Raw genomic sequence first — 57,081 nt, 5'->3', positions numbered from 1 at the left:
CGATCATCGGCACGTCGCCGGACATGATCGACGCCGCCGAAGACCGCGAGCGTTTCCAGAAGCTGCTGCAGGACCTCGGCCTGCGTCAACCGCCGAACCGTACCGCGCGTGCTGAAGACGAAGCGCTCAAGCTCGCTGAAGAAATCGGTTATCCGCTGGTGGTGCGTCCGTCGTACGTGCTGGGTGGCCGCGCCATGGAAATCGTCCACGAGCCGCGCGATCTCGAACGCTACATGCGCGAGGCCGTGAAGGTGTCGAACGATTCGCCGGTGCTGCTCGACCGCTTCCTGAATGACGCGATCGAATGCGACGTGGATTGCATCTCCGATGGCGAGGCCGTGTTCATCGGCGGCGTGATGGAGCACATCGAACAGGCGGGCGTCCACTCGGGCGACTCGGCTTGCTCGCTGCCGCCGTACTCGCTGTCGAAGGAAACCATTGCCGAGCTGAAGCGCCAGACCGGCGCAATGGCCAAGGCGCTGAACGTGATCGGCCTGATGAACGTGCAATTCGCGATCCAGCAGGTGCCGCAGGCGGATGGTTCGAAAGAAGACGTGATCTACGTGCTCGAAGTGAACCCGCGAGCATCGCGTACGGTGCCGTACGTCTCGAAGGCGACCAGTCTGCCGCTCGCCAAGATCGCCGCGCGTGCGATGGTCGGCCAGACGCTTGCGCAACAGGGCGTGACGAAGGAAATCGATCCGCCGTACTTCAGCGTGAAGGAAGCCGTGTTCCCGTTCGTCAAGTTCCCGACAGTCGATCCGGTGCTCGGACCGGAAATGCGTTCGACCGGTGAAGTGATGGGCGTGGGTCAAACGTTCGGCGAAGCGCTGTTCAAGTCGCAGCTCGCGGCAGGTTCGCGTCTGCCGGAGTCGGGCACGGTGCTCCTGACCGTGATGGACGCCGACAAGCCGAAGGCTGTCGAAGTGGCGCACATGCTGCACGAACTCGGCTACCCGATCGTCGCGACCAAGGGCACGGCTGCCGCGATCGAAGCGGCCGGCGTGCCGGTCAAGGTCGTCAACAAGGTGAAGGACGGCCGGCCGCACATCGTCGACATGATCAAGAACGGTGAAATCGCGCTGGTCTTCACGACCGTCGACGAAACCCGTGCCGCGATCGCCGACTCGCGTTCGATCCGCATGAGCGCGCAGGCGAACAAGGTCACGTACTACACGACGATGTCCGGTGCACGGGCCGCGGTTGAAGGTTTGCGCTATTTGAAGGACCTGGAAGTCTATGATTTACAAGGTCTTCACGCTCGCCTAAACTAAGGCTTCGAATACCTGTCCAAGATGTAAGTGCCGCGGTTAAGCGGCGTTCCGCAGGTGCTTTGGGCCCGGGTTTCCCCCGGTGCTCCGGCCCCCGCGGAATGCACTTAACCGCGGTGATTTTTTTTACGGCTGTTTTTTGCATAGAGTTGTTTATGAGCACTGTTCCATTGACTAAGCGCGGCGCGGAAATGTTGCGCGATGAATTGCAGCGCCTGAAATCGGTTGAGCGTCCCTCCGTGATCAATTCGATCGCGGAAGCGCGTGCCCAGGGCGATCTGTCGGAAAACGCGGAATACGACGCGGCGAAGGAAAAGCAGGGCTTCATCGAAGGCCGTATTGCCGAAATCGAATCGAAGCTGGCCGGGGCGCAGGTGATCGACCCGGCGGCGGTCGAAGCGGACGGGCGTGTGGTGTTCGGCGCGACGCTCGAACTCGAAGACCTCGATTCGGGTGCGAAGGTCAAATACCAGATCGTCGGCGACGATGAAGCGGACATCGACCACGGTCTGATCTCGATCAGCTCGCCGATCGCGCGCGCATTGATCGGCAAGTCGGAAGGCGACGTTGCATCGGTGCAGGCACCGGGCGGCGTGCGCGAGTACGAAATCATCGCGGTTAGCTACGTTTGAAGGTGGCCCCGGTGTCCTTGATGCCGCATCGGCTGTTCCGTCTGCTGACGGTGGTGTGGGTCGGTAGTCTGTTGACTATCGGCTATGCCGTCGCGCCGGTGTTGTTCACGTCGCTCGATCGCATGACGGCAGGCGCCGTAGCGGCGCAACTGTTTCGTATCGAGGGCGTGCTGGGCGCGGTGTGCGGCATTTTGCTGCTGGGTCTCGCGAACGTACTGGTGCGCCGGGGCAGCGACGCTTATCGTCGTTTGCGCTGGTTGATCGTCGGCATGCTGGTGTGCGTGCTGGTGGGTTACTTTGCGCTGCAGCCGTTCATGAATGCAATGCGCATTGCCGCGCTGGAAGCGGGCAGTGATGTCGGGCATTCGGCTTATGCGACGCGCTTTGGCATCCTGCACGGCGTATCGAGTCTGTTTTACCTGATCGAAAGCCTGCTGGGTGTGGTGCTGGTGTGGAAGCTGCCGGCGAGCGTCGGCATTGTGACCGCGGAGCAGGGCGCTCGCGGCGCTGCGGGGAAAGTAACCAGTTGAGTGGTATGGTTCTACCTTGCTTGAGCGGGTTTGCCTGCAGCGCTACCCAAATGGGCATCAAATAGGCATCAAATAGGCATCAGCCAGGCCGCCTGAGCAGTTCACCCCAAGGTGCGGACGCCGCCCGCACCCTCATCATTCGCTTACTTCGACGACTGATGCGCGCGCTTCGCGCTGGTCTGGCGCTTCTTGGCGCGCTTGATATTGCCGCCTTGCGTGACGCGTTCATTGCCGCGCACCACGACTGCTTTTGCCTTCGGCTTGCGCATCGGGATTTCGCTGGGCTTCACCACCGTGACCACGCGCGGTGCGCGGCCCTTACCCGGTTTGGCTTCGACAGCGGCTTCGCGGGCGCTCGGCAGGGCGCCGCGCTTGGCCTTGACAGCCGGTTGTACTGCCGCTTCCGGCTTCCAGATCACCAGCAGCTTGCCGATATGCTGGATCGGCGCGGCGTTCAGCGTGTCGCAGATCTGTTCGTAGATGGCAATGCGTTCTTCGCGTTCGTCGCCGAACACGCGGATCTTGATCAGTTGATGCGCGCCAAGGTGGACCTTGATTTCCGACAGCACAGCGTCGGTCAAGCCTTCGGCGCCGACGAGCACGACCGGTTTGAGCGCATGTGCCTGGGAGCGCAACTCGGCGCGTTGGTCGGAAGAGACTTTAAGGGCTGGCATGGAAAGTGGGAGACTCGACTAAAATGGCGGCACCTGCATTTCCGAGAGATTCGGCCAATAGCGCAGGGCGGCGCGTCAGAACAACAGAATCGCGGATGACTGCCAGTTTTGGCGGTGGCCGCGCGAATTAACCGCGTATTATCCCCTAAAGCGCCACATTTCGCAGCAAGAGTTCACCTTTAATGGCAAAAAACAAGTTCAACACGGCGTGGTTGCATGATCACATCAACGACCCGTACGTCAAAATGGCGCAGCGGGAGGGCTATCGCGCCCGTGCAGCCTACAAGCTGAAGGAAATCGACGAGCAGGACAAGCTGATCCGGCCAGGCCAGGTGATCGTCGACCTCGGCTCGGTACCGGGCAGTTGGAGCCAGTACGCCCGCAACAAGCTCGCCAAGGGCTCGCAGCGCGACGCCGAGCGCGAGGGCGGCATCGACGGCACGATCATCGCGCTGGACATGCTGCCGATGGAACCGATCGCCGACGTCCATTTCATTCAGGGCGACTTCCGCGAAGACTCGGTTCTCGAACAACTCGAAGAATTAGTCGGGGAACGTCAGGTTGATCTTGTAATTTCGGATATGGCGCCCAACCTGTCGGGAGTGGCGGTCGCGGATGCCGCGCGAATCGAGCATCTGTGCGATATCGCGATGGAATTTTCGCAAAACCACCTGAAGCCGGATGGCGCCCTTTTAGTCAAATGTTTTCATGGCAGCGGTTACAGCCAGATTGTCGAAAAGTTCAAGCGCCAGTTCAAGGTGGTGGCGGCCCGCAAGCCGAAAGCCTCGCGGGACAAATCGTCAGAAACGTTTATTTTGGGTAAGCATCTGAAGCGGCCCGCATAGGTGCGCTGCAGGAAGGTTCCGCATCTGCCGATAATGTGCCTACAGCACCGGAAATTGGCGCTGAAATGGCCCGCTACGCTATTTGTGTGGTAGTGAAACCTTATGGCAGGGGTCTGCGGACTGGATTAGAATGCTTTCGTGGTGCCGCAAGGCAAATGTAGGCGCCCGTCTAAGTGAAGGAGTGGTGCTTTGAACAACAATATGTTTTCGAAAGCAGCAGTGTGGCTGGTTATCGCACTGGTGCTGTTTACGGTGTTCAAGCAGTTCGACAAGCCCCGTGTCCAGGAAGGCGTTTCCTATTCGCAGTTCATGGACGACGCGAAGAACGGCAAAGTCAAGAACGTCATTGTCCAGGGGCGGAACCTCACGGTCACTCCAGCAGACGGCCAGAAGTACCAGATCGTGTCGCCCGGCGACATCTGGATGGTCGGCGATCTGATGAAGTATGGCGTTCAGGTGAGCGGGAAGGCTGATGACGAACCGAATGCGCTGGTGTCCGCGCTGTACTACCTCGGACCAACGATCCTGATCATCGGCTTCTGGTTCTACATGATGCGACAGATGCAGGGCGGCGGGAAAGGCGGTGCGTTCTCGTTCGGTAAATCCCGTGCACGTCTGATCGACGAAAACAACAACGCAATCAATTTCACCGACGTCGCCGGTTGCGACGAAGCCAAGGAAGAAGTCTCCGAACTGGTCGACTTCCTGCGCGATCCACAGAAATTCCAGAAGCTGGGCGGACGCATTCCGCGCGGCGTGCTGCTGGTCGGCCCACCGGGAACGGGTAAGACGTTGCTGGCGCGCGCTATCGCCGGTGAGGCGAAGGTGCCGTTCTTCAGCATCTCGGGTTCGGACTTCGTGGAAATGTTTGTGGGTGTCGGTGCGGCTCGTGTGCGCGACATGTTCGAGCAGGCCAAGAAGCATGCACCGTGTATCGTGTTCATCGACGAAATCGATGCGGTCGGCCGTCATCGCGGCGCCGGCATGGGTGGCGGTAACGACGAACGCGAACAGACCTTGAACCAGATGCTGGTCGAGATGGACGGCTTCGAAGCGAACTCTGGCGTGATTGTGATCGCTGCCACGAACCGTTCGGACGTGCTCGACAAGGCGCTGCTGCGTCCGGGCCGTTTCGACCGTCAGGTGTACGTCGGTCTGCCGGACATCCGTGGTCGCGAGCACATCATGAAGGTTCACCTGCGCAAGGTGCCGATTTCGAACGACGTTGACGCAGCGGTGATCGCACGCGGCACGCCGGGCTTCTCGGGCGCCGATCTGGCGAACCTGGTCAACGAAGCAGCGCTGTTTGCTGCGCGTCGCGGCAAGCGCATCGTCGAGATGGCGGATTTCGAAGACGCGAAGGACAAGATCTTCATGGGTCCGGAGCGCAAGTCGGCCGTGATTCGCGAAGAATCGAAGCGCGCCACCGCGTATCACGAGTCGGGTCACGCGGTGATCGCCAAGCTGTTGCCGAAGGCTGATCCGGTGCACAAGGTCACGATTATTCCGCGCGGCCGAGCGCTGGGTGTGACGTGGCAGTTGCCGGAACATGACAACGAAACGTATTCGAAGGACTACCTGCTGGATCGCCTCGCGATCCTGTTCGGTGGCCGTGTCGCGGAAGAGCTGTTCCTGAACCTGATCAGCACCGGCGCGTCGGACGACTTCAACAAGGCAACGGCTACGGCCCGCGCCATGGTGGCTCGCTTCGGTATGACCGACGCACTCGGACCGATGGTCTACGTCGACGACGAAAACGACGCAACGCCGTTTGGCCGTGGCTTCACGCGGACCATTTCGGAAGCGACGCAGCAAAAGGTCGACGCGGAAATCCGCCGCGTGCTCGACGAGCAGTACAACCTCGCCAAGCGCCTGCTGGACGAGAACCGCGACAAGGTTGAAGCGATGACCGCCGCGCTGATGGAGTGGGAAACGATCGACGCCGATCAGATCAACGACATCATGGCAGGCCGTCCGCCGCGTTCGCCGAAGAGCTCGCCGCCGTCGGTTGGCGACGCCTCGTCGGGCGGCAGCCCGGGCACCGAGGTCAAGCCGGGCAGCGCGACCGCGCCGGCCTGATCGGCGATCAGTAGAAAGTGCGGGCCGGTGTGATTCACACCGGCCCGTTTTGCATTTATTCGTTTTACGTGATTGACCGCTACGTGTCGAAAGTCGAAATTCCATCTCTTCCCCTCCCCGAACCGCTGCAATGCGGCCGCTTCAAGCTGACCTTTGAACGCCCGTTGATCATGGGCATCCTGAACGTCACGCCCGACTCGTTTTCCGACGGCGGTCAGTACGCGATGCGCGGCGATGCGCTGCGCCAGGCCGAGCGCATGCTGCTCGACGGCGCGGACATCATCGACATCGGCGGCGAGTCGACCCGTCCGGGTGCGCCGCCCGTGCCGCTCGACGAAGAACTTGAGCGGGTGATCCCGCTGGTCGAACAACTGCGCGGCGCGAATGTGCCGTTGTCGGTCGATACGTACAAGCCGGAAGTGATGCGTCACGCACTGACCGCGGGCGCCGACCTGATCAACGATATCTGGGGCTTCCGGATGCCCGGTGCGGTCGACGCGGTACGCGACAGCGAATGCGGTCTGTGTGTGATGCATATGCTCGGCGAGCCGCAGACCATGCAGCTCGGTGAGCCCGTCTATGACGACGTGGTGAGCGAGGTGCGGCAGTTTCTCGAAGAACGGGTGGCAACCCTGAAGCGGGCGGGCATCGCTCGTGCGCGCATCAGCGTGGACCCGGGCTTTGGTTTCGGCAAGGCGGTGATCGAACACAATTACGCGCTGCTCGCGCACCTGCCGGACACGGCGCCGCGGGCCGAGCCGCCGTACCCCATTCTCGCCGGCATGTCGCGCAAGTCGATGGTCGGCGCGGTTGTCGGACGCCCGGCGCCGGAGCGCGTCGCGGGCAGCATCGCCGCAGCGGTGTGTGCTGCCGGGCGCGGTGCGGCAATTCTGCGCGTGCACGATGTCGCGCAAACAGTGGATGCATTGAAAGTATGGGCGGCCATGCGCGACGCGGCGAATCACAGCCGCGCGCGCGGCTGAACCCGCAAGCCAAGGAGGAACATAAAACATGGCACGTCGTTATTTCGGAACGGATGGGATTCGGGGCAAGGTCGGCGAAGGGCCGATTACGCCGGAGTTTGTATTGCGGCTCGGCTACGCTGCCGGCAAGGTGCTCGCGGGCGCGGACCGCTGGGCGAGAACGGGCGCACGGCCCACGGTGCTGATCGGTAAAGACACACGGGTGTCGGGCTATATGCTCGAAGCCGCGCTCGAAGCGGGCTTTTCCGCGGCGGGCGTCGACGTCATGCTGGCCGGGCCAATGCCGACCCCGGGTATTGCCTATCTGACGCGCGCACTGCGGCTCGCCGCGGGCGTCGTGATCAGCGCGTCGCACAACCCGTACTACGACAACGGCATCAAATTCTTCTCCGCCGACGGCAACAAGCTGCCCGACGAAGTGGAATTGCAGATCGAAGAACAACTCGATCTGCCGCTCGCATGCGCGGCCTCCGAGCAACTCGGCAAGGCGCGGCGCCTCGATGACGCTGCCGGCCGCTATATCGAGTTCTGCAAGAGCACCTTCCCGGCAGCGTTCGACTTGCGCGGCCTGAAGCTGGTGGTCGACTGCGCGCACGGTGCCGCGTACGACGTCGCGCCGCACGTGTTCCATGAACTCGGTGCCGATGTGATTCCGATCGGCGTCGCGCCGAACGGCTTCAACATCAACGACGGCGTCGGCGCGACCGCGCCGGACGCGCTGGTGCGCGCGGTGCGCGCGAACCACGCGGACCTCGGCATCGCGCTCGACGGCGACGCTGACCGGCTGCAGGTCGTGGACGCGGCAGGCCGCCTGTATAACGGCGACGAGTTGCTATACGTGCTGGTCAAGGACCGGATGGCGACCGACGGCAAAGTGGAAGGCGCGGTCGGCACCTTGATGACCAACATGGCGGTCGAAGTCGCGCTGCAGGAAGCCGGCGTGAAGTTCGTCCGGGCGGCGGTGGGCGACCGCTACGTGCTCGAACAGTTGCGCGAACACGGCTGGCAACTGGGAGCGGAAGGCTCCGGCCATATTCTCTCCCTTGACCGCCATTCGACCGGCGACGGCATCGTGTCGGCCCTGCTGGTGCTGGCCGCGATGAAGCGCAGCGACAAAACGCTCGCCGAACTGCTCCACGGTGTGACGCTGTTTCCGCAGAAGCTGATCAACGTGCGGATGCAGCCCGGCGCGGACTGGAAGGGCAGCGATGCGATCCGCCGCGCCATCAGCACGGCCGAGGCAGCGCTGAACGGCCGCGGCCGCGTGCTGATTCGGGCCTCGGGCACCGAGCCCGTTCTGCGCGTGATGGTAGAGGCGGAAAAAGTCGACGACGCGGTTCGCCATTCCGAAGCGATCGCTAACGCGGTCAAGCTGGCCACGGCCTAAACCGCGCCTGGCCTACGGCGGCGAGGGACGACCATGAGCGCGTCCCCGCTGCCGCACCCCTCTGCAATACGCGTCTCCCCACACGCAAACGTTCGCGTCCCATTTTTTTCGTCTAATCTGTAAAACGACGCCCGCAACGCCGCTAAACCGGCGATTTGTCCGCGCGTGCGCCTTTCACCTTAGTAATCCCACTGTCACATCCGTTTCACGGTTAGTCACGTTACTGTCACAAAGAGACCCTAAGCTTCGCGGTGTTCGTGTTACTCGCTCACACCGCTCACACCCCTTGGAGGTCTCATGAAATTGATGCAAACCGTGTTCGCTGGCGTCGCTGGCGCGCTTTTCGCGATCGCAGCGCAAGCCGCAGACATCACCGGCGCGGGCAGCACCTTCGCAGCACCGATCTACACGAAGTGGGCCGATGCCTACCAGAAGTCGGGTGGCGGCAAGGTCAACTATCAAGGTATCGGTTCGTCGGGTGGCGTGAAGCAGATCGTCGCGAAGACTGTTGACTTCGCTGGTTCGGACGCTCCGCTGAAGGACGAAGACCTCGCGAAGGAAGGCCTGTTCCAGTTCCCGACGGTTGTCGGCGGCGTGGTGCCGGTCGTCAATGTGCCGGGCGTGACGCCGGGTGAACTGACGCTGTCGGGCGAAGTGCTCGGCGACATCTACCTGGGCAAGATCAAGAAGTGGAACGATCCGGCGATCGTTGCGCTGAACCCGAAGGCTAAGCTGCCGGATACCGACATCGCCGTGGTTCGCCGCGCCGACGGTTCGGGCACCAGCTTCATCTGGACGAACTACCTGTCGAAGGTCAATGCTGACTGGAAGTCGAAGGTTGGTGAAGGTTCGACGGTCAACTGGCCGACGGGTACGGGCGGCAAGGGCAACGACGGCGTCGCAGCTTTCGTGCAACGTCTGCCGGGCGCAATCGGCTACGTCGAATGGGCGTACGCGAAGCAGAACAAGATGACGTATGTCGGCCTGAAGAATTCGTCGGGTACGGTGGTCGAGCCGAAGACGGAAACGTTCAAGGCAGCGGCAGCCGGCGCGGACTGGTCGAAGTCGTTCTACCAGATCCTGACGAACGAACCGGGCAAGAACGCATGGCCGATCGTCGGCGCAACGTTCGTGCTGCTGCACACGGCGCAGGACAAGCCGGCGCAAGGTACCGAAACGCTGAAGTTCTTCGACTGGGCGTTCAAGAATGGCTCGCAAGCTGCGAACGATCTGGACTACATCTCGCTGCCGGATTCGGTTGTGTCGGAAATCCGCACGCAGTGGAAGTCGAAAGTGAAGGACGCTGCGGGCAAGCCGATCGCTGAATAAGCGACGCAGCTAGCAGCGCGCATGCGGCAATACATTGGCCGTCCTCATTCGAGGACGGCCAATGGCGTTACCCCGGCATCAGCCAGCATTGTCCGCCGCGCGACAAGTGTCGTACGGCAACTGGAAACAGGTCCATCAGGCTCTCATGTCCGATATCCAATTAGCGTCTGGCGCGGCGAAGTCGACACCGCCCGGCAGCACGTCGCAGCAGAAAGCGCCCAGCCGCGCCGGCGACGTCATCTTCGGCGGCCTTGCCCGTCTCTCCGCCATCGTCACCCTGTTGCTGCTCGGCGGCATTATCGTTTCGCTGATCGTCGCGTCCCTGCCGTCGATCAAGCAGTTCGGCCTCGCGTTCCTATGGACCGCCGACTGGGATCCACCTAGCAAGCAATTCGGCGCATTGGTGCCTATTTACGGCACGATCGCGACCTCGCTCATTGCACTCATCATCGCGGTGCCCGTCAGCTTCGGCATCGCGCTTTTCCTGACCGAACTCGCGCCCGCGTGGCTGCGCCGTCCGCTCGGCGTCGCCATCGAACTGCTTGCCGCGATTCCGTCGATCGTCTACGGCATGTGGGGTCTGCTGGTGTTCGCGCCGATCTTCGCTACGTGGTTCGAAAAGCCGCTCGGCACGCTCCTCAGCGGCATTCCTATCGTCGGCGCGTTGTTTAAGGGCGCACCGATCGGCATCGGCATTCTCTGCGCGGGCGTGATTCTCGCGATCATGATCATTCCGTACATCGCTTCGGTGATGCGTGACGTGTTCGAAGTCACGCCGGTCCTGTTGAAGGAATCGGCGTACGGCATCGGCTGCACGACCTGGGAAGTGATGTGGAAGATCGTGCTGCCCTTCACCAAGAGCGGCGTGATCGGCGGCGTGATGCTCGGCCTCGGCCGCGCGCTCGGCGAGACCATGGCGGTCACGTTCGTGATCGGCAACACCAATCTGCTCGATAACGTCTCGCTGTTTTCGCCGGGCAACAGTATTACCTCGGCGCTCGCCAACGAATTCGCGGAAGCGGATCCGGGCCTGCATACGTCCGCGCTGATGGAACTCGGGTTGATCCTCTTTGTGATTACTTTCATCGTGCTGGCGATCTCGAAGGTCATGCTGCTTCGCCTCGAAAAAGGGGAGGGCGCGAAATGAGTCAGCCCACCTTGAATATGCCGGGTTCGAACGACGCCGTCGCGCTCGAAGCGATGCGCGTGCGTCTGCAAGGCCGCCGCCGCGCGAAGAATGCGGTTGCGCTGACGCTGTCGCTCGCGGCCATGGCGTTCGGCCTGCTGTGGCTGGTGTGGATTCTTTATACGACGCTGCGCCTCGGCATCGGTGGCTTGTCGGTCGAATTGTTCACGCAGTCCACGCCGCCGCCGAACACCGATGGCGGTGGTCTCGCCAACGCGATCGTCGGCAGCGTGATGCTGGTTGCGCTCGCAACTTTTGTCGGCACGCCGATCGGCATTCTGGCGGGCGTGTATCTCGCCGAATACGGGCAGAAGGGCTGGCTCGCCAGTCTCACGCGCTTCATCAACGACATCCTGTTGTCGGCACCGTCGATCGTCGTCGGTCTGTTCGTCTACGCGCTCGTCGTGGCGAAGATGGGCCACTTCAGCGGTTGGGCCGGCGTATTCGCGCTCGCGCTGCTGCAGATTCCGATCGTGATCCGCACCACCGAGAACATGCTGAAGCTGGTGCCGAATGCGCTGCGCGAAGCCGCTTTCGCACTCGGCACGCCGAAGTGGAAGATGGTGATGTCGATCACGCTGAAAGCTTCGATCGCGGGCATTATCACCGGCGTGCTGCTCGGCGTCGCGCGCATTGCCGGTGAAACGGCGCCGCTGCTCTTCACCGCGTTGTCGAACCAGTTCTTCTCGTGGAACATGGACCAGCCGGTTGCGAACCTGCCGGTCACGATCTACAAGTTCGCGATGAGCCCGTTTGCGCAGTGGCAATCGCTCGCGTGGGCCGGTGTCTTCCTGATCACGCTCGCGGTGCTGGGATTGAACATCCTCGCGCGCACGATCTTTTCGAATAAGTAAGGGCGGAGTGTAATCCGATGAATATGGCAGAAACTCAACTCAATCCGGGCACGCGTCCCACGGCGCCGGCCGGTTTCGATCCCGCCCAAAGCGGCCAGGCGCAAGCCCCGTCGCGTCCGAAGATCGAAATCAACGACCTGAACTTCTTCTACGGCAAGTATCACGCGCTGAAGAACATCAATCTGCGGATTCCCGAAGGCAAGGTCACTGCCTTCATCGGCCCGTCGGGTTGCGGCAAGTCCACCTTGCTGCGCACGCTCAACAAGATGTACGCGCTCTATCCGGAGCAACACGCCGAAGGCGAGATCCTGATGGACGGCGAAAACCTGCTGACCTCCAAGCGCGATATTTCGCTGCTGCGCGCGCGGATCGGCATGGTGTTCCAGAAGCCGACGCCGTTTCCGATGTCGATCTACGACAACATCGCGTTCGGTGTGAAGATGTTCGAAACGCTGCCGCGTTCGGAAATGGACGACCGCGTGGAATGGGCGTTGACCAAGGCCGCGCTGTGGAACGAAGTCAAGGATAAATTGGGCCAGAGCGGCTACGGTTTGTCCGGCGGCCAGCAACAGCGTCTGTGTATCGCGCGCGGTATCGCGATCCGTCCTGAAGTGCTGCTGCTCGACGAGCCGTGTTCCGCGCTCGACCCGATTTCCACGGGCCGCATCGAAGAACTGATCGCCGAATTGAAGAGCGATTACACGGTTGTAATCGTGACGCACAACATGCAACAGGCCGCACGCTGTTCGGACTACACTGCCTATATGTACCTCGGTGAACTGATCGAATTCGGCGACACTGAAAAGATCTTCATCAAGCCGGTCCGCAAGGAAACCGAGGACTACATCACTGGCCGCTTCGGCTAAGCCGCCGCGCAAAACAACGGAGTACGACATGTCCGATAAACATCTGTCCAGCCAGTTCGACGCCGACCTGAACCTCGTTTCCTCGAAGGTGCTCGAAATGGGCGGCCTGGTCGAGTCGCAGATCGTCAACGCAATGATCGCGCTCAACAACTTCGACCTCGATGTGTGCGAGCAGGTGATCGCCGCTGAAGACCGTCTGAACACGATGGAAGTCGAGATCGACGAAGAGTGCAGCAACATCATCGCGCGCCGTCAGCCGGCCGCGCGCGACTTGCGCCTCCTGATCGCGATTTCGAAGACCATCACGAATCTCGAGCGCGCCGGCGACGAAGCCGAAAAAATCGCCAAGCGCACCAAGCGTCTGATGGAAGACGGCGCTTCGCGCAGCATCAATATCGCCGAGATCAAATTGTCGGGCGAAATGGCGGTGTCGATCCTGCGCCGCGCGCTGGACGCCTTTGCGCGTCTGGACACGGTCGCTGCCGCGCAGATCATGCGCGACGACAAGGCGATCGACGAAGAATTCCGCGCTTTCGTTCGCAAGCTGATTTCGTACATGACTGAAGATCCGCGTTCGATTTCGGTGGGTCTCGATTTTCTGTTCATCGCCAAGGCGATCGAACGGATCGGCGACCACGCGAAAAACATCGCTGAATTCATCATCTACATCGTCAAGGGCACCGACGTGCGGCACAAGTCGCGCGACGCGCTCGAACGCGAAGCACTCAGTTAATCAGTTATAAGGATCAGAGGTGCCGATGCCCAGCAGCATTCTCGTCATTGAAGATGAGCCCGCCATTTCCGAACTGATTTCGGTGAATCTTCAACACGCCGGACACTGCCCGATTCGCGCGTACAACGCGGAGCAGGCGCAGAACCTGATCAGCGACGTACTGCCCGACCTCGTGCTGCTCGACTGGATGTTGCCGGGCAAGTCGGGCATCGCGTTCGCTCGCGATCTGCGCAACAACGAGCGCACCAAGCACATTCCAATCATCATGCTGACCGCACGTGGCGATGAGCAGGACAAGGTGCTCGGCCTCGAAATCGGCGCCGACGACTACGTCACCAAACCGTTTTCGCCGAAAGAACTGATGGCGCGCATCAAGGCGGTGTTGCGCCGCCGCGCGCCGCAGTTGACCGAAGACCTGGTGGCGATCAACGGTCTGAAGCTCGATCCGGCAACGCACCGCGTCGCCGCGCACGCCGAAGGCAGCGAGATCAAGCTCGATCTCGGCCCGACCGAGTTCCGTCTGCTGCACTTCTTCATGACGCACCCGGAGCGCGTGCACAGCCGCACGCAACTGCTCGATCAGGTGTGGGGCGACCACGTGTTCGTCGAAGAGCGCACGGTGGATGTGCACATCAAGCGTCTGCGCGCGGCACTCAAGCCGGCCGGGTGCGATGCTATGATTGAGACGGTACGCGGCAGCGGCTACCGGCTCGCGAAGAGCGCCTGACTTTGCGCGGTAGCGCGAGTGGCGATGCTTGAGCCACGCGCGTTATAGATGTCGCATACACCACATAGGCCACATCGGTTACGTTAGGCGCCGCGATTTCAGATCCCGGCGTGGACGGTTTTCTCTTCGATCGCTAGAACATGAACATCATCTGGGCGCGCTCCATCGTGTCGGTCGTGCTGCTGGCTGTTCTGTGCGTGGTGGTCGGCGCACTCGTGAACGTCAAGGCAGGGCTGGTCCTCGCGATCGTCATGCTGCTCGCGCAGAGCTTCTTCAGCACCTTCCACAAGCAGCGTTTGTGGCGCCTGCTCGACGCTCCGGTCTACGGCGAAGTGCCGAGCGCCCCCGGCATCTGGGGCGAAATCTACTACCGTCTGCATAAGCTCGCGAAACGCTGGCATGCGCAGGTGCGTCAGGTCGAACAGCAGCATTCGCGTTTCATCCAGGCGATCCAGGCGTCGCCGAACGGCGTGGCGATGCTCGACGATCACGATCAGATCGAGTGGTGCAATGCGATCTCCGAACTCCACTTCGGACTCGATGCGAAACGTGATCTGCGCCAGCACATCACGCATCTCGTGCGTCAGCCCGATTTCGTGCGCTATCTGAATTCGCAACGCTACGAACAGATGCTGATCATGCGCGGCATGGGCGAGAAGCGCCAGAACGTGCTGTCGGTGCAGGTGTTTCCGTATGGCGAGAATCGCAAGCTGGTGCTGTCGCAAGACATCACCGAGCTGGAGCGTACCGACGCGATGCGGCGTGACTTCGTCGCTAACGTGTCGCATGAATTGAAGACACCGTTGACCGTATTGTCGGGTTTTCTCGAGACGATGCGGGAACTGCCGTTGAGCGAAGCCGAGCGCGGGCGCTACCTCGAACTGATGGAGCAGCAGGCTTCGCGCATGCGCCATATCGTCAACGACTTGCTGGTGCTCGCGAAGCTCGAAGGCGACAACAAGCCGCCGAGCGATCAGATGATCGATATGCGCGCTGTGCTGCGGCATTTGCGCGACGACGCGCAAAGCCTGTCGAGCGACCATCACAAGATCGTGTTCGACGCCGACGAAGGGCTCACCGTCACTGGCGTGGAAACGGAAATTCTCAGCGCGTTGGGCAACCTCGTGACCAATGCGATCCGCTATACGCCGGACGGCGGTGCGATCAGGGTGAGTTGGCAGGCCAACGGCGGCTGTGCGGTTTTTTCGGTCACGGACAGCGGCTTGGGGATTCCAGCCGCGGACATTCCACGTCTGACCGAGCGTTTCTATCGCGTCGACCGCAGCCGCTCGCGCGATACAGGTGGGACAGGGCTCGGTCTCGCCATCGTCAAGCATGTGCTGCAACGGCACGATGCGCAGCTCGACGTGAAGAGCGAAGAGGGACGTGGCAGCACGTTCACCGTGCGTTTCCCGGTGTTTCGCACGGCGCGTCGGCAACCGGCGCCGGTTTGAAAACGTTGGCCTGAAAAAATGCCCGCCTGTAACAAGACAAGGCGGGCTTTTTTCATGTGCAGCGCCGCTTGCTTCGGCGGCGCGCGAACACGATCAGGACATCACGAAACTCACGAACAGAATTTCCCCAGCAGGCTCATCTGGGCATTGCGCGAGGATTTGCCCGGCCGGCGGCGCCGATAGTGGCCGTCGCTTTGCATGAGCCACGCGGACTGGTTGTCGCCGAGAAAGGCCGAGAGGCCTTCGGCAATCACACGCCGCTTCAAGCGACGGTTGTTGACCGGAAACGCCACTTCAACGCGCCGGAAGAAGTTACGGTCCATCCAGTCGGCGCTCGACAGATACACCTGTTCCTTGCCGCCGTCGTAGAAGTAGAAGATGCGGTGATGCTCGAGAAAGCGCCCGACGATCGAACGCACCGTGATGTTCTCCGACAAGCCCGGCACACCCGGTTGCAACGAACACACGCCACGTACTATCAGATCGATCTTCACGCCTGCCTGTGACGCTTCGTACAGCTCGGCAATCACGGTCGGTTCGAGCAGCGCGTTCATCTTCGCGACGATGCGCGCCTTCTTGCCGGCGCGCGCATGCTCGGCTTCCGCACGAATCGATTCAACCAGTTTCGGATGCAGCGTGAACGGCGACTGCCACAACTCGTGCAGCGACAGTTCACCACCGATGCCGGTCAGTTGCTGGAACACGTGGTGCACGTCTTCGCAGATTTTCTGATCCGCGGTCATCAGGGCGAAGTCGGTATAAAGACGCGCGGTCCGCGGGTGATAGTTGCCGGTGCCCAGGTGCACGTAACGCTTGAGTGTGGTCTTGCCGCCCGACGACACACGCCGCACGATCAGCATCATCTTTGCGTGGCACTTGTGGCCCACCACGCCGTACACGACGTGCGCACCCACCGCTTCAAGCTGCGACGCCCAGTTGATGTTGGTTTCTTCGTCGAAGCGCGCGAGCAGTTCGACCACCACCGTCACTTCCTTGCCGTTGCGCGCGGCTTGCATCAGCGCGTCCATCAGCGGCGAGTCGGTGCCGGTGCGATAGATGGTCTGCTTGATGGCCATCACGTTCGGGTCTTTAGCTGCCTGCAGCAGCAACTCGAGCACAGGCTGAAAGCTCTCATAAGGGTGATGCAGCAGCACGTCGCCCTGATCGATCACGTCGAACATGCTGGTGCTGTTGGCGATCTGCGGCGGAATCGCCGGAATATGCGGCACGAATTTCAGGTCGGGCCGGTCCACCATCTCCGGCAATTGCATCAGCCGTACCAGATTGACGGGGCCGTCGGCGAAATAGCAATCCTTGGTGGTCAGGCCGCTTTCGTCGAGCAGGCGCCGCACGACATGCGAGGGCGTCTCCGCCGATACTTCGAGCCGCACTGCATTGCCCAGATGGCGTGCCGGCAGTTCGCCCTGCAGCGCGACACGCAGATTGGTGATTTCGTCTTCGTCGACGAACAGTTCGCTATTGCGTGTGATGCGAAACTGGTTACAGGTGCGCACCACCAGATTCGGGAACAGCTCGCCGACAAAGCGCTGCAGCAACGAACTCAGCAGCACGAAACCATGCGGATAGCCCGACAGCTCCTGCGGCATGCGCACGAGCCGGGGCAAGGCACGCGGCGCCTGCACGATGCCCATCATCGCCTGGCGGCCGAACGCATCTTTACCTTCGAGTTCGACGACGAAGTTCAGGCTCTTGTTGAGCACGCGCGGAAACGGGTGAGCCGGATCGAGGCCGATCGGCGTGAGCACCGGCAGCAGTTCGTCGAAGAAGTAGTTGCGCGCCCATTCGGTCTGCGCTTCGTTCCACGCTTCAGTGCCGTGAAAATAGATGCCTTCTGCTTCGAGCGCGGTGAGCACCGTGTCGTGCAGCATGGTGTACTGGCGATGCACGAGCCTCTGCGCGCGCTCGACCACGAGGTCGTATACGTGCTGCAGCGACATGCCATCAGGTGACATTGCGCCCGGGTTGTCGCGCATCTGTTCCTGCAGTCCGGCCATGCGGACTTCGAAGAATTCGTCGAGGTTGCTACTGGTAATGCAGATGAAGCGCAGGCGTTCGAGCAAAGGGACGGCAGGGTCGGCAGCTTGTGCCAACACACGCTCGTTGAAACCCAGAATGCCCAGCTCGCGATTCAATAAGGGGTAGCGGATGGACATCGGCAGCGAGAATGGAATGTCAGGAGGGGAGACGAAAAGACGCTCGGAAATTCTCACAGTATGATGACGTTGTTATGACATTCTCGAAGTTATAAATTCTACGCCGTATTCATTGCGTGTCGTAATTATGACGCAGTGCATGTGGGACCATAGGGCACCCCCATTACTGCGAGGCGACATCGTGAGGTCCGGTACGCTTAGAATGGCGTCTTTGAACAGCGCGGCCGGCCACAAGGCGCCCAAGGCATCCGGTGGGCATCCGGCACCTTTCGCATCTACCGCCGCCGCGCTCGCGCGCATGGAGTCCGCTTACTCGATGGTCACTACTCCACAACTCCTCGCTGCCGTCGACCTCGGCTCGAACAGCTTCCGGCTGATCGTAGGCCGGGTCGAGGAAACCGATGCGGGCAGCCAGATCTATCAGGTCGATGCGTTGCGCGAACCGGTGCGTCTTGCCGCCGGTCTGTCGCGCGACAAGATGCTCGACCGCGCCTCGCAAGTGCGCGGCTGGGACGCGCTTAAGCGCTTCGGCGAGCGGCTGCGCGACTTTCATCCCGATCACGTTCGCGCCGTCGCCACCAATACGTTGCGCATCGCCAAGAACGCGGGCGAGTTTCTCGGCGAGGCGCAAGCCGCGCTCGGTTTTCCGATCGAAGTGATCGCCGGGCGTGAAGAAGCGCGCCTGATTTATGCAGGCGCTGCACACTCTGTGCCCGCAAGCGCGGGCAAGCGTCTCGTGGTGGATATCGGAGGCGGCTCGACGGAATTCATCATCGGCTCGCACTACACGCCGATCAAGATGGAGAGCCTGTATATCGGCTGCGTGAGTCATAGCCGCGCATTCTTCCCGGCGGGCAATGTCGACGAATACACGATGCGCCAGGCCGAACTTGCCGCGAGCCGTGAAATTCAGATCATTTCTGCCGAATACAAGAAAACCGGCTGGGAACAGGCGATCGGCTCGTCCGGCACCGCGCGGGCGCTCGCCGAACTGGTCGAGGCCAATGGCTTCAACGATCCGGGCGTCACGCACGGCATCTCGCGCGGTGGGCTGGAGCGCCTCAAGCGCGCGCTGATCAAGGCGGAAAACGTCAATCGTCTGAAGCTGGTCGCGTTGAAGGGCGATCGCATTCCGGTGCTGGCCGGCGGCCTGTCGATCATGATCGCGGTGTTCGACGAACTCGGCGTCGATTACGTCGATACGACAGACGGCGCGCTGCGCCTCGGTGTGCTGTACGACCTGCTGGGCCGTTCGCAGCACGAGGACATGCGCACGGTGACGGTGGAAGGCTTCATGCGCCGTTACGGTGTGGACCGCGCGCAGGCCGGGCGTATCGGTGAACTCGCGGTGCGCTTTTACGAGCAGTTTGCCGAACCGGACGAAGAGCGCCGCGCCGAGAATCGCATGTTCCTCGGCTGGGCTGCGGCCTTGCACGAAATCGGGCTGTCGATTTCGCACAGCGCCTATCACAAGCATTCCGCCTATATCGCCAGCAACGCCGACATGCCGGGTTTTTCGCGCACCGATCAGGCGCGGCTCGCCGCGCTGGTGCTCGGCCACGCGGGGAAACTCGGCAAGCTGTCGCAAACGCGCGAAGTGGAATGGCCGCTGCTGTTCTGTCTGCGGCTCGCGGCGCTGCTGTGCCGCCGGCGTGCGGATGTCGGCTTGCCGGGGATCGCGGTTGCGCAGGTCAATGGCGGTTACGAAGTGCGTTTGCCGAATGAGTGGGTGGCTAACAATCCGCTGACGGATTACAGTCTGATCCAGGAAGCCGCAGAGTGGGAGAAGGTTGGCATTCCCTATCGCGTGGTTTACACGGACGATTGAGAATCATGCGCGGTAAATGAAAAAGCCCGGCGGATTAGCTGGGCTTTTTTTATGCGCTTCAGTTTTCAGTCGCTCAGCCGCCGGCTGAATATGCCGGGCGGTTCGCGTGTGCCGCTCAGCGTGGCGATGCGTCGCCGAGGAAGTGCCGCGCGTAACGCGCGTTGATATCCGTCAGGCGCAACAGCGTCAGAAAGTCGGCGGTGTTGAAGTCGGGATCCCAGGCCGGTGCGCCGCAAATCTTCGCACCGAGGCGCAGATAGCCCTTCACCAGCGGCGGCGGTGCGACGTCGGCGCCGGTTTGCAATTCTTCCACCGGCAGCGGCGTGTGCGGGAACGCGCGATATTCCGGCGCCGTCATCGCGTTGTCGCGCAGCGAGCAGTAAAGATTCGCTGCGTAGTGGCCACCGTCGACCATCGCGACGCTCGCGCAACCGAGCATCGTCTCGTAGCCGTTGTGCTTCATGTACGCGGCGAGCCCTGCCCACAACGACATGATCACCGAGCCGCTGCGATAGTCGGGGTGCACGCATGAGCGGCCCACTTCGACCATCTTCGCGCGCAGGTGCGTGAGACGTGACACGTCGAATTCGCTTTCGGCATACAGGCGTCCGATACGGGCGGCCTGATGCGGCGGCAGCGCGCGATAGGTGCCCACCACCTTCAGCGTGTCGAGATCGCGCACCAGCAGGTGATCGCAGTATGAATCGAACGCATCGACGTCGAGGCCGGCCGGACCCGTCAGACGGGCGCCCATTTCATCGGCGAATACACGGTAGCGCAGACGCTGGGCCTCGCGCAGTTGCTCGTCGGTGCGTGCCCACGTCACTTGCAGGCGATGCTGGGCGGTGACTGTCTCTTCGGCGCGCGGCAGGCGGCGCGTTTCGAAGATCGAAGCCAGGGGCAGGGTGGGCGTCGGCAGTTCTCGCATGTGGCGTCCTGGTCGAAAAAAGGGAGATTTCTTTTTTCGCCAATGTAGTAACGCCTGGTGACGCTCGCATGGCAAAGCTGTGACGATTGGATGACTGCCCGTAAGCTGCGTGCGCACGGCTTGTAATGTCGTGGGTAGGGCAGGTCATGTGTTGTTTCTGCGCGACCGGTGGGAGTGGCGCGTGCAGTCGGGCCTCTTTGAGTACCAGGTTGCGGGACCTGAGCAGTTCAGTTCAGCTCAGATCAGATCGGGGCTCATCGCCGCGCGCAGCACGGCCTGGTCGTCGCCGTCGCGCTCACGGCTCTCAATCCACCACAAGCCGGCTTTCTTCAGCGGCCAACTCGCTCCGCTGTTGCCGAGCAAACGCGCCGCAACGTGGCCGAGGGTTGGTTGATGGCCGACGATCACGACAGTGGGTGCGATCCCTTTTGGCCAGCCTGCGGCCTCGAGCACATCGTCTGCACTGGCGTTAGGCGCGAGTTCGCGCACCACGCGATACTGGTCGCTCAAGGCTTCCGCGGTCTGGATGGTGCGCACCGCAGGACTCGCGAGGACCACTGCGTCCTCGGGCAGACGAGTGCGCAGCCACTTGGCGACGTTTTGCGCCTGTTTGCGGCCCCGCGTGGTGAGCGCGCGGGCGAGATCGCTCGCGGCGAAATCTTCGGCTTCGGCGTGACGCCAGAGGATCAGATTCATGCGTGTCTCCTTGACTCTGGTTGCGGCGTAGATAACAGCGCCGGGTTTTCAATCACTGTCGCATGCGAGCTTGTGAGGGCGCAAGGCGGTGGCGCGTTCCGAATGTTCCCATCAGTTCGCATCAGCCCCTGGCGCCCAAAAAGCAAAAACCCGCGAAGCCGAAGGCTACGCGGGTTTCGTATTGCTTTTCGTGGTCGGAGCGAAAGGATTCGAACCTTCGACCCTCTGATCCCAAATCAGATGCGCTACCAGGCTGCGCTACGCTCCGACGAATCCGAGATTCTACGTGGCATTGGGTGCCAGAGTCAATCACGAATTGCGTCGGGATGAAAAAAGGTGCAGTGCGCCGCGCCGTTTGTCCGCTCAATGCCGGCGACGCATCCAGTGCGGCATGTGCTGGTGCGTGATCCAGTGATGCAGCATGCCTTCGCCGTCGTGTTCGCGCCGGTAGGTTCTCGATTCGAAAATCGACAGGGCGAGCAGCACGAGCAGGCCTATTGCAAGTCCGATCAGACCTGCGATCGATTCAGCGTCCATGGCAGTCTCCTATGACACGCAGCCGTGCCTCTATAGTAGGACACGCGTAACAAAATGGCAGGGGGTGGCATGGGGACGCGGCCTGCCGCGACATCGTCGAATGCGAATTGCAGGTAGACTCTCGGCGCTTCGTTGCCGTTATTGTCATTCTGTTTCGAGAGTCTATGAACCGCGTTTTGTTGATTGTCTTGATGCTGGCTGCCGGGCTCGCCGGCTGTGCCAACGATCCTTCCGGCCACCATGGCGGCCCGCCGCCGAAAGATCCCGTCGACTACCACGGCGTGCCTACCGACGACCGTCCGCCCGTCATGGCGCCCGCGCCCTGAGCGTTTGCCGGGAACGAAAGCGAAGCACCGGCGCGGGCACGCCGGCGCTTCTGACCCGCGCAGACTATTCGCGCGGACAGCGCGGGCTGCAGTTATTCTAGGGCGAGGTGCACGCGTGATATGTGTGCGCTTGTTTCAAGCCGTAACCGTGTGCGGCGTTGTCGTTCAGACCGCTGCCACCGCCATGCCTCGCACGACACCTGGCAAAAAGCGCGCGAGCGTGACGCCGCGCGCGGCCATGAAGATCAGCATCGCGGCCCACAAACCGTGATTGCCATACAGCGCCAGCAAGGCCCACGAGGCCGCCACGAACACCGCGAACGAGACCACCATCGACGTCATCAGCTCATGCGTGCGAGTGGCGCCGATAAACACGCCGTCGAGCAGAAAGCCCCACACTGAGATCACCGGTAAGAGCGCGGCCCATGGCAGATAAGTCTCGGCCGTGGCGCGCACGACGGCCTGATTGGTCAGACCTTCGATGATCCATGAGCCCGCGCCCCAGTACACCAGCGAGAAGCCCAGCGCACCGAGCGCGGACCATAGCGCGGTCACCTTGATGGCCTGCGCGAAAGCGTGCCGGTCGCGCGCGCCGATCGCAGCGCCGACCAGCGCTTCGGCCGCGTGAGCGAAGCCGTCGAGTCCATAAGCCATGAAGGTCTGAAAATTGAGCAGCAGCGCGTTGGCGGCAAGCGTGGCGTCACCTTGCTTCGCGCCGAGATGCGCGAACCAGCCGAACGACGACAGCAGACAGAGCGTGCGTACGAAGATATCGCGATTCAGTACCACCAGGCGCTTGAGGGCTGGAGCGTCGAAGAGGGAGGCGCGGTTTAGCGCAGGCAAACCGCGCGGCCGGCCGTGCCACAACAACGCGGCGCCGAGCACGAAGCCGAGCGCGTCGGCGGTGGCCGTGGCCGCGCCGATGCCGGCCACGCCCCAATCGAATACGTACACGTACAACAGCACCGCCGCGATGTTCACACTGTTGATGAACACTTGCGACAGCAGTGCAAGCCGCACCTGCTGCGTACCGAGCAGCCAGCCGAGCACCACGTAGTTGCCGAGCGCGAGCGGCGCGGCCCAGATACGCGAGTGGCAGTAGATCTGCGCGTGGCGCTGCACCGCATCGCTGCCGCCGATCACGCGCAATGCGTAATCGATTAGCGGCACTTGCAACAGAAGCACCGCGGCGCCGATCGCCGCCGCCAGCAACAACGCGCGTACGACGTTGTTGCGCAACTCGGCGTGATCCCCCGCGCCGTGCGCTTGCGCGACGAGGCCCGTGGTGCCCATGCGCAGGAAGCCGAAGCCCCAGAACACGAAGTTGAAGAACAGGCCGCCGAGCGCGACGCCGCCGAGATAGGACGCGCCGTCCAGATGGCCGGCGACGGCAGTGTCGACTGCGCCGAGAATCGGCTGTGTGAGATTGGCGAGGACGATTGGAAACGCCAGCGTCAGCACCCGGCGATGCCAGCGCACCGGGACGGCGGGGGCCGTCGCGCTCGCGCCGTTCCCCAGGGGGACTTCCTTCGGGACGTGCGCGGGGTCGCTCAATTACGTTCCTGCACGCACACCCATGGCGAGACGACCACCGCCCACAGATCGGGATTGCGCGCGGCGAAATCGGCGGCGGTTTCCGCCTGCACGCGTTCGACGAGGCCGGAAGACAGCCATTGCGTGACCTGCGTGGTGTCGTCGCTGGCGATGGCTTCGGCGACGCTTACCAGATCGATGTCGCGTGCGACGCGCAGCAGCATGCCGCGCGCGAAAAAGCGTTCGAGTTCGATCCAGCCGATTTTGGCGGTTTCGGCGAGCAGTTTGGCGTACAGCGGGCTATGAGTGGCGTCGTTGGAAGTCATCGTAAGCGGGTTCTGACGGGGCCGTTACTATAAACCATCGGCGCGGATCGCCAGGGCGGCGCGCGTTCCGGTACGCTTAGGGTCTTTCGGCAAAATTCATTCTGAACCTTCATGTCACTGGATTCAACGGCGCGCGCTGCGGGCGCGCAAGCTCATGTGGTGGCCGACGCCACACTCACGCGCACCGATGTGGAGCGCCTCATTGGCACGAGCATGGCGGGCAATAGAGAGCCGCTCCATTTCACCGATTGCGATTTCGAAGGCGCCGATCTGTCGCGACTCGACTTGCGCGGCGCTGAGTTTCATCGCTGCACGATCTCGAGACGTCATTTTTTGGCGCGGCGCTGTCGCACACGCGCTGGGTTCGTTGCCGCGGCCGCCAGGCGGATTTCGCGTCGGCCGATCTGGTCGATGCGGCGTTCCAATCGAGCGATCTGAACAACACGAGCTGGCGGCGCGCCAAGCTTGCCTCGGCGTCGTTTCATAGCTGCAAGCTGACGGGCGCCAATTTCGAAGCCTGTACGGCACTTGGGTTGAGCTTCGTCGAGACCTTGCTGGTGGGCGCGCATTTGCGCGGCCTGTCGTTTCGCAAAGCCACCCTCCAGCAACTCGATTTCTCCGACGCCGATCTGGCCGGCGTCGATTTCCGCGAGGCGATCTTCGACGGCGGCAGTCTGAAGGATGCCCATCTGAAAGGCGCGCGCTTTGATGGCGCGGACCTGCGCGAGGCGGATCTGAGCGGCGTGCGGCTCGTCGATGCGGCGCTGTTCAAGGGCGCGACGATTTCGCATCAGCAGGCGGCTGTGCTCGTGACTGAACTGGGCCTGCGAGTCATGTGATTGCGCTGCAAGCTGGCCGATTTTAGCCATTCGGCCAGCTTGAACGAATCAAGGCCTGTGCTTATCATCTAATCTATTGATTCATTTACCGCGGTCGATTTTCAATCTCGCAATTTGTCAGCGGATTTGAAGATTTTTAATGTATTCGCTATTCGCGAATTTGTTGTGAAGAAATGCGATTACTTATTCGCGTCGCTCAATAATCGCTAATACCTCGGTATGGTGCGTTGGCGCACTAAAGGTTCGCAATACATAAAGCGTCCGGATCATGCTGGGCAGGGCTGGCGGGAATCGGTCAAAGGGCTTTCGTCAGGCTTTTCGGGTGACGCGTGGGTAGGTGCTTGATTTATAAGGCCCGGCGAACCACGCGCGCGATTTTGACTTGTTGATTTTATGACGTTTCATGCGAGGCAGATAAGGGCGTTTACCCAGCTTATTTCCGACATTTTCTCTTCACGTAATGCGGACTCCGTACGCCGCGTCACATTGCCCACGAAATTAATAGATTGCGCTTGTAAAGGCGGGTTGTTAGATTTCCTTCTGGCGCATGGTGAACCGGTCCTTTGCCGATATGCGCCGAACCCCCGTTAGCCCGGCCTCGTGCCGGGCTTTTTTTTCTGGCCGATCGCGCTCGGCGCGCTGTTCGCGTTTGCCGCACGCATTCGCCGAACGCGTCGATCCGCGCTCTGGCCGCTGGCGCCGCCGCCAGCTCGAGCGGCCCTGCGCCTGCGTTATTGCGTTGCCACGTTGCCTCTACTGCTTGCAGCGAACCACCATCGACCGGTTTTTGACGTTCGCACCGAAAACTCCGCCGATCGAGCCACCCGAGGTCGCGCCGTTGTCGACGTCCTTCGAAACGACGTCGTAGCCGTAGTTGCCGCAGACCTCGCCCGCGCGTTTGTAGCACTCGGCCCAACTGGAACTCGCGTCACTGCCGCTGCAGTTGATCGCAAAGCCCGTATCGCCGCTTGGCAGGTAGGTCATGGTGGTGGTGCTGGAACAGCCGCCGAGGTTGCCGAGCGTCAGCAGGCCGAGGCCGATCGCCGCGGCCGTTGTTAAGGACGCCAGTGCGCTCTTCATTGCAGATTCCTTACAGATAACAGGGGAAGACGCAGCGCGAAGCCGCGTCGTGCATAGGATTGGGCGTTTTATAGCACGCGCGGTTCCCTCGACTGCTGTTGCAGGGCGCGTGCCTGAAGCCGGGCGGCTAGCGCGCCGGCAGTGCCCGCGACGGGTCGATCGAGCGGCCCTGATAGCGCAGTTCGAAGTGCAGCATGACACGGTCGGTGTCGGTGTCGCCCATTTCGGCGATCTTGTCGCCGCGGGCGACCGACTGGCCTTCCTTCACCAGCAGCACGCGGTTGTGCGCGTAGGCAGTCAGATAGTCGGCGTTGTGTTTGAGGATCAGCAGGTTGCCGTAACCGCGCAAGCCGTTACCCGCATAAACCACCGTGCCGGGCGCCGCGGCAACCACCGGGGTGCCCGCCGCCGCCGAAATATCGATGCCCTTCGAATTGGCGCCGTCGAAGGGCCGGATCACCGTGCCGTCAGCGGGCCATACCAGCGAGATCGCCGAAGCCGGCGCGGACGGCGGCGCGCTATCGGCGGGTGCCGGCCGGGGCGCCGCCGAAGCGCTCGCGCTTCCTGCCCCGCTGCTACGCGCTGCACCACCCGCGGCACCGCCTGTAGACGCCACATTGCCCGGTGGCGCGACCCGCAACACCTGTCCGACCTCGATGCTGTCCGGGTTGGTCAGGTTGTTCCAGCGCACGATGTTTTGCACCGGTTGCCGGTTGCTGCGCGCGATCTTCGACAGGGTATCGCCCCGTTCGACGCGGTAAAAGCCAGGCCCCACCGGAGCGGACCCGCAGGCGGCAAGCACCGCCAGCAACGACGCGCAGGCGAGCCGTTTCATGATTCTTGTTGTGTTGAGCATTGGACATCGCAAAGCGCTGCCACGCGCCGATCCCGATCACGCGGCAGGTAGATGCAAAGCGTCCGATTCTAACGGTTTTGCGCTGCAGCATCCGAAAAACGGATGCAGAGGCGGGCGCGCACGGCGGGAACGCGGCGAAAAGCTACGTAACCCGTCACGTCACGATGAGCGGAAAACCTGCCATCAGCGCAGCTTGCTGACGCTGATACGCAGTGCGGCTGTCTCGGTTTGTCCTGGTTCGAGCCAGCGCAGTCCCAGGCCGTTGTGGATCGCATCCGGCAGACCCAGCCACGGCTCGACGCAATAGAAGTCCGAGTCAGCGGCTTCGGTCCATGTCGTGACCGCATACCAGGGCACTGAGTCCGGCCGTTGCAGATCGATCGTGATGACCCGGTTCAGTCCGGGCGCAACGAGGCGCACCGGTTGGTCCGGCGCACCGACGAGACAATGGAAGCGGTCGAGAATGCGCGCCTCGTCGAGCGTGTAGCGCGCCGCGCCCGGTTCTGCTGCGCTGATCGAGCCGTCGCTCTGCTGGTAGCACCGTTCGGTGGGCGGCAGTTCCAACGAGGTCTCGGCGCGTTGCGTATGCGGCAGCGTGAAATAGAAGTGATGGCCGGCGTAGTAGGGCAGCCGCACGTCGCCGGTATTGGCGGTGCTTAGCGTGACTTCCAGCGTATGCGTATCGACGAGTCGGTACGTCGCTTCGAAACGGAAGCCGAACGGGTAGCCGCCGCGTGTCGCGTCGCTGTCGGCGAGGGTCATGCGCAAACCGGCGCCGTGTACGTCAGCGTGGGCTTCGAAGGGCAGGTCGCGTGCGAAACCATGCATCGGCAATTCGCGCACCGTGCCTTGTGCGTCACGCCAGAAGCCGATCTTGCCGTCGACGCGATGCCGGCCCAGAAACGGAAACAGCAGCGGGTTGCCGCCGCGAATCCTGGCCGGCTGGCTCCAGTCGGCGTTCTCGGGCCAATGAATGACCTCTTCGCCGTTGATGATCCACGACAAAAGACGGCCGCCGGCTTGCGGCGAGAAACGGAGCACGGAGGCGTCCTGGGCGATCTCGAGAATGTCCTGTTGCGGGGAGAGGGGCATGGTCGATGGGCTGGTTGAGAAAAGGTTGGGTGCGGTTCAAGTGAGTTGAGCGCGGCTCGAACGCGGGTTGTGAACGTTCGAACGACGCCGCGTAACGGCTCGCGAAGCAACGATTTTGCGCTGCTTTGCGCTACGGGGAAACCCTTCTCGGGAAATTGCGGGTGTCCGGGAAGCACTATCCTTGTCGATAATCCACTGACTGCCCGGCCACTTCAACGACCGGGCGAGATCGGCTCAGGAGGCTTTATGGATCTCGCAATGGCAATGGGTGTGGCGCTGTTCGGCATGTTCGCGGCAAGCACGGTCTACTTTTTCTACAAGCTCGAGCGCTGATCCAGTCATCTGCTTCGCCTTCCGCCGGGCCGTCAATGCGGGCCTGGCACAAGTTTCGACCATCAGTACATTGAATTTCTCATGATCGCAGGGCGGCCACCGGCGGCGCTCTGTTTCTTTTGCTGCGGCGTAACAACGGTTTCCAGTTGTGACGCGGCGCATCAATATTTCCCCGAATGCGGTTCAAACGCTTGGCGCTGACTTTGCAGCCAGGCATAATCGGTGCGCTCTTGACGCGCCGTCGATCTCCTTGTGCGGCGCGCTGTTCCCCGACATTTTCCTTACAAGGACCGCCGCGTGAACCTGTCGTTTCTGATTTTCCTGAGCGTGCTGCAAGGCGTCACCGAACTGTTCCCGGTCAGCAGCCTTGGCCACACCTTGCTCGTACCCGGCCTGTTCGGCATGCATATCGACAAGCACGCGCCGCAGTTGCTGCCGTTCCTCGTTGCGTTGCACCTCGGTACGGCGTTCGCGCTGCTGTGGTACTTCCGCAAGCGCTGGTGCGCGCTGGTGCGTGGCTTCTTCGCTTCGTTCGGCGGCCGTCGCAACGACGACGCGCACATGATGTGGGCGCTCATCATCGGCACGATTCCGGCGGGCCTCGTCGGGCTGATCCTTGAGAAACGTCTCGAACTGATTTTTCACGATCTGCGCATTGTCGCAGTCGCCCTGATCGTGAACGGCGTGCTGCTGTGGTTCGGCGATCGCCTGCAACGTTCGCGCGCGCACCAGGCGCCGGAGAAGCTGACCTTCCGCCAGGCGTTTTTCGTCGGCCTCGCGCAGATCGGCGCGTTGATTCCGGGCTTCTCGCGCAGCGGTCTGACGATGATCGCCGGGAATGCGGCCGGCCTGACGACCGAGAAGGCCGCCGAGTTCTCGTTCCTGCTCGGCACGCCGATCATCTTCGCGGCCGGCGTGCTCGAATTGCCGAAACTGTTCCATGCGCCGGGCCAGCTCGCCGATGCATTGCTCGGCGGCGTGCTGACCGCAATCGCCGCCTATCTCAGCGTGCGTTTCCTGATGCGTTATTTCGAAGGCCGCGGACGTCTGGCTTCGTTCGGCGTGTACTGCGTGATCGCGGGGATCGTGTTCCTCGGCTGGTTCATGCTGCATCCGCAGGTCTGATTGCGTTCGACACGCCCGCTACAGCCGGCTAGGTGCCGGCGTGCGACTGGCGGGTAAGGAGCGATCGGTTATAATCCGGGCCCGGCTCAACGCGTCGGGCCCGTTTGTTTTGCGATGCGGCGTGGTGACTGCCGATCAGCGTTGCCGTGCGCCGGACCGGATTTCCACAGTCTCGGCCCGGTCAGTTAGAATTTCGGTATCCCATGAACCCTGTGGCAGTCATACAGCACAGGTTCCAATGCCCGTTAAGGGTTCTCATTGCGGGCGATGCAGGTTGTACACGTTTCGTGTGTAGCATCGCCTCACGTCATTACGGCAGTAGCTCAGCTGGATAGAGCATCGGCCTTCTAAGCCGAGGGTGGGGGGTTCGAGTCCCTCCTGCCGTACTTCAAAAGCCTGGCGCCGCGCATCGAAGCCTCACCGCTGCGATGCGCGCATGGCCGTTTACCCCGCCGGCTGCACGTCGATGGAATCGACCCGGTTCGGATAGAACGCCAGATGCTGGGCGATCTCTTTCACGGCCGCGTAGGGCGACTCGTAGGTCCAGACCGCATTCACTGCGCGCTCGCCGCCGATCGGAATGCTGTAGTACGCGCAATCGCCTTTATATGGGCAATAGGTTGCGTGATCGGTACGTTCCAACAGCGTCATCTCGACGTCATTGCGTGGGATGTAATACACCGGCGGATACGACGCCTCGCGCAGCACGAGCGCATTGCGCGTATCCGCGATCACGCGCCCGGCTACCGTCACCACCACGTGGGCTTTGTCCGGCTCGATGGTGATCGGATGATCGGGGCCGGGTACCTTGATGGTTTTTTCAGTCATGCTGTCGAGCTCCTGAATAAGTGGGCAAGCCTGCAACACGTTGCTATGGGTTTCGAGCCGCCATCGGCGGGAATGATTGCGTCCTGCGTCGAAGCATACGCCGCTCGTGCAAACGCGTTGTGTCGCTGTTTGCATCGATAACGAGTCGCGTGCGCCGTGGGATGATCCGCGCGACGAAAACAAAAAAGGGCAGCCGAAGCTGCCCCGTCAAAATCCCACCGTCAGGCGGACTGTTGCTAACGGATTACTGCCTGATGTTCAGCGCTGCCGTCAGATCACCCATCGGCTTGCTGCCGTTGCTGACCAGTGCAGCATCACGCGCGGCGATACCTGGCAGCGTCGGCAGCGCGAAGCGATGCGTGATGAAACGCAGAATCGACGTCGTGTCGTACTGCGTGTGATCGACAAAACCCTTCTTCGCGTACGGCGAAATGATCAGCGCCGGAATCCGCGTGCCCGGACCCCAACGGTCGGCCTTCGGCGGCGCGACGTGGTCCCAGAAGCCGCCGTTTTCGTCGTATGTCACGACCACCAGCATGTTGTTCCACTGCGGGCTTTTCTGCAGATGCGAGATCACGTCGGCGATGTGCTGGTCGCCGGAGGCGACGTCGGTGTAACCCGCGTGCTCGTTCAGGTTGCCCTGCGGCTTGTAGAACGACACTTGCGGCAGCGTGCCGCCGTCGATCGCCTTGATGAACTCGGAACCCGCCAGACCGCCGTCGAGCAAATGCTGCGAACGGTTCGCCGAGCCCGGTGCGAGATCGGCGAAGTAGTTGAACGGCTGGTGATGCGGCTGGAAATTCGGCGCCGTCAGATTCGCGCCGTAGATCACGTTCGACGTGCCGCTTTGCACCGCCGACACCGCCGCACCCCACGCGCCGCCGTACCACGCCCACGACACCTTCGCGTTGTTCAGCAGATCGCCGATGTGCTGTTGCGTTTGCGCCGGCAACGTGGTGGCCGCAGTCGGGTCGGCCAGGTTGGCGTCGCCCCCCGAAGCCGCCTTGTTGCCGCTTGGCTGATACGGCGGCTGCATCGTGTTGATCGCGTAGAAGTCAGGCGTCAGATTGCCCGAGAGCACGTATTTCGGCGGCCCGCTCAGCGCCGAAGCCGGCGAGTTGGTCGCAAGCTTCAGCGTCACGCCGTCGCTCTCGACCGACGAGATCGAGGCGGCTGCCGGGCTCTTGTCCGCATTCGGATAGGTCGGCGTGCACGCGCAAACCAGCCACTGGTGATTCAGGAACGAGCCGCCGAACGCGCCCATGAAGAAGTTGTCGGCCAGCGTGTATTGCTGGGCGATTTTCCACAACGGCAGCTTGTCGGCGTTGAGCGTGTAGTGACCCATGACGAGGCCGCCGGAGTCCGCCCACGCGGCGAATTTGTCGTTCTTGCCGCCATTGATCTGCATCTGGTTTTCATAGAAGCGGTGATACAGATCGCGCGTCGTGGCCGTGATCGGCGTGTTGAAACCATTCGGATCGTCGATGGCGAACGGGCTGTTCGGCAGGTTGGCCGTCATCGCTTGCGTCACGACCGGCGTCACGCCGGTTTGCGTCAGGCCGTTCCACACTTGCGGCAGCGTGGCGAGCACCGTGCCGTCGCGGTCGACCTGTGTGGCGCTCGCCGCCGTCACGTTCTGCAGACCGTTGGCGCCGGGGAAGTTGCCGTACAGATTGTCGAAGCTGCGGTTCTCCGCGTAGATCACCACGACCGTCTTGATCGACGTGATGTCCGGTTGCGCGGTGACATTGTCGCCGCCGCACGCATACAGACTCAACGCTGCCGCGATCGCGATAGGCGCCGCGCAGATCAGTTTTTTGTTCATTTGGTATGTGTTCTCTCTCTCGCGTTGGGGACGGGCCGCGTGCATTGTTTACACGGATGGCCGCGAGCGAAAGTTTGAACAAGGAATTTGACAGAAACATGTAACTAATTACGAATGGCTTGGGTTTCGATATTTTCGTCGGCTGTATGTCATTTAAACGACATGTCGATGAAATACGCTCGCGGACTTCAATATCGCAAACTCACATCATTCATATGCGGCTTGGTCTCGCGGGGATTCGTAAAACGACGGTTCGGCCGCGGGCGCGGCGGCGCGTGAGGCCGGCAGGCATTGGCGCGGTGCTGGCGATGGCGCTCGCAGCCATGACCGTGACCCTGGCCGCGTGCGACGCAGGCTCGCAGACAGCGGGGGGCAAGGCCGACGGGAATGGCAACGCGCAAGTGAGCGCCAGGGCGGATACGAACGCCAATACCAATGCCAACGCGGGTGTCGGGCGCCAGACGAGTGCGTCGGCGGCGTCCACCTCTACAGTGGCCTCTACCGTCAAGGTGACGGCACATGAAGCCGGTCAGACCCGCGCGCAAGTCTACGAATCCGTGCGGCAGATGACGGCCCTCGGCAAGCAACTGTTCTTCGACGCGTCGCTATCCGGCTCGGGCAAGCTGGCCTGCGCGTCGTGCCACAGCCCCGATCACGGCTTTTCGCCGGCGAATTCGCTGTCGGTACAACTGGGCGGCAACGACATGCACCGCACCGGCATGCGCGCCGCGCCGACGCTCAAGTACCTGCAATCGGTGCCGGCGTTCGCCGAGCACTATCACGAGTCGGACGACGAAGGCGATGAGAGCGTGGATGCCGGGCCGACCGGCGGCTTGACGTGGGACGGCAGGGTCGACCGCGGCTCGGATCAGGCGCGTATTCCGCTGCTGTCGTCGTTCGAAATGGGCAGCACGCCTGCGAAGGTCACGGCGGCGGTGAAAGCCGCGCCGTATGCGGAGGCTTTTCGCGCGGCATTTGGCGAGCATATTTTCGATAGCGATGCCGCCACTTTCAACGCCGTGCTGCAAGCGCTGGAAACCTTCGAGCAGGCACCCGAGATTTTCTATCCGTACACCAGCAAGTACGACGCGTATCTGGCGGGCAAAGCGCAACTGACCAAGGCCGAACTACATGGTCTGGAAGTCTTCAACGACGAAAAGAAGGGCAATTGCGCGAGCTGCCACATCAGCCAGCGCACCATGGACGGTGCGCCGCCGCAGTTCAGCGACTTCGGTCTGATTGCGATCGGCGTGCCGCGCAACCGCGCGCTGCCGGTGAATCGCGATCCGCATTTCTACGACCTCGGCGCATGCGGGCCGGAGCGTACCGACCTGAAGGGCCGCGCCGAATTTTGCGGCATCTTCCGCACGCCGACGCTGCGCAACGTCGCGTTGAAGAAGAGTTTCTTCCACAACGGCATCTATCATTCGCTGGATCAGACAGTGCGTTTTTATGCGCAACGCGACACGAACCCGGAAAAGTTTTATCCGGTCGTGAAGGGCAAGGTGCAGAAGTTCGACGATCTGCCGCAGCGTTACTGGGCCAATCTGAACACCGAGCCGCCGTTCGATCGCAAGCCGGGTGACAAGCCGGTGCTCGACGAGGCTGAAATCAAAGATGTGGTGGCGTTTTTGAATACGCTCACCGATGGGTATAAGGCAGGAAATAAGGCGGCGAATTGATCGCCGGGCGATGGACGCGCCGCTAGTCGGGGCGGCACGTGCCGCCGCGGACGAGGTCAGTGGCCCGCGCCGGCAATGATGTAGTAGCAGCCGACCAGCAGAAGCGCGAACGATATGAGGACGCATGCAATGCCGGCGCGTGTCAGCAGATTCGGCCAGCGTGCGCGGGGGAGGCTGTCCATTTGCACGATGCGCCGCGCAAGACCGGGATCGCGGCCGATGGCGAACGGCACCAGCGCGACGCAAAAGAGCGCGAGCGCGACGGTGAAGGTTTCGAGAGCAGACGAGATGTCCATAGGGCGGCGGTGGAAGCTTGATCAGCGCTACAGCGCAACAGACCTATCTTAAGAAGACGCTTCATAAGAAGATATGAGACTCGTCCTAAAAAGTCTGAGCGGTCGTCGCGCCCGTTCGTTCCAGCAAGGCGGGAATCGGATGCTGCAGGCTGCCGTGGGCCGTTGCGATGCCGCATCCGGGCGGCCGCTTCGAGGGCGACATGCTATGCTTTTGGGGTCCAGATCACGAGCCGCCGTGAACGCGCTCGAGACCGCCGAACTACTCTTCGAGGAGAACCCTTCATGTCGATGCGAACCCGTGCCCTGTTTCACCTGACCGTCGGTGGCCTGCTGCTTGGCTGCGCCATCGGCGCGCAAGCGGCGAACCTCGGTTTTCTGAACGACACGCCGATCAGCTACATGAAGCAACGCGACGTCGACTCGATCAAGAGCGCCGTGTTCGCTGCCTTGAACGACAAGCAGGACGGCGAAAGCGTGAACTGGGTTAACGAAGACACCGGCAACAGCGTGAAGATCGACGCGACGATCAGCATCGCCAGCACGGCGAAGGATGGCGAGCGCACTTGCCGCGACGTCGGCGTCGCGCTGAATGCGAAAGGGCAGTCGATGAACCTGCGTCCGCAGTTCTGCAAACAGGGCGGCGGCAACTGGCAATTGCAGAAAAAGCACTGAGCGTGCGGGCCGGTATGATGGCGCGCGCCGGCTTGCCGCCGGCGCAGCCCGAAGTTGTGCGTCCTTGCGGCGCGTTGCGTCGATGAGCGCGCGGGTCGTCTCGTGCGGCGTCGTGCTGCTCGACCCGGACGGCCGGGTGCTGCTCGCGCACGCCACCGAAACGTCTCACTGGGACGTTCCGAAAGGGCATGGCGAAGAGGGCGAGGCGCCACACGTCACGGCGTTGCGCGAGATGGTCGAGGAGACCGGTATCGTGATCGAACCCGGTCGCTTGAAGGATCTCGGATTGTTCGTCTACCGGCGCGACAAGGATCTGCATCTGTTCGCGGCGCGCGCGACGGCCGACGAACTCGATCTGTCTTGTTGCACCTGCACGTCGCTGTTTCCGCGCCGCTCCGACGGCACGCTGATCCCCGAAATGGACGCATATCGCTGGACCGCACCGGACGAAGTCGAGCAGTATGCGAGCCGCAGTCTCACACGGCTCTTTCAAACCACGCTTTCGCTCGCGGAACTGCATCGAACGCTATAGCGGCGGATGGGTTGATTGGGCTGCAGCGCTTGGCAATACCCGCCACCTGCATCCGCCACGCGCGCTGCCGGCGCGCTCAGTCGAGCGCGTGGTCGTTGGGATGCGCGAATAGCGTGCGGTTCTGTTCCGACAACGGAAAATTCAGATTGATGCCGTGCGGCGGAATCGGCTGGGTGAACCACTGGTTGTACAGACGTTCGGCGTCGCCGGCAAGCTGGCCGCGTGCGATTACCCCGTTCACGAGCATGCGCAGCGGCTCGTCGCCCTTGCGGAACATGCAGGCGTAGACCTCATAGCCGAGCGGCGTGCCGGTTACCACGAAGTCTTCGGGGTGCGGGTCGGTCGATTTGAAACCGTACACGATCGGCTCGTCCATCACGAAGGCCACGGCCCGGTCATCCTTGACCGCGCTGAATGCTTCCGCATGATCGCGCGCACTCGTGATGCGCATGTTCAGATGCTTCTCGGTGTTCAGGCGGCGCAGCAGGCGCTCGTCGGAGGTGCCGGCGGTCGTCACGACCGTCTTGCTGGCCAGGTCGGGAAAATCCGTAATGCCGCTGCTCTTGCGCGCGATCATGCGCACCGCGTACTGGAAGAAGCTGTTCGAGAACGCGGCCACGTTTTCGCGTTCCACCGTGTGCGTGGTTGAGCCGCATTCCAGATCGATCTGGTTGTTCAGCAACATCGGCGTGCGGTTCGACGAGGTCACGGTGATTTCGTGCACCTTCAGTTGCGGCAGGCCGAGCGTTTTCTTGATTTCGTCGACGATCTGCAGCGCGATGGTCTGCGAGTAGCCGACCGTGCGCGTGCCGTCGAAGTATGAGAAGGGAATCGACGCTTCTCGCACGCCGAGTACGACCACGCCATCGTCGTGGATTTTCTTCAGCGTGCCGGTGAGTTCGTCCGCGTGAGCGGGGCAGGCGAGCGACGCCGCGCCAAACGCACTCAGCGCCACGAGTGCGCAGCGCATGCTATGCGCGACGCGTGCGGCGCGGGTTATGCGCGTAACAGCAACGGCACGCGTATGACCCGCACCTGATGCTGTGTCCCATGCGCTTACCCCGCGACGGGCTGCAACTTTCATCGGGCCTCCCGGACTCGCGCGTGCATGGATGCCGCGCTGTCACTGTCGATGGAACATGATGCAACGAAACGGCGTGCATCCCGCTCGCGAAATGCACGCCGTATTTGACTTCAGAGAAGCTACGTCAGATGCGCTTCGCGCTGTTGTGGCTCCAGCTTACGCCGGCTTGCCCCAACTGTCGCGCAAGCTGACGATGCGATTGAATACGGGTTTGCCCGGTTTCGAATCGACGCGGTCGGCGACGAAATAGCCGTGGCGCTCGAACTGATAGCGCTGTTCCGGCAGCGCGTCGCGCGCACCCGGTTCCAGGTAGGCGTTGACCACGCGCTTCGAATCCGGATTCAGCGCTTCGAGGAAGTCGCGGCCGCCGGCGTCCGGTTGCGGTTCCTTGAACAGACGGTCGTAGATGCGCACTTCGGCCGGGACCGCGCCTGCTGCGCTGACCCAGTGAATGTTGCCCTTGACCTTATAGGTGTTCGCGCCTTCCGTGCCCGATTTGCTGTCCGGGAGGTAGTTGCAGTGGACCGCGACGATGTTGCCGTTCTCGTCCTTGTCCGCACCGATGCATTCGATCACATAGCCGTAACGCAGGCGCACCTTGTTGCCCGGGAACAGGCGGAAGTAGCCCTTCGGCGGCGTTTCGTTGTAGTCCTCGCGTTCGATCCACAGTTCGCGGGAGATCGGGAACTCCCGAACCCCCATTTCCGGATGATGCGGGTGGACCGGCGCATTGCACGGCTCGGTCACGCCTTCGGGGAAATTGTCGATGATCAGCTTGACCGGATCGAGCACGGCAGCAGTGCGTGGCGCCTTGTCGTCCAGATCGTCGCGCAGTGCGCCTTCGAACACGCTCATGTCGATCCACGAATCGACCTTGGTGACGCCGATGCGCTCGCAGAACAACTGGATCGCTTCCGGCGTGAAACCGCGGCGGCGCACACCGACGATAGTCGGCATGCGCGGATCGTCCCAGCCCTCGACATGGCCTTCGGTCACCAGTTGCAGCAGTTTGCGCTTGCTGGTGATCGCGTAGGTCAGGTTCAGGCGCGAAAACTCGATTTGTTGCGGCAGCGGGCGCGTGAAGATTCCAGCTTCGGCCAGCTCGTTCAGAATCCAGTCGTACAGCGGACGGTGGTCTTCGAATTCGAGCGTGCACAGCGAATGCGTGATGTTTTCCAGCGCGTCCGAGATGCAGTGCGTGTAGTCGTACATCGGGTACACGCACCATGTGTCGCCGGTGCGGTAGTGATGCGCGAAGCGGATGCGGTAGATGACCGGGTCGCGCATGTTGAAGTTCGGCGACGACATGTCGATCTTCGCGCGCAGCACATGCTCGCCTTCCTTGAACTCGCCGGCTTTCATGCGGCGGAACAGGTCGAGGTTTTCCTGCACCGAACGCTCGCGGAAGCGCGACGGCGTGCCGACTTCGGAAGCCGAGCCGCGGTTCGCGCGCATTTCTTCGGCCGACTGGCTGTCCACATACGCCTTGCCGCGTTCGATCAGCAGTTCGGCGAATTCGTACAGTTTGTCGTAGTAATCGCTCGCGAAATAGAGCTGTTCCTTGCCGCCTTTTTCCCACTCGAAACCGAGCCAGCGCACCGAGTCGATGATCGAGTCGACGTACTCGACGCTTTCCTTTTCCGGATTCGTATCGTCGAAACGCAGATGGCACACGCCGCCGTAGCTGCGCGCCACGCCGAAGTTCAGGCAGATGCTCTTGGCGTGACCGATGTGCAGGTAGCCGTTCGGCTCGGGCGGAAAGCGCGTTTCGACGCGCTGGCCCCACTTGCCGGTGCGGTTGTCTTCGTCAATAATGTTGCGGATAAAATTGGATGCCGCTGGCGCGTCGTTGCGTTCGGTATTCATGCGAGAAGGTGAAAGTCTGTCGGGGACGCGCAATGCGCCCACTTATCCGTCAATTCTACCTGACGCGTTCGCTCGCGGCAGGCGAGTGCGGCGCGCAGCCAACGTTTGAGCGGTTTCGAGTGGTTTTTGGGGGACGAGATCGTGCAAGCTGCGTTTAATGTGCTGTAACAGGAGGTAAAACGTTTTGTTGGCGCGGTCCATGGCGACTTACGATGCGGGCGGCGCACTCTCCACGCGCCGCGCACGGGCGACATGATGTTCGCCCACGGATTTTTCCCCGGCGCCGCTTTGCGCCCGTGCGGCGCAAGCCAGACAGCCTCGCCGCACACCCGCGCCCCGCTCAAGCCGTTTCGGATTGCGCTGCCTGTGCCCTGCCGTGTAGCGCCCACCAGAGCGCTGCCGGGCACGCAGGCCGCGTCACCCATTGGGCCGCCCTGGCATGGACGCTTTCCGTTCGTGCAACATGGCGTTCCTAGTTCCCGGAGTTCCTCAGATGTCCGTCCCGTCGCATGACGCGCCTCGCGCGCCCTTCGCCTCTTTGTCTTTCGCACGGATCGTGACGGCTGCGGCCGTGTTCGCCGCGCTCGCCGGCAGCTTCGCCGCGCCCGTCCCCGCGCTCGCGAAAACGCCGCTGCCCAAGGCCGTGCTGGACGCGTCGGCGGTGGCCGTGCCGGATCGCTTCAGCGCCGACACCGCGCAGCAGATCTTCGCCGCCGGCGGCAACGCGGTGGACGCCGCGGTGGCGATCGCCTTCACGCTGGCCGTGACCTGTCCGGACGCGGGGAATCTCGGCGGCGGCGGCTTCATGACCGTGTTCATGGACGGCAAGCCGTATTTTCTCGACTATCGCGAGCGCGCGCCGCAACAGGCGACCCGCGACATGTACCTCGACGATAAAGGCAACCTCGTGCCGGGTATGAGCCTCGTCGGCCATCGCGCGGTGGGCGTGCCGGGCACCGTCGAGGGCATGTGGGAAGCGCAGCAGCGTTTCGGCAAGCTGAAATGGAAGCAGGTGCTGGCGCCCGCGATCCGTTACGCCACCGACGGCTTCCAGGTCGACCAGGGGTTGCAGCAGCGCCACGACGCGGCAGCGAAGAGTTTCGCCGGCAAGACCAACTTCGAAGCCTACTTCTCGAACCTGAAGGCGGGCGTCATGTATCGCCAGCCTGAACTCGCGCAAACCCTCTCGCGCATCGCCGGCGACGGCGGGCGTGAGTTTTACGAAGGCCGCACCGCCGATCTGATCGCCCAGCAGATGTATGGCCACGGTCTGGTCACGAAGCAGGACCTGATTCAATACAAGGCTGTCTGGCGCCAGCCGCTCACCGCCAATTGGAACGGCTACCAGGTCGTGACCGCGCCGCCGCCGAGTTCGGGTGGAGTCGGGCTGATCCAGATGCTGAAGATGAAGGCCGATCTGAAGCCGGCGTTCGATGGCCTCGAGCTGAATTCCGAGCCGTATATCCATCTGATCGCGCAGATCGAAGACCGCGTGTTCGCCGATCGCCAGCAATACATTGGCGACCCCGATTCGTACAAGGTGCCGCTCGACAAACTGACCAGCGACGCCTACCTCGCGCAACGCGCCGATGAAGTGAAACCCGACGAAGTGCCGGGCGCGACGCCCGTTAAAGGCGGCCTCGGCGACGTGATGCCGGAGAAAGCGCAAACCACGCATTATTCGGTGGTCGACAAGTGGGGTAACGCCGTGTCGAACACCTACACGCTGAACGGGGATTTCGGTTCCGGCGTGGTGGTGGACGGCGGCGGCTTCCTGCTCAATGACGCGATGGACGACTTCGTCACCAAACCGGCTGCCGCCGGCACGCCCGGCGCGACGGCTGACGACCTGAACACGGTGGCCCCGGGACGCCGGCCGCTTTCGTCGATGACGCCGACCATTCTGTTGAAGGACAACAAGGTGTCGCTGGTGATCGGCACGCCTGGCGGCTCGCGAATACTCACGTCGATCTTCCAGGTCATGACCAACCTGTACGATTTCAACATGGCGCCGACCGATGCTTTGGCCGCGATGCGGTTCCATCATCAGTTGCTGCCGCCGAAGACGATCTATTTCGAGCCGTATCATCCGATCACGGGTGAGTTGGCCGATCAGCTGAAAGCCAGGGGCTACACGCTGGAAGGGCAGTCGTTCAACGGCGACGTGCAGATGATTCGCGTCGAAGGGACGACGCCCGAGCCGGCGGCCGATCCGCGCGGCGTGGGCGTGGGCCGTGTGATGCATTGAAGCATGCGGCTTTGGCCGGGCGAAGTGGGTGATTGCGGAAGCGGGCTGCGGAAGCAAACTGCGGAGACGGACTGCGTGCGGAGACGTACCGCAAAAACGTACCGCAAAAACGCACCGCAAAAACGCACCGCAAAAACGTACCGCAACGACAATTGCAGACGTGGACCGCGGAAACATATCGCGAAAGCGAACTTGAAAAACGAACTGCGACGGGGAACGCAATGAGCGGACAAAAACTAAACGTACTCGTGCTGCCGGGCTACCAGAACTCCGGCGCGGGTCACTGGCAGACGCTTTGGGAAGCGCTCGATCCCGCCTTCGTGCGCGTGCAAATGCCTGACTGGGATCATCCGACGCGCGACGCGTGGTGCCGCACGCTCGACGCCGCAGTGGCCGCAGCCGACTCGCCGGTGGTGTTCGCCGCGCACAGCCTGGGCTGCCTGACGACCGCCTTCTGGGCGTCGCAATACGCGAGCGTTGAGCAGTTGGCGAAAGTGGCCGGTGCATTACTGGTGGCCGTGCCCAACCCCTCCGAGGCGCATTTTCCGCAGGACGCCAGTGGCTTTGCGCCGGTGCCGCTTGTGCGACTGCCGTTCGCGAGCATCGTCGTGTCGAGCAGCGACGATCTATACGGTGGTGTGCCGTTTTCGCAGACTTGTGCGAGCGCGTGGGGCAGCCGCTGGATCGATATCGGGCCGCGCGGCCACATCAATGCCGACAGCGGCCTCGGCGATTGGGAAGAGGGGCGGCGCTGGCTGGCTTCGTTAGACGAGCGGCGGTGATGGCCTGATTTGCTGAGATTAGGGCGGCGAGTGAGCTGGCACCGTTGCCAGCCTCACTGCAAGTCGCCAACGCCCCAGCCGGCCCCAAATCACTCGCCCGCAACGCAGCCGTCCTCAAATCACCGACTGGTCCCGCAACGCCGCGATTCGTGCCTCGTCATAGCCGAGCACATCGCGCAGGATGCTGTCGGTGTGCTCGCCGAGCGTCGGCGGATGGGACAGCGCTTCGGGCGGCGTACCGCTCATATTGATCGGATTGCGCACCAGTTTGACCGTGCCGCCCGACGGATGCGGCAGATCGACCTGCAACCCGCGCGCCACGACCTGCTCGTTCTCGAACACTTCGCCCAGATCGTTGATAGGCCCGCACGGCACACCGGCTGCTTCGAGGCCGGCAATCCACTGTTGTTTGCCCTGCAGACGCACCATGTCGGCAAGAATCGGCACGAGGATATCGCGGTTGCGTACGCGTGCCGGATTGGTGGCGAATCGCTCGTCAATGGCGAGTTCGGTGCGGCCGCCGGCCTCGACGAACTTGCGGAACTGGCCGTCGTTGCCGACCGCGACAATGATCCAGCCGTCGCTGGTCTGGAAGGTCTGGTAGGGCACGATGTTCGGATGCGCATTGCCCCAGCGCACGGGCGGCTGGCCGCTCGCCAGGTAATTCGAATTCATGTTGGCCAGCATGGCCACCTGCACGTCGAGCAGCGCCATGTCGATGTATTGACCTTCGCCCGTGCGGTCGCGATGCGTGAGCGCCGTGAGCACGGCGATGGTCGAATACATGCCGGTCATCAGATCGGCGATCGCGACGCCGGCCTTTTGCGGGCCGCCGCCCGGCTGGCCGTCGCGCTCGCCGGTAATGCTCATGAAGCCGCCGATGCCTTGCACAATGAAATCGTAGCCGGCGCGCTGCGCATACGGGCCGGTTTGCCCGAAGCCGGTCACCGAGCAATAGATCAGATCGGGCTTTACTTCCTTCAGCGACGCGTAATCGAGGCCGTACTTCTTCAACTGCCCGACCTTGTAGTTCTCCAGCACCACGTCGCTTTGCGCGGCCAGTTCGCGGATGATCCGCTGGCCTTCGGGCGAAGCGATGTCGACGGTGACCGAGCGCTTGTTGCGATTGGCCGCAAGGTAATAGGCGGCCTCGCGCGTGTCGGCGCCTTCAGGCGTTTTCAGATACGGCGGCCCCCAGTGGCGCGTGTCGTCGCCGACTTCGGGCCGTTCGATCTTGATCACGTCGGCGCCGAAATCGGCGAGCGTCTGCGCGCACCAAGGCCCGGCGAGTACGCGTGTGAGGTCCAGCACGCGGATATGACTGAGAGCGCCCATATTTTTCATTGTCTCCTTTGTAGCCAAAGCGACGTACATGTCGCCGCGGATGGGGGCAATCTTAAGCGATTCCCGCGCGCCGGCGCAGTCAGCCGAACGGCATAGGACGCGCGGCGCGCCTCGTCATGTCACTCGCTACCCGGCCAAACCTGGCCGAATGGCCATCGGGACCAGGGTGGGACAGGGCCGCCGCCGCGCACGGGCGCCGATCCCGTATAATCAGTCGTTTAAGAAACAAACAGTTGGCGCATCCCCATGATGCCGCCGGTAACAGCCAGGGAACTGGCAAACCCGTCCCCCGCACGCTATGAAAGCCGCCGAAATCCGCGAGAAATTCCTCAAGTTCTTCGAATCGAAGGGCCATACGATCGTTCGCTCGTCGAGCCTTGTGCCCGGCAACGACCCGACACTGCTCTTCACCAATTCGGGAATGGTGCAGTTCAAAGATGTGTTCCTCGGCGCGGAATCGCGTCCGTATTCGCGCGCCACAACCGCGCAGCGCAGCGTGCGCGCCGGCGGCAAGCACAACGATCTGGAAAACGTCGGCTACACCGCGCGTCACCACACGTTCTTCGAAATGCTGGGCAACTTCTCGTTCGGCGACTACTTCAAGCGCGACGCGATCCACTACGCGTGGGAATTGCTGACGGGCGTGTATCAGCTGCCGAAAGACAAGCTGTGGGTCACCGTCTATCACGAAGACGACGAAGCGCACGACATCTGGGCGAAGGAAGTCGGCGTGCCGGTCGAGCGCATCATCCGCATCGGCGACAACAAAGGTGCGCGCTACGCGTCGGACAACTTCTGGCAGATGGCCGACGTCGGGCCGTGCGGCCCGTGCTCGGAAATTTTCTACGACCACGGCCCGGAAGTCTGGGGTGGCCCGCCGGGGTCTCCTGAGGAAGACGGCGACCGCTACATCGAGATCTGGAATCTCGTGTTCATGCAATTCAGCCGCGACGCGCAAGGCAACATGACGCCGCTGCCCAAGCAGTGCGTCGACACCGGCATGGGTCTCGAGCGTATCGCCGCGGTTCTGCAGCACGTGCACAGCAACTACGAGATCGATCTGTTCCAGGCGCTCATCAAGGCTGCAGGCCGCGAAACCGGCGTAACCGATCTGACGAACAACTCGCTGAAGGTGATCGCCGATCACATCCGCGCGTGCTCGTTCCTGATCGTCGACGGTGTGATTCCGGGCAATGAAGGCCGCGGCTACGTGCTGCGCCGTATCGTGCGCCGCGCGATACGCCACGGCTACAAGCTGGGCAAGAAGGGTTCGTTCTTCCACCGCATGGTGCCGGACCTCGTCGCGCAAATGGGCGGCGCCTATCCGGAACTGAAGGACGCGGAGCAACGCGTGACAGATGTGCTGCGTCAGGAAGAAGAGCGCTTCTTCGAGACCATCGAGCACGGCATGTCGATTCTCGAAAGCGCGCTGGCCGATCTGGAAGCGAAGGGTGGCAAGACGCTCGACGGCGAACTCGCGTTCAAGCTGCACGACACCTACGGCTTCCCGCTCGATCTGACGGCAGACGTCTGCCGCGAGCGCGAAGTGACGGTCGACGAAGCCGCTTTCGACGAAGCCATGGCGCGTCAGCGCGAACAGGCTCGCGCGGCGGGCAAGTTCAAGATGGCGCAGGGCCTCGAATACTCGGGCGCGAAGACCACGTTCCACGGCTACGAAGAAATTATCTTTGACGACGCGAAAGTGATCGCGCTGTATGTTGACGGCGCGTCGGTCAAGGAAGTGAGCCACGGCCAGCAGGCGGTCGTCGTGCTCGACCACACGCCGTTCTACGCGGAGTCGGGCGGCCAGGTCGGCGACCAGGGCGTGCTGGCGAACGCGAGCGTGCGCTTTGCGGTGACCGACACGTTGAAGGTGCAGGCGGACGTCGTCGGCCATCACGGCACGCTCGAGCAGGGCACGCTGAAAGTCGGCGACGTCGTGAAGGCGGAAATCGACGCGGTGCGTCGTGCCCGCACCGAGCGCAATCACTCGGCCACCCACCTGATGCACAAGGCGCTGCGCGAAGTGCTCGGCTCGCACGTGCAGCAGAAGGGCTCGCTGGTCGATGCGGACAAGACCCGTTTCGACTTCGCGCACAACGCGCCGATGACTGACGAGCAGATTCGTCAGGTCGAAGCGATCGTCAACGCGGAAGTGCTGGCGAACGCGCCGGGCATTGTGCGCGTGATGCCGTTCGACGAAGCGGTGAAGGGCGGCGCGATGGCGCTGTTCGGCGAAAAATACGGCGAGGAAGTGCGCGTGCTCGACCTCGGCTTCTCGCGTGAATTGTGCGGCGGTACGCACGTGCATCGCACGGGCGACATCGGACTCTTCAAGATCGTGATGGAAGGCGGCGTGGCTGCCGGCATTCGTCGCGTGGAAGCGATCACGGGCGATAACGCCGTGCGCTTCGTGCAGGATCTCGACGCGCGGATCAATGCGGCTGCGGCCGTGTTGAAGGCGCAGCCGTCGGAACTGACGCAGCGGATCATGCAGGTGCAGGATCAGGTGAAGTCGCTGGAGAAGGAACTGGGCGCATTGAAGTCGAAGATGGCTTCCAGCCAGGGCGATGAACTTGCCGGTCAGGCAATCGAAGTGGCCGGCGTGCATGTGCTGGCTGCCACGCTCGAAGGCGCCGATGTGAAAACGCTGCGCGAGACGGTCGACAAGCTGAAGGACAAGCTGAAGAGCGCAGCGATTGTGCTGGCCTCTGTCGAGGGCGGCAAGGTGAGCCTGATCGCCGGTGTGACGGCGGACGCCAGCAAGAAGGTCAAGGCCGGTGAACTGGTTAACTTCGTTGCACAGCAAGTCGGCGGCAAGGGCGGCGGGCGCCCGGATATGGCGCAAGCGGGTGGCACTGAACCGGCGAATCTGCCGGCGGCACTGGCAGGCGTGAAGGGTTGGGTCGAAGCCCAGCTTTGATTCGGGTTTGATTGGGCCATGCGGGGCGCTGGTGGTTTTTGCGTCCCGGGTGGCCCAAGTTGTTTTTGGCCTTGGCGTGTCTTGCCGTGCATCAACCTGGCCGATTGCGGTGGCGGTTAGCGTTCCCCGCCACGCAGGCAAAGCAACAAGCAAAAATTCAAGCAACGCCTACCGGTGCAACGGTAGTCAACTCCACCGCATCCTCTCCCGACACAAGCGCTTGCCGCAGCGCATTGAGCGCGGACGAAAAATGCCCTCGTCGCCAGACGAGAAGCGTCTCGATCACACCAATATCCGGAAGCTCATGAACCGCGATGTTGCTCGTATCGGTTTGCAGATCGAGCACTGATCGCGGCGCCACGGCCACTCCCGCGCCGGCGGCGACACAAGCCACGATCGCATGATACGAGCCGAGCTCCAGAACGCGGGCCGGCCTTACGCCATGCTCCAGATACCACTTCTCGATGTACGCCCGGTAAGCACACCCGCGCTCGAACGCGATCAGCGTCGATAAAGCAATATCCCGTACTTCGCGAATCGGCCGATGGCCTCGCGGCGACAGCATCACCAGTTCTTCGCGGAAAACCGGCACTGTCTCGAACAATTCACCGAGCGTGGCTGGATCTGGTGGCGTCGCCACCAACGCCGCATCCACTTCGAATTCGCGGACCCGCTCGATCAGCTTGCCGGTCGTGCCGGTTTCGAGTTCCAGCGCGACATCCGGCCACCGCTGGTGGTAACTCGCGAGCAATCCAGGTAGACGCGTCGCCGCGACGCTTTCCATCGTGCCCAAACGCAGGCGCCCACTCGGACGATCCTCGCGCACGGCATGGCGCGCCTCGTCGGCGAGTGCGAGCAAACGCTCCGCATAGGGCAGCAGTGTCTCGCCAGCCGGGGTCAAAACAAGGCGCCGGCCGTCACGGATGAACAGGTCGGTGCCCAGTTGCTCCTCAAGCTGCTTGATGCGCGTCGTGACGTTCGATTGCACGCGATTGAGCTTGGCAGCGGCGCGCGTCACGCCGTTTTCCCGCACGACAGCACGAAAAATGGTCAAGGCGGCCAGATCCACGATTCTCTCCTGGAGATGGTTGGTATCGCAATTATTCATTTTTCGTGATCGAAAGGTCAAGCTAATATGGATTGAACAAACCGGCGACTGCCGGCCCGCTTCCACTATCCGTCCACTTATGATTGATCTCGCTTCCAGCGCGCAAGATACCGCTACCGAACGTCACGCTGCCCGCCGCGCGGCGCTTGCCTGCATGATCACCTTGGCCGTGGTGCTCGGTATCGGCCGTTTTGCGTTCACGCCGCTCCTGCCGCTGATGCTTCACGGCGGCGCTCTCGGTCAGCCGCAGATCGATATCCAGCACGGCGGCTGGCTCGCATCGGCCAACTACGCAGGCTATTTCGTCGGCGCGATCACCTGCGCGGCGCTGCGGGTGGCACCGGCGCGTATGGTGCGCGCGGGGCTTGTCGCGACGGTCCTGCTGACGCTGGCGATGGGCGTAACAAGCCAATTCTGGGTGTGGGCCGTCGTGCGCTTCATCGCCGGCGCGGTCAGCGCCTGGACCTTCGTGTTCGCCTCGCAGTGGGGCTTGCGGCGGCTCGCCGAACTCGGCGCGCACGGGTGGGGCGGGGTGATCTATACGGGCCCGGGCATGGGCATTGTCGGAACAGGTTTGCTCGTCAGCGCTGCGGGCGGCTATGGCGCGACGGTCGGTTGGATCGGTTTCGGACTCATCGCGGCGGTGCTTTCGATCGTGGTTTGGCCCGTGTTCGGGGCCGTGACCGGCACCACTTCAAAAGGCGCGACGCTTGCCACGAACGGGTCGATGCCCGTCGCTCATGCCAGTCAACGCTCGGCTGGGCAGCACTCCGCCGGGCAGCACGACACCGGCCAATACGTCGCAATTCAGCGACCCACGAACCATTTCTCCGTCGCGAACCAAATCCCGGCCGCCGGCCAACACGCCCCCACAAACCGTGCCCCGCACCGCGCCGACGCCTTCTGGCTGATTCTGCTCTATGGCGTGCCCGGCTTCGGCTACATCATCACCGCGACGTTCCTGCCGGTGATCGCGCGCCACGCGCTGCCGGGCTCGTCCTGGCCCGATCTGTTCTGGCCTATGTTCGGCGCGGCCTTGATCGTCGGTGCGCTTCTCGCGGCACGCCTGCCGGTGCATTGGGACAATCGCACCCTGCTCGCCGGTTGCTATGTGCTGCAAGCCGCCGGTATTGCGCTCGGCATCGTCTGGCCCACGGCGGGCGGTTTCTCGCTCGGCAGCATCCTGATCGGCCTGCCATTTACGGCCATCACCCTGTTCGCGATGCGAGAGGCGCGGCGCCTGCTTGGCGACGAAGCGGCCGGCCTGATGGGCTATGCGACGGCGGCTTACGGCGTCGGCCAGATCGTCGGCCCGCTGGTGGCCGCGCCGATCGCCGAGCACACGGGGTCTTTCTCGCCGGCCTTGTGGCTGGCGGCGGGGACGCTACTGTTGGGCGCGGCCGGCCTGATCGTCGTGGCACACATGCCGCGAGGCCGTGGCCGCATGCCCGATTGCGGCTGCAACTAACGGTCTTTCCGGGGGCGCATTCCTCGACGTCAACCGATCCCGCAGGCGCAGGCGCAGGTGCAGGTGCAAGTGCAGGCGCAAGTCCAAGTCCAAGCGCCAGCAAGGCAAGTTCGTCCGCCGCCTTGCGCCGAGCGCATGGGCCCGTTGAACCGCCCACGAGGCAAATACCAGGCCAAAAAACAAATAACTCACCGGCGCACTAAAATGACGGCTTTCCCGACATCTCAGCGCGCCCGTCGCCGGGCGCGCCGCCAGCCATGCAACATTTCGCGTCCGACAACTACGCCGGCATCTGTCCCGAAGCGCTCAACGCGCTGATCGCCGCCAACAACAGCGGCCACGAACCCGCTTACGGCGACGACTCCTGGACCAACCAGGTTTGCGACCGCCTGCGGGATCTGTTCCAGACCGACTGCGAAGTGTTTTTCGTGTTCAACGGCACGGCCGCCAATTCGCTGGCGCTGGCGTCGCTGTGCCAGTCGTATCACTCGGTGATCTGCCACGAACTCGCGCACATCGAAACCGATGAATGCGGCGGCCCGGAATTCTTCTCCGGCGGCTCGAAGCTGCTGACCGCGCCGGGCGTCGGCGGCAAGCTCACGCCGGATGCGATCGAAGCGGTCGTCACGCGCCGCGCCGATATTCATTACCCGAAGCCGAAGGTCGTCACGCTGACCCAATCGACGGAAGTGGGCACCGTCTACACCGTCGAGGAAGTGCGCGCGATCGCGGCGATCGCCAAGCGGCGTCATCTGAAAGTGCACATGGACGGCGCGCGCTTTGCGAATGCGGTCGCGGCGCTCGACGTGCATCCGTCCGAGATCACGTGGCGTGCGGGCGTCGACGTGCTGTGCTTCGGCGGGACCAAGAACGGTTTGCCGGTCGGTGAAGCCGTGGTGTTCTTCGATCGCTCGCTCGCCGACGATTTCGCCTACCGTCTGAAGCAGGCCGGCCAACTCGCTTCGAAAATGCGCTTCATCTCCGCGCCGTGGCTCGGACTGCTGGATAACGACGTCTGGCTGCGCAATGGGCGTCATGCGAATGCAATGGCGGCCTTGCTGGAAACGCGGTTGCAGGAAATTCCCGGTGTGAGCATCATGTTTCCGCGAGAATCGAACGCGGTCTTTGCGCAATTGCCGGCGCAGGCCGCCAAGGCAATGCGTGCGCGCGGCTGGAAGTTCTACGAGTTCATCGGCGCGGGTGGTTGCCGGCTGATGTGCGCGTGGGACACGCAGCCGGAAACCGTCGAGCGTTTCGCTGCGGAAGTGCGCGAGCTGTGTCTGGCCTGAAACCGCATCGACTGCGCGCCTGCGACCAGGCTGGGACCGTGAACTTGGACTGGAAGCTGAAACCAGGAACCAGGCGTACAAACAGCACCGCGCACGAGTTGCTGAACCGGCCGCAGCACGACATTCAACACTGAACAACGCCGCACACGAACCATAAGAGACGACCCACTCGCCATGACCGAACACCGATTTTGTCCGCGCTGCGCTACGCCTTTGATCGAGCGCGTCGATGCCGAACACGAAGGCGGCCGGATCCGCCAGATCTGCCCTGATACGGAATGCGGCTACGTTCACTGGAACAATCCGCTGCCGGTGGTAGCCGCGATCGTCGAGTACGACGGCAAGATTCTGCTCGCGCGCAACGCCGCATGGCCGGAAGGCATGTTCGCGCTGATCACCGGTTTTCTGGAAAACGGCGAGACCCCGGAAGAGGGCATTGCCCGCGAAGTATTGGAAGAAACCTCGCTGCACGCGGAGACGGTCGAATTGATCGGCGTGTACGAATTCATCCGCAAAAACGAACTGATCATCGCGTATCACGTGAAGGCGTACGGCACGGTCGCGCTGTCGCCGGAATTGCTCGAATACCGGCTGGTCGAGCCGGCCAAATTGCGTCCATGGCGTGCGGGCACCGGTCAGGCGCTCGGTGAATGGATGCGGCGGCGCGGCTTGCCGTTCGAGTTCGTCGAAAAACCGGGGCAGTAAGCGATGAACAAACCCGCACCGGCCACGCGCAGCGCCTACCCGCATTTTCTACCGATCACCACACGCTGGATGGACAACGACGTCTACGGCCACGTCAACAATGTCGTCTATTACAGCTACTTCGACACGGTGGTGAACGAGTACCTGATTCGCGCCGGCGTGCTCGATTTCGAGCATGGCGCGACGATCGGTCTTGTGGTCGAGACGCATTGCAATTACTTCGCGCCGCTGGTGTTTCCCGAGCGCGTCGAAGCGGGCTTGCGGGTCGTGCGGCTCGGCACCTCGAGCGTGCGCTACGAAGTGGGTCTCTTCAAGGAGGGCGAAGATCAACCCGCCGCCCAAGGGCATTTCGTGCACGTGTATGTGGATCGCGTCACGCGTCGCCCGGTGAGCTTGCCCGCCGACTTGCGCGCGGCGCTCGAACCGCTGACCGTCGCTGTGCAGGCGGAATAGGCGCGTGCAGTCGTTCGTCATCAACCTGCTCAACGGTGTCAGTTACGGCCTGCTGCTGTTTATGCTGTCGGCGGGCCTGACGCTGATTTTCAGCATGCTCGGCGTGCTGAATTTCGCGCACGCGAGCTTCTACATGCTCGGCGCGTACGTCGGTTTTTCGGTGGCGGCGCATGCGGGTTTCTGGAGTGCGCTCGTGATCGCGCCGCTGATCGTCGGCTTGATCGGCGCGGCGTTGGAGCGCTGGCTGCTGCGGCGCGTGCGTGTGCACGGTCATCTCCCCGAGTTGTTGCTGACTTTCGGCGCCGCGTATCTGCTCGGTGAGCTGGTCAAGCTCGGCTGGGGTTTGAGTCCGCTTGGCGCGACTGTTCCGGCCGTGCTCGACGGGCCGTTGTTCACCCTCTACGGCGCGGCCTTTGCACGCTATCGGGCCTTCATGATGGTGGTGTCGCTGGCGATGCTGGCGGTGCTCTACGCGGTGCTGCGCGTGTCGAAGGCGGGGCTGATCGTTCGCGCCGCGCTCACGCATGCGAGCGCTGTCGAGGCGCTCGGCCACAACGTGCCGCGCGTGTTCACCGGTGTGTTCGCGGCAGGCACAGCGCTCGCCGCGTTGGCCGGCGTGATCGGTGCGCCGCTCTTCGTGATCGAACCGTCGATGGCGGAGTCGCTCGGCTCGATCGTCTTCGTGGTGGTCGTGATCGGCGGACTGGGCTCGTTGAGCGGGGCGCTGGCGGCATCGCTGATCGTCGGTTGCGTGCAGACCTTCGCGGTAGCAAGCGACGTGTCACTGGGCGATCTCACGGCCGTATTCGGAGGCGTGCTGCCGGACGCATGGGACACGCTGACGCTCGCGCAACTCGCGCCGCTGATTCCCTATCTGCTGCTTGTCGCCATGCTGGCGCTGCGCCCGCGTGGACTGTTCGGACGGCGTGACGATCATGCGTGAGCCGCCCGAGAAGTTTGCTGCGCCGGCAGTCAAGCCGCGCTCGATGTTGCGCAGGTTCGCGCCATGGCTCGCGCTCGTTCTGTTCCTCGCCGTGCCGCCCTTTGTCTGGCCGCAAAGCTGGCTCCTCGCCTATCTCGCGCAAACCGCGACGATGATCGTATTCGCGCTTTCGTACAACCTGCTGCTCGGCGAAACGGGTTTGCTTTCTTTCGGACATGCCGCTTATTCCGGCCTCGGCGCGCTCATTGCGGCGCAAGTGTTCAATCGCATCGGTGTGCCGTTGGTGCTGCTGCCGTTGATCGGCGGCATCGGCGGCGCGCTGTGCGGAGTCCTGTTCGGTTTCGTGTCGACGCGGCGCGCCGGGACGGCCTTCGCGATGATCACGCTCGGCATCGGCGAGCTCGTCGCCGCGGCCGCGTGGACGCTGCCCGACTGGTTCGGCGGCGAGGCCGGCGTGCCAATCGATCGCGCGAGCGGACCGATGCTCGCAAGCTGGAGTTTCGGCCCGGCGCGCGAGGCGTATGCGCTGATCGCGCTGTGGTGCGTGCTGGCGAGCGTCGCGATGTTCGTGTTGTCGCGCACACCGTTCATGCGGCTAGCCAACGCCGTGCGCGACAACCCAGTGCGCGCCGCGGCGATCGGCTGTTATCCGCGCCGTATCCGCTATGGCGTGGTGGTGATGTCGGCGTTTTTTGCCGGTATTGCAGGCACCTTGGGGCTGATCAATGTCGAACTGGTGTCGACGGAAAGCGTCGGCATGATGCGCTCGGGCGCCGTGCTGATCGCGACGGTGACGGGCGGCACAGGAGCGTTTTTCGGGCCGGTCGCGGGCGCGATCGTCCTGACGTTTTTCAGCGTCGCGGTGGCGAGCGTGACGCGGGCATGGCTGTTCTATCTGGGGCTATTCTTTGTCGTGATCGTGGTGGCGTCGCCGGATGGACTGGCGGGCTTCATGCAGCGGCACACGGCACGTGTTGCCGCTTACGGTTGGCGCGTATGCGGCAAGGCGTATCTATGGGGCGCGGCTTCAGCGGCGCTATGGACGCTGGCCGTAGTGCTCGCGGTGCAGTGGGCGTATGCCGTGCAATTTGACGCGGCCGATGGCGCGGCGTTCAGCGTCATCGGTGTGCCGCTGGAACCGGCCTCGCCGCATTTCTGGCTCGGCGTCGTGGTGTTCATGCTGGCCGCGCCAGGCGCACTCGCCGCGCACTATGCACATCGTGCGCAAGCACGTCTTGCCGTGCGCGCCAGCGCCACGCAGATCGCCGGAGACGCGCGATGATCCCGGCCCTCGCGGTCTACGGCGTCGAAAAACGCATCGGCGCCACGCGGATTCTGCGCGGCGTCGATCTTGCGATCGAGCCCGGCGAGCGCCATGCATTGATCGGGCCGAACGGCGCAGGCAAGTCGACGCTCTTCAATCTGATCGCCGGCGGCGCGCGCCCGAACGCCGGGCGCATCGATCTGTTCGGCGCGGAGATCACGCGCCTCGCGCCGGCCGCCATCACGCGCCGGGGCCTCGCGCGCAGCTTCCAGACCACTAGCGTGTTCGCACGCCTCAGCGTATTCGACAATTTGCGCTGCGCGGCCATGCTGGCCGAGCGCGACCGCACGCGCTGGTGGCAGCGTTTCAGCGGCTCACCCACGGTCGATGCGCGTGCCGAGCAGGTGCTCGAAGCCGTGGGGCTGAGTGCGCGCAGACATATCCAGGCCGGCACGCTTAGCTATGCCGAGCAGCGCGCGCTCGACCTCGGCCTTGCGCTTGCAGGCGGCGCGCACACCTTGCTGCTCGACGAGCCAACTGCGGGCATGAACCGCGCAGAAGCGGCGCGCGCCATCGAACTGATTCGCGCGGCCACCGCCGGCCGTACGTTGCTGATGATCGAGCACGACATGGACGCCGTGTTTGCGATTGCCGACCGCGTTTCGGTGCTGGTGCAAGGCCGGATCATCGCGACCGGCACGCCGGCGGCGATTCGCGCGGATGCGGCCGTGCGCGCCGCTTATCTTGGCGACGGCGTCCGCCCATGACTGCCTTGCTCGACATTCGACAACTGAACGCCTGGTACGGCGCGAGCCAGACCCTGCACGGTGTCAACTTGCAGATCGACGCCGGCGAAGTCGTCGCACTGGTCGGGCGCAACGGCTCCGGACGCTCGACGCTCGCGCGCGCGATCATGGGCCTCGTGCGCAGCGAGGGCGAGTTGCGTTTTGCCGGCCACGCGCTCGGCGGACTACGCACCTTCGAGATCGCCCGCCTGGGGCTCGGTTACGTGCCAGAGCATCGCGACGTGTTTCCGACGCTGAGCGTCCATGAGAATCTGCAACTCGGTGTGGCGCCGCACGCTCGCGGCCGTGCACCGCGTTTCACCTTTGACGACGCCTACGAACTGTTCCCCGTCCTGCGCGAACGAAAGCGCACGCGCGCCGGCGTGTTATCGGGCGGCGAACAACAGATGCTGACGCTCGCCCGGGCATTGCTTGGCGACCCCGACCTGCTGGTCATCGACGAACCGGGCGAAGGGCTGGCCAGCGTGGTGATGGGGCAGGTCGCGCAATGTCTGCGGATGTTGCGTGATCGTGGTGTGGCGATGCTGCTGATCGAGCAGCGGCTTGTCATTGCGCAAGACATCGCCAGCAGGGTTGCGGTGATGGGGCACGGCGAAATTGTCTTCGATGACGCGCTCGCGTCGTTTGTGAAGCGGCCGGACGTTATGCAGGAATGGTTGGGTGTGGGTTAGCCGCGATGCGTAGCGGAGCTGCGCATAACCGCTGGTTCACCCGGCGTCGCCGCAGCTCACTGAAGGACAGCGCTCGATAGGGCGCCCGAGCCCGGTTTCGCGAAGCCGAACCTGAGCGTCCTTGGCTGGCGTCTCGCTGCGGTTTTATTGCAGCGCCGCATTCGAATTTGCGACCTTTTTGCTGTTCTGACATGCGCGTCACGCACTGCGCGATGCACGCGCCCCTCGTTCCACGCCCAAATCGCGCTCTGGATGCCGTTTGAATCCCGTTTGCGTACAGCGCGCTCAAGCCTGATGCGTGGGGCTTTCCAGTGACTTGTTGTGGCGATTCAAACGCTTGATCGTTTGGTGAGCGTCCTCCAGAAATCTTGTCGGCAGCGCGCTGACAAATCAAGACAATCAGGTCAAAGGCGCGCAACGGCGGCACGGTGTTTAAAGCCGACGTATGTGCGACCGACCATGCCGTGCCGGGCGCGCAAAAGACGCGCCGCGGCCTCAGGAGGAGACATCATGAAACAGACAGGCGCATTGGGCGAAACATCGGCTGACGGCGTGCAGGCGGAGCCCGCGCTGCGGCCGCTTCAAAGAATGTTGTCGCGTCGATTGGCGCGAACGCCGCTCGGAGAAACGTGGCGCACGCGAGCCGGCGCAGGCGCCGCGCTGGTGACGGCTGCACTGCTGATGTCCGCGTGCGCCGACGCGAGCTCCACGACCGGCGATGCCGCATCCGCGCCGTCGGCACAAACGAGCGCGGCAGCGAACGCTGTGAGCAACAACGACAGTCTGCTGACGGCAAAATCTCAACCGGATGCCGCGGGACCCACCGCTAACGCCACGAACGGCGTCGCTACCGCATCGAACAGCGCCGCCGTTGCGAGCGTTGATCAGCCTGCCTCCGCATCGCGCCCCTCGCTCGAACTCGCCAAGGCCAAGCAGCTTGCTGCCGAACAGCGCGTCGCCGCACGCGTGCCGGCCGCGAGCGGCATGACCGAGAAGCGCAGCCGTCCGCTGACGCTGCGCGATTCCGGCATCGACGGATCGTTGATGTTCGCACGCGACGTCGACTTTCGCGTGACCGGCGACATCGGTTTCATGATTCACGACATGGCCGCGACGCTGACGCCGGCGCGCGCTGGACAGCCGATCGTGTTCGACGATCCGGCCAGCGTGACGATCAACGTCCACCGTGGCGACGTCACGCTCGACAGCGCCAAGCTCACTGCGATTTTCAATCGCTACCTGTTCCAGTACCAGGGCTCGCCGCTGCGCAATATGCGAGTGGTGCCACAAGACGGCGGCACCTTGCGAATTACGGGCGAAATGCATCGCGACACGTGGGTGCCGATCGTGCTGTTCGGGTCGCTGTCGATGCGCAACGCCGACAACCTCGTGTTCCATGCCGACCACGTCGAAGTGGCCGGCGTCGGTGCCGACAAGCTGATGCAGGCTGCGCACGTGAAGATGGCCGACCTGTTGAAGGTGGACACGCCGATCGCGCGTCTCGACGGTGACGACGTCGTGATGCAGGTGGCCAAACTCACGCCACCGCCCGCGTTGCGCATGACGATCACGCAGATCAATACCAGTGCGGCAGGTGTCCGCTTCATGCTCGACGACCACACGGTGCAGAAGATCGACTGGCCCACGACGATGCCACCGCGCGGCATGCTGGTGCAGGGCGGCGACGTGAAATTCATGCGTTCGATGCCTATGAACATCGACATGGCGCTAACGCCACTTGATACGAATGCGCCGTTCGTACTCGACCTGTATCACTACCGCGACCAGATGGCGGCCGGCTACTTCACCTTCGACGAGGCAGGCGCACTGGACGTGCATTTGCCGTCATATCCCACGCTAGCCAGCGCGTCGAAAGATGCGCCGACGCAAGTGGGCAGCGCGAGCGCGCGCTTTAACGACAGCTTCATTCGCGCGCAGCAGGCGTCGCTCGCGCAGGCGCGCCTGGTCTGGCAACAGGTGCCGCAGACTTTGCGGACGGCATCGGTTGCACGCGCGATCCCGGTCGGCACGCGGGCGGCATTTGTCGGTCAGAGCATGGCGACGCCCGGCTCTGCGATTAGCGACGAGCGGCACTCGTCCGGACCTGCACCCTTGATTCACGTCGAGAATGTCGACTTCTACGTATCGGGTCGAATCGGCTTTCATGTGCGTTCGCTGGATGCGCAGATGGTGCCGAAGAAGCCGGGTCAACCGGTCGACCTCGACGATCCGGACCAGTACGACATTCGGATCATTGGCGGCGAAGTGGTCGAGCCGTGGCCTGCCATGGCGGCGTTGTTCAACGATTATCTGCTCGACTATGAGCCGCGTTCGCTGAACGATTTGCAGTTGAAGCCGGTGGATGGCAAGTTGGAAGTATCGGGCGGGATCAAGTTGTGGAATCACTTTCCTGGCGTGTGGCTGCCGACGACGATGAGCGGCACGATCGTGGCTAAGGATGAGCGGCATCTTGTCTATGAGCCGACCTCGGTGAAGGTGCTGGGGGTGCCGCAGGCGGGGTTGTTGCGGGCGCTGGATATTCCGTTGGCGTCGTTGACGCCGTTTACACGCAAGGGTGTTGCGTTGAAGGGTAGCGAACTGGTGTTCGATCAGTACACCGTGTTTCCGCCGCCGGTTTTGCAGGGGCGGCTGGCTAGTGCGACGGTGACTGATGAGGGGTTGGTGTTGAAGTTCAAGCGGGATGCTTCTATTGCCGCTGCGAGGCCGCCTGTTGGGGCGGCGAAGAGTTTTGTCTGGATCGAGTCGGGTGATGTGAAGATGTTTAATTCGTTGGTCACGAATGCGAGGACTTTTATTCGGGATAGTTCTAATCCTGGGGTCATGAAGTTTGATCTTTATGGATATCGAAGGGATGTTTCCAAGGGGATTGTGAGGATGGGGGAGGATGGGGGATTGGACGTGGATCTGGCTGCTAGGAAATAGTTAGGGTTTTTGCCTTCGCGGCGCTTATTGTCCGTGTTCTTAGGGCTTTGGCCTTTCCTTGAATTGTTAGTGGTCTATTAGCGTTGCCCCTGTGCGGGGCGGCACCTACTTCTCTTTGCCGGCTGT

The 57,081-nt window shown here is 62.7% G+C and carries 49 protein-coding genes, 2 tRNA genes and 1 pseudogene (1 of these 52 only partly in view); 34 read left to right on the top strand and 18 right to left on the bottom strand.

Features of this window, described 5'->3' with window-relative positions; genetic code table 11:
• The 3 genes from carB to P3T25_RS15665 all read left to right on the top strand — a co-directional run.
• Window positions 1–1,274, top strand: the end of a protein-coding gene (gene carB, locus P3T25_RS15675) for a carbamoyl-phosphate synthase large subunit (protein WP_171925340.1). 1,981 nt of this gene lie to the left of the window's left edge; only the last 1,274 of its 3,255 coding nucleotides appear in the window; its start codon lies beyond the left edge, outside the window; it ends in the stop codon at window positions 1,272–1,274.
• Window positions 1,275–1,426: 152 nt separating this feature from the next.
• A complete protein-coding gene (gene greA / locus P3T25_RS15670; protein WP_054036257.1) occupies window positions 1,427–1,903 on the top strand; it encodes a transcription elongation factor GreA in 477 nt (158 codons plus the stop codon).
• 20 nt (window positions 1,904–1,923) lie between these two features.
• Window positions 1,924–2,433, top strand: coding sequence for a DUF4149 domain-containing protein (locus P3T25_RS15665; RefSeq protein ID WP_154565268.1), 510 nt, complete (start codon window positions 1,924–1,926; stop codon window positions 2,431–2,433).
• Between the two features lie 143 nt (window positions 2,434–2,576).
• Here P3T25_RS15665 and P3T25_RS15660 read toward each other — a convergent pair whose 3' ends face one another.
• Entirely contained in the window at window positions 2,577–3,107 is a 531-nt protein-coding gene (locus P3T25_RS15660; protein ID WP_093640370.1) for a YhbY family RNA-binding protein, read from the bottom strand.
• A gap of 182 nt (window positions 3,108–3,289) precedes the next feature.
• Between P3T25_RS15660 and P3T25_RS15655 the strand changes: the two genes are divergently transcribed.
• From P3T25_RS15655 to phoR, 11 genes are all read left to right on the top strand, one after another.
• Window positions 3,290–3,952, top strand: coding sequence for an RlmE family RNA methyltransferase (locus tag P3T25_RS15655; RefSeq protein WP_054036258.1), 663 nt, complete (start codon window positions 3,290–3,292; stop codon window positions 3,950–3,952).
• Between the two features lie 189 nt (window positions 3,953–4,141).
• On the top strand, window positions 4,142–6,031 hold the full coding sequence (gene ftsH, locus P3T25_RS15650; RefSeq protein WP_074282683.1) for an ATP-dependent zinc metalloprotease FtsH: 1,890 nt from the start codon (window positions 4,142–4,144) through the stop codon (window positions 6,029–6,031).
• 170 nt (window positions 6,032–6,201) lie between these two features.
• A complete protein-coding gene (folP, locus tag P3T25_RS15645; RefSeq protein WP_372342724.1) occupies window positions 6,202–7,014 on the top strand; it encodes a dihydropteroate synthase in 813 nt (270 codons plus the stop codon).
• Between the two features lie 28 nt (window positions 7,015–7,042).
• The gene (gene glmM, locus P3T25_RS15640; protein ID WP_154565266.1) at window positions 7,043–8,401 is read left to right on the top strand and encodes a phosphoglucosamine mutase; all 1,359 of its coding nucleotides are present in this window, start codon (window positions 7,043–7,045) and stop codon (window positions 8,399–8,401) included.
• 297 nt (window positions 8,402–8,698) lie between these two features.
• The gene (gene pstS / locus P3T25_RS15635; protein ID WP_154565265.1) at window positions 8,699–9,730 is read left to right on the top strand and encodes a phosphate ABC transporter substrate-binding protein PstS; all 1,032 of its coding nucleotides are present in this window, start codon (window positions 8,699–8,701) and stop codon (window positions 9,728–9,730) included.
• Window positions 9,731–9,875: 145 nt separating this feature from the next.
• Complete coding sequence (pstC, locus tag P3T25_RS15630; protein ID WP_154565264.1) at window positions 9,876–10,877, top strand: phosphate ABC transporter permease PstC; 1,002 nt, start codon at window positions 9,876–9,878, stop codon at window positions 10,875–10,877.
• Window positions 10,874–11,770 (top strand): phosphate ABC transporter permease PstA, encoded by an 897-nt coding sequence (gene pstA / locus P3T25_RS15625; RefSeq protein ID WP_154565263.1) that lies wholly within the window; start codon window positions 10,874–10,876, stop codon window positions 11,768–11,770. Before pstC ends, pstA begins: the two co-directional genes overlap by 4 nt.
• 17 nt (window positions 11,771–11,787) lie before the next feature.
• Window positions 11,788–12,636 (top strand): phosphate ABC transporter ATP-binding protein PstB, encoded by an 849-nt coding sequence (pstB, locus tag P3T25_RS15620; RefSeq protein ID WP_154565262.1) that lies wholly within the window; start codon window positions 11,788–11,790, stop codon window positions 12,634–12,636.
• 28 nt (window positions 12,637–12,664) lie between these two features.
• Window positions 12,665–13,369, top strand: coding sequence for a phosphate signaling complex protein PhoU (gene phoU / locus P3T25_RS15615; protein WP_054036271.1), 705 nt, complete (start codon window positions 12,665–12,667; stop codon window positions 13,367–13,369).
• Between the two features lie 25 nt (window positions 13,370–13,394).
• The gene (gene phoB / locus P3T25_RS15610) at window positions 13,395–14,096 is read left to right on the top strand and encodes a phosphate regulon transcriptional regulator PhoB (protein WP_028199153.1); all 702 of its coding nucleotides are present in this window, start codon (window positions 13,395–13,397) and stop codon (window positions 14,094–14,096) included.
• A 140-nt stretch (window positions 14,097–14,236) separates the two neighbouring features.
• Complete coding sequence (gene phoR, locus P3T25_RS15605) at window positions 14,237–15,550, top strand: phosphate regulon sensor histidine kinase PhoR (protein ID WP_154565261.1); 1,314 nt, start codon at window positions 14,237–14,239, stop codon at window positions 15,548–15,550.
• A gap of 110 nt (window positions 15,551–15,660) precedes the next feature.
• Here the strand turns inward: phoR and ppk1 are convergent, their stop codons facing one another.
• Window positions 15,661–17,724, bottom strand: coding sequence for a polyphosphate kinase 1 (ppk1, locus tag P3T25_RS15600; RefSeq protein WP_154565260.1), 2,064 nt, complete (start codon window positions 17,722–17,724; stop codon window positions 15,661–15,663).
• Window positions 17,725–17,926: 202 nt separating this feature from the next.
• Here ppk1 and ppx point away from each other — a divergent pair, with 202 nt between their 5' ends.
• On the top strand, window positions 17,927–19,552 hold the full coding sequence (gene ppx, locus P3T25_RS15595; protein ID WP_154565259.1) for an exopolyphosphatase: 1,626 nt from the start codon (window positions 17,927–17,929) through the stop codon (window positions 19,550–19,552).
• A 115-nt stretch (window positions 19,553–19,667) separates the two neighbouring features.
• Here ppx and P3T25_RS15590 read toward each other — a convergent pair whose 3' ends face one another.
• The 4 genes from P3T25_RS15590 to P3T25_RS15575 all read right to left on the bottom strand — a co-directional run bounded on the left by P3T25_RS15590 (window position 19,668) and on the right by P3T25_RS15575 (window position 21,713).
• Window positions 19,668–20,480, bottom strand: a complete 813-nt coding sequence (locus tag P3T25_RS15590) for a GNAT family N-acetyltransferase (protein WP_154565258.1) — start codon at window positions 20,478–20,480, stop codon at window positions 19,668–19,670.
• A gap of 237 nt (window positions 20,481–20,717) precedes the next feature.
• A complete protein-coding gene (sixA, locus tag P3T25_RS15585; protein WP_154565257.1) occupies window positions 20,718–21,176 on the bottom strand; it encodes a phosphohistidine phosphatase SixA in 459 nt (152 codons plus the stop codon).
• A 191-nt stretch (window positions 21,177–21,367) separates the two neighbouring features.
• A tRNA-Pro gene (locus tag P3T25_RS15580) sits at window positions 21,368–21,444 on the bottom strand.
• A 95-nt stretch (window positions 21,445–21,539) separates the two neighbouring features.
• Window positions 21,540–21,713 (bottom strand): hypothetical protein, encoded by a 174-nt coding sequence (locus P3T25_RS15575; RefSeq protein WP_166618274.1) that lies wholly within the window; start codon window positions 21,711–21,713, stop codon window positions 21,540–21,542.
• Window positions 21,714–21,877: 164 nt separating this feature from the next.
• On the opposite strand from P3T25_RS15575, the gene P3T25_RS15570 reads away from it, so the two are divergent.
• The gene (locus P3T25_RS15570; protein WP_166618273.1) at window positions 21,878–22,039 is read left to right on the top strand and encodes a hypothetical protein; all 162 of its coding nucleotides are present in this window, start codon (window positions 21,878–21,880) and stop codon (window positions 22,037–22,039) included.
• A 165-nt stretch (window positions 22,040–22,204) separates the two neighbouring features.
• On the opposite strand, the gene P3T25_RS15565 is transcribed toward P3T25_RS15570, so the two are convergent.
• Window positions 22,205–23,593: an MATE family efflux transporter gene (locus P3T25_RS15565; protein WP_429358347.1), complete on the bottom strand. Its 1,389-nt coding sequence runs from the start codon at window positions 23,591–23,593 to the stop codon at window positions 22,205–22,207.
• Window positions 23,590–23,898, bottom strand: coding sequence for a DUF2288 domain-containing protein (locus P3T25_RS15560; RefSeq protein WP_429358346.1), 309 nt, complete (start codon window positions 23,896–23,898; stop codon window positions 23,590–23,592). The genes P3T25_RS15565 and P3T25_RS15560 overlap by 4 nt, the downstream gene beginning before the upstream one ends.
• 111 nt (window positions 23,899–24,009) lie before the next feature.
• On the opposite strand from P3T25_RS15560, the pseudogene P3T25_RS15555 reads away from it, so the two are divergent.
• Window positions 24,010–24,737 (top strand): annotated as a pseudogene (locus P3T25_RS15555) (pentapeptide repeat-containing protein).
• A 753-nt stretch (window positions 24,738–25,490) separates the two neighbouring features.
• On the opposite strand, the gene P3T25_RS15550 reads toward P3T25_RS15555, so the two are convergent.
• The 3 genes from P3T25_RS15550 to P3T25_RS15540 all read right to left on the bottom strand — a co-directional run bounded on the left by P3T25_RS15550 (window position 25,491) and on the right by P3T25_RS15540 (window position 27,765).
• Window positions 25,491–25,817: a hypothetical protein gene (locus P3T25_RS15550; RefSeq protein ID WP_429358345.1), complete on the bottom strand. Its 327-nt coding sequence runs from the start codon at window positions 25,815–25,817 to the stop codon at window positions 25,491–25,493.
• A 127-nt stretch (window positions 25,818–25,944) separates the two neighbouring features.
• Window positions 25,945–26,673, bottom strand: a complete 729-nt coding sequence (locus P3T25_RS15545; RefSeq protein ID WP_154566350.1) for a peptidoglycan DD-metalloendopeptidase family protein — start codon at window positions 26,671–26,673, stop codon at window positions 25,945–25,947.
• 183 nt (window positions 26,674–26,856) lie between these two features.
• On the bottom strand, window positions 26,857–27,765 hold the full coding sequence (locus tag P3T25_RS15540; RefSeq protein WP_154566351.1) for an aldose epimerase: 909 nt from the start codon (window positions 27,763–27,765) through the stop codon (window positions 26,857–26,859).
• Between the two features lie 630 nt (window positions 27,766–28,395).
• Here P3T25_RS15540 and P3T25_RS15535 point away from each other — a divergent pair.
• Entirely contained in the window at window positions 28,396–29,223 is an 828-nt protein-coding gene (locus P3T25_RS15535) for an undecaprenyl-diphosphate phosphatase (RefSeq protein WP_429358344.1), read from the top strand.
• Window positions 29,224–29,535: 312 nt separating this feature from the next.
• A tRNA-Arg gene (locus P3T25_RS15530) sits at window positions 29,536–29,609 on the top strand.
• Between the two features lie 58 nt (window positions 29,610–29,667).
• Here P3T25_RS15530 and P3T25_RS15525 read toward each other — a convergent pair.
• Both P3T25_RS15525 and P3T25_RS15520 read right to left on the bottom strand, forming a co-directional pair.
• Window positions 29,668–30,051 carry a DUF427 domain-containing protein gene (locus P3T25_RS15525; protein ID WP_154566352.1) on the bottom strand — a complete coding sequence of 128 codons (384 nt, stop codon included), beginning with the start codon at window positions 30,049–30,051 and terminating at the stop codon, window positions 29,668–29,670.
• A 244-nt stretch (window positions 30,052–30,295) separates the two neighbouring features.
• The gene (locus P3T25_RS15520) at window positions 30,296–31,876 is read right to left on the bottom strand and encodes an acid phosphatase (protein ID WP_266239348.1); all 1,581 of its coding nucleotides are present in this window, start codon (window positions 31,874–31,876) and stop codon (window positions 30,296–30,298) included.
• Between the two features lie 215 nt (window positions 31,877–32,091).
• Here P3T25_RS15520 and P3T25_RS15515 point away from each other — a divergent pair, with 215 nt between their 5' ends.
• Window positions 32,092–33,558, top strand: a complete 1,467-nt coding sequence (locus tag P3T25_RS15515) for a cytochrome-c peroxidase (protein ID WP_429358343.1) — start codon at window positions 32,092–32,094, stop codon at window positions 33,556–33,558.
• A 56-nt stretch (window positions 33,559–33,614) separates the two neighbouring features.
• Here P3T25_RS15515 and P3T25_RS15510 read toward each other — a convergent pair whose 3' ends face one another.
• Window positions 33,615–33,854 (bottom strand): hypothetical protein, encoded by a 240-nt coding sequence (locus P3T25_RS15510; RefSeq protein WP_154566355.1) that lies wholly within the window; start codon window positions 33,852–33,854, stop codon window positions 33,615–33,617.
• Window positions 33,855–34,136: 282 nt separating this feature from the next.
• Between P3T25_RS15510 and P3T25_RS15505 the strand changes: the two genes are divergently transcribed.
• Window positions 34,137–34,526: an RT0821/Lpp0805 family surface protein gene (locus P3T25_RS15505; RefSeq protein WP_154566356.1), complete on the top strand. Its 390-nt coding sequence runs from the start codon at window positions 34,137–34,139 to the stop codon at window positions 34,524–34,526.
• A gap of 82 nt (window positions 34,527–34,608) precedes the next feature.
• Window positions 34,609–35,058, top strand: a complete 450-nt coding sequence (locus tag P3T25_RS15500; protein WP_429358342.1) for an NUDIX hydrolase — start codon at window positions 34,609–34,611, stop codon at window positions 35,056–35,058.
• Window positions 35,059–35,134: 76 nt separating this feature from the next.
• Here P3T25_RS15500 and P3T25_RS15495 read toward each other — a convergent pair whose 3' ends face one another.
• Together P3T25_RS15495 and P3T25_RS15490 are read right to left on the bottom strand one after the other, a co-directional pair.
• Entirely contained in the window at window positions 35,135–36,142 is a 1,008-nt protein-coding gene (locus P3T25_RS15495) for a transporter substrate-binding domain-containing protein (protein ID WP_408383126.1), read from the bottom strand.
• Window positions 36,143–36,298: 156 nt separating this feature from the next.
• The gene (locus P3T25_RS15490) at window positions 36,299–38,008 is read right to left on the bottom strand and encodes a glutamine--tRNA ligase/YqeY domain fusion protein (protein WP_429358341.1); all 1,710 of its coding nucleotides are present in this window, start codon (window positions 38,006–38,008) and stop codon (window positions 36,299–36,301) included.
• 493 nt (window positions 38,009–38,501) lie between these two features.
• Here P3T25_RS15490 and ggt point away from each other — a divergent pair, with 493 nt between their 5' ends.
• On the top strand, window positions 38,502–40,256 hold the full coding sequence (gene ggt / locus P3T25_RS15485; protein ID WP_429358340.1) for a gamma-glutamyltransferase: 1,755 nt from the start codon (window positions 38,502–38,504) through the stop codon (window positions 40,254–40,256).
• Window positions 40,257–40,477: 221 nt separating this feature from the next.
• Window positions 40,478–41,038, top strand: a complete 561-nt coding sequence (locus P3T25_RS15480; protein ID WP_154566360.1) for an RBBP9/YdeN family alpha/beta hydrolase — start codon at window positions 40,478–40,480, stop codon at window positions 41,036–41,038.
• 114 nt (window positions 41,039–41,152) lie between these two features.
• On the opposite strand, the gene P3T25_RS15475 is transcribed toward P3T25_RS15480, so the two are convergent.
• Window positions 41,153–42,373: a CaiB/BaiF CoA transferase family protein gene (locus P3T25_RS15475; RefSeq protein WP_429358339.1), complete on the bottom strand. Its 1,221-nt coding sequence runs from the start codon at window positions 42,371–42,373 to the stop codon at window positions 41,153–41,155.
• Between the two features lie 307 nt (window positions 42,374–42,680).
• Between P3T25_RS15475 and alaS the strand changes: the two genes are divergently transcribed.
• Window positions 42,681–45,305, top strand: a complete 2,625-nt coding sequence (alaS, locus tag P3T25_RS15470; protein WP_429358338.1) for an alanine--tRNA ligase — start codon at window positions 42,681–42,683, stop codon at window positions 45,303–45,305.
• Between the two features lie 157 nt (window positions 45,306–45,462).
• Here the strand turns inward: alaS and P3T25_RS15465 are convergent, their stop codons facing one another.
• Window positions 45,463–46,374 (bottom strand): LysR family transcriptional regulator, encoded by a 912-nt coding sequence (locus P3T25_RS15465; RefSeq protein ID WP_154566363.1) that lies wholly within the window; start codon window positions 46,372–46,374, stop codon window positions 45,463–45,465.
• A 118-nt stretch (window positions 46,375–46,492) separates the two neighbouring features.
• On the opposite strand from P3T25_RS15465, the gene P3T25_RS15460 reads away from it, so the two are divergent.
• The 9 genes from P3T25_RS15460 (at window position 46,493) to P3T25_RS15420 (ending at window position 56,955) form a co-directional block, all read left to right on the top strand.
• Window positions 46,493–47,881, top strand: coding sequence for a YbfB/YjiJ family MFS transporter (locus P3T25_RS15460; RefSeq protein ID WP_171927419.1), 1,389 nt, complete (start codon window positions 46,493–46,495; stop codon window positions 47,879–47,881).
• Between the two features lie 257 nt (window positions 47,882–48,138).
• Window positions 48,139–49,170, top strand: a complete 1,032-nt coding sequence (locus P3T25_RS15455; RefSeq protein WP_154566365.1) for a threonine aldolase family protein — start codon at window positions 48,139–48,141, stop codon at window positions 49,168–49,170.
• Between the two features lie 174 nt (window positions 49,171–49,344).
• Window positions 49,345–49,875, top strand: coding sequence for an NUDIX domain-containing protein (locus tag P3T25_RS15450; protein WP_154566366.1), 531 nt, complete (start codon window positions 49,345–49,347; stop codon window positions 49,873–49,875).
• 3 nt (window positions 49,876–49,878) lie between these two features.
• The gene (locus tag P3T25_RS15445; protein ID WP_154566367.1) at window positions 49,879–50,328 is read left to right on the top strand and encodes an acyl-CoA thioesterase; all 450 of its coding nucleotides are present in this window, start codon (window positions 49,879–49,881) and stop codon (window positions 50,326–50,328) included.
• Window positions 50,329–50,332: 4 nt separating this feature from the next.
• Window positions 50,333–51,271, top strand: coding sequence for a branched-chain amino acid ABC transporter permease (locus tag P3T25_RS15440; RefSeq protein ID WP_168435968.1), 939 nt, complete (start codon window positions 50,333–50,335; stop codon window positions 51,269–51,271).
• Window positions 51,264–52,553 (top strand): branched-chain amino acid ABC transporter permease, encoded by a 1,290-nt coding sequence (locus P3T25_RS15435; protein ID WP_429358388.1) that lies wholly within the window; start codon window positions 51,264–51,266, stop codon window positions 52,551–52,553. Before P3T25_RS15440 ends, P3T25_RS15435 begins: the two co-directional genes overlap by 8 nt.
• Window positions 52,550–53,302, top strand: a complete 753-nt coding sequence (locus P3T25_RS15430) for an ABC transporter ATP-binding protein (protein WP_429358337.1) — start codon at window positions 52,550–52,552, stop codon at window positions 53,300–53,302. Before P3T25_RS15435 ends, P3T25_RS15430 begins: the two co-directional genes overlap by 4 nt.
• A complete protein-coding gene (locus P3T25_RS15425; protein WP_154566369.1) occupies window positions 53,299–54,012 on the top strand; it encodes an ABC transporter ATP-binding protein in 714 nt (237 codons plus the stop codon). The genes P3T25_RS15430 and P3T25_RS15425 overlap by 4 nt, the downstream gene beginning before the upstream one ends.
• 510 nt (window positions 54,013–54,522) lie before the next feature.
• Window positions 54,523–56,955, top strand: coding sequence for a hypothetical protein (locus tag P3T25_RS15420; RefSeq protein ID WP_429358336.1), 2,433 nt, complete (start codon window positions 54,523–54,525; stop codon window positions 56,953–56,955).
• The last annotated feature ends 126 nt before the right edge of the window (window positions 56,956–57,081 follow it).

It is taken from the genome of Paraburkholderia sp. GAS32, assembly GCF_050434225.1.
Taxonomy (GTDB): domain Bacteria; phylum Pseudomonadota; class Gammaproteobacteria; order Burkholderiales; family Burkholderiaceae; genus Paraburkholderia; species Paraburkholderia madseniana.
Note: the sequence above shows the minus strand (reverse complement) of the source record. Positions and strands in the feature narration are given on the sequence as shown.

What these genes read in the sequence shown, in the direction of transcription:
- greA (WP_054036257.1), top strand. Translation starts at nt 1,427, where the DNA reads ATGAGCACTGTTCCATTGACTAAGCGCGGCGCGGAAATGTTGCGCGAT.
- P3T25_RS15665 (WP_154565268.1), top strand. Translation starts at nt 1,924, where the DNA reads ATGCCGCATCGGCTGTTCCGTCTGCTGACGGTGGTGTGGGTCGGTAGT.
- P3T25_RS15660 (WP_093640370.1), bottom strand. Translation starts at nt 3,107, where the DNA reads ATGCCAGCCCTTAAAGTCTCTTCCGACCAACGCGCCGAGTTGCGCTCC.
- P3T25_RS15655 (WP_054036258.1), top strand. Translation starts at nt 3,290, where the DNA reads ATGGCAAAAAACAAGTTCAACACGGCGTGGTTGCATGATCACATCAAC.
- folP (WP_372342724.1), top strand. Translation starts at nt 6,202, where the DNA reads ATGGGCATCCTGAACGTCACGCCCGACTCGTTTTCCGACGGCGGTCAG.
- glmM (WP_154565266.1), top strand. Translation starts at nt 7,043, where the DNA reads ATGGCACGTCGTTATTTCGGAACGGATGGGATTCGGGGCAAGGTCGGC.
- pstS (WP_154565265.1), top strand. Translation starts at nt 8,699, where the DNA reads ATGAAATTGATGCAAACCGTGTTCGCTGGCGTCGCTGGCGCGCTTTTC.
- pstC (WP_154565264.1), top strand. Translation starts at nt 9,876, where the DNA reads ATGTCCGATATCCAATTAGCGTCTGGCGCGGCGAAGTCGACACCGCCC.
- pstA (WP_154565263.1), top strand. Translation starts at nt 10,874, where the DNA reads ATGAGTCAGCCCACCTTGAATATGCCGGGTTCGAACGACGCCGTCGCG.
- pstB (WP_154565262.1), top strand. Translation starts at nt 11,788, where the DNA reads ATGAATATGGCAGAAACTCAACTCAATCCGGGCACGCGTCCCACGGCG.
- phoU (WP_054036271.1), top strand. Translation starts at nt 12,665, where the DNA reads ATGTCCGATAAACATCTGTCCAGCCAGTTCGACGCCGACCTGAACCTC.
- phoB (WP_028199153.1), top strand. Translation starts at nt 13,395, where the DNA reads ATGCCCAGCAGCATTCTCGTCATTGAAGATGAGCCCGCCATTTCCGAA.
- phoR (WP_154565261.1), top strand. Translation starts at nt 14,237, where the DNA reads ATGAACATCATCTGGGCGCGCTCCATCGTGTCGGTCGTGCTGCTGGCT.
- ppk1 (WP_154565260.1), bottom strand. Translation starts at nt 17,724, where the DNA reads ATGTCCATCCGCTACCCCTTATTGAATCGCGAGCTGGGCATTCTGGGT.
- ppx (WP_154565259.1), top strand. Translation starts at nt 17,927, where the DNA reads ATGGCGTCTTTGAACAGCGCGGCCGGCCACAAGGCGCCCAAGGCATCC.
- P3T25_RS15590 (WP_154565258.1), bottom strand. Translation starts at nt 20,480, where the DNA reads ATGCGAGAACTGCCGACGCCCACCCTGCCCCTGGCTTCGATCTTCGAA.
- sixA (WP_154565257.1), bottom strand. Translation starts at nt 21,176, where the DNA reads ATGAATCTGATCCTCTGGCGTCACGCCGAAGCCGAAGATTTCGCCGCG.
- P3T25_RS15575 (WP_166618274.1), bottom strand. Translation starts at nt 21,713, where the DNA reads ATGGACGCTGAATCGATCGCAGGTCTGATCGGACTTGCAATAGGCCTG.
- P3T25_RS15570 (WP_166618273.1), top strand. Translation starts at nt 21,878, where the DNA reads ATGAACCGCGTTTTGTTGATTGTCTTGATGCTGGCTGCCGGGCTCGCC.
- P3T25_RS15560 (WP_429358346.1), bottom strand. Translation starts at nt 23,898, where the DNA reads ATGACTTCCAACGACGCCACTCATAGCCCGCTGTACGCCAAACTGCTC.
- P3T25_RS15550 (WP_429358345.1), bottom strand. Translation starts at nt 25,817, where the DNA reads ATGAAGAGCGCACTGGCGTCCTTAACAACGGCCGCGGCGATCGGCCTC.
- P3T25_RS15545 (WP_154566350.1), bottom strand. Translation starts at nt 26,673, where the DNA reads ATGCTCAACACAACAAGAATCATGAAACGGCTCGCCTGCGCGTCGTTG.
- P3T25_RS15540 (WP_154566351.1), bottom strand. Translation starts at nt 27,765, where the DNA reads ATGCCCCTCTCCCCGCAACAGGACATTCTCGAGATCGCCCAGGACGCC.
- P3T25_RS15525 (WP_154566352.1), bottom strand. Translation starts at nt 30,051, where the DNA reads ATGACTGAAAAAACCATCAAGGTACCCGGCCCCGATCATCCGATCACC.
- P3T25_RS15520 (WP_266239348.1), bottom strand. Translation starts at nt 31,876, where the DNA reads ATGAACAAAAAACTGATCTGCGCGGCGCCTATCGCGATCGCGGCAGCG.
- P3T25_RS15515 (WP_429358343.1), top strand. Translation starts at nt 32,092, where the DNA reads ATGCGGCTTGGTCTCGCGGGGATTCGTAAAACGACGGTTCGGCCGCGG.
- P3T25_RS15510 (WP_154566355.1), bottom strand. Translation starts at nt 33,854, where the DNA reads ATGGACATCTCGTCTGCTCTCGAAACCTTCACCGTCGCGCTCGCGCTC.
- P3T25_RS15505 (WP_154566356.1), top strand. Translation starts at nt 34,137, where the DNA reads ATGTCGATGCGAACCCGTGCCCTGTTTCACCTGACCGTCGGTGGCCTG.
- P3T25_RS15500 (WP_429358342.1), top strand. Translation starts at nt 34,609, where the DNA reads ATGAGCGCGCGGGTCGTCTCGTGCGGCGTCGTGCTGCTCGACCCGGAC.
- P3T25_RS15495 (WP_408383126.1), bottom strand. Translation starts at nt 36,142, where the DNA reads ATGAAAGTTGCAGCCCGTCGCGGGGTAAGCGCATGGGACACAGCATCA.
- P3T25_RS15490 (WP_429358341.1), bottom strand. Translation starts at nt 38,008, where the DNA reads ATGAATACCGAACGCAACGACGCGCCAGCGGCATCCAATTTTATCCGC.
- ggt (WP_429358340.1), top strand. Translation starts at nt 38,502, where the DNA reads ATGTCCGTCCCGTCGCATGACGCGCCTCGCGCGCCCTTCGCCTCTTTG.
- P3T25_RS15480 (WP_154566360.1), top strand. Translation starts at nt 40,478, where the DNA reads ATGAGCGGACAAAAACTAAACGTACTCGTGCTGCCGGGCTACCAGAAC.
- P3T25_RS15475 (WP_429358339.1), bottom strand. Translation starts at nt 42,373, where the DNA reads ATGGGCGCTCTCAGTCATATCCGCGTGCTGGACCTCACACGCGTACTC.
- alaS (WP_429358338.1), top strand. Translation starts at nt 42,681, where the DNA reads ATGAAAGCCGCCGAAATCCGCGAGAAATTCCTCAAGTTCTTCGAATCG.
- P3T25_RS15460 (WP_171927419.1), top strand. Translation starts at nt 46,493, where the DNA reads ATGATTGATCTCGCTTCCAGCGCGCAAGATACCGCTACCGAACGTCAC.
- P3T25_RS15455 (WP_154566365.1), top strand. Translation starts at nt 48,139, where the DNA reads ATGCAACATTTCGCGTCCGACAACTACGCCGGCATCTGTCCCGAAGCG.
- P3T25_RS15450 (WP_154566366.1), top strand. Translation starts at nt 49,345, where the DNA reads ATGACCGAACACCGATTTTGTCCGCGCTGCGCTACGCCTTTGATCGAG.
- P3T25_RS15445 (WP_154566367.1), top strand. Translation starts at nt 49,879, where the DNA reads ATGAACAAACCCGCACCGGCCACGCGCAGCGCCTACCCGCATTTTCTA.
- P3T25_RS15435 (WP_429358388.1), top strand. Translation starts at nt 51,264, where the DNA reads ATGCGTGAGCCGCCCGAGAAGTTTGCTGCGCCGGCAGTCAAGCCGCGC.
- P3T25_RS15430 (WP_429358337.1), top strand. Translation starts at nt 52,550, where the DNA reads ATGATCCCGGCCCTCGCGGTCTACGGCGTCGAAAAACGCATCGGCGCC.
- P3T25_RS15425 (WP_154566369.1), top strand. Translation starts at nt 53,299, where the DNA reads ATGACTGCCTTGCTCGACATTCGACAACTGAACGCCTGGTACGGCGCG.
- P3T25_RS15420 (WP_429358336.1), top strand. Translation starts at nt 54,523, where the DNA reads ATGAAACAGACAGGCGCATTGGGCGAAACATCGGCTGACGGCGTGCAG.